Below are 55453 nucleotides of genomic sequence, written 5' to 3' on the forward strand. Positions count from 1 at the left end.
TGCCTGGCGGCCATAGCGTTGTGGAACCACCTGATTCCATGCCGAACTCAGCAGTGAAACGCAACCGCGCCGATGATAGTGTGGCAGCTGCCATGTGAAAGTAGGTCACTGCCAGGCACCCAATTTAGTACTCCTGACTATACAGCTTAATGCGGAGCGGTAGTTCAGTTGGTTAGAATACCGGCCTGTCACGCCGGGGGTCGCGGGTTCGAGTCCCGTCCGCTCCGCCATCATAAAAAGCCCCGACCTTACGGTCGGGGCTTTTTCATTTCTAATTGCATTCAATCGTTTAAGGCCCTTGGCTTATGATGGCCAGGGGCTTTTTGCTTTTCTGAGCTCAGTGACTTCAACCTTCCTCAATCTGCCTAATCACTCCTCGTGACCACACCGTGACCCCGAGCAGGAGCTTTTTGCAGAAAGATTCCGGGTCAACCCCGGCATGACGATGTTTTAAACGCGGCATTGATATTAGTGGCTGCCCAGGCGGCTCAGGTAGGGCTGAAGCGAAAAGCCAAGCCGTTTACTCAGCGTCCATTCCTGATCCTTAAGGGCCTTGGCATTGTTCGTGGCAGGGGTGGTGCCGGCAAATACTACCCAGTTACCGCTACTGGTCAGGCAGGAGCGAACATCACAAAAGCGTGTTTGCAGGCGCTGCATAAATTCATCGCTCTGATGACTGTCCCAACAGTTGAGCACCAGCCAGCCGCCGGTTTTGAGCTGGCGATGGCAGTTATCCAGAAAATCTGCCGAGAGCTGTTCATGCTCCACATCATCCGCGTTATACAAATCGCTGAAAATTACATCCAGCTTCTTGCCCTGATAATCCCGCATAAAAGCGAAGGCATCGGCCTGATGCAGTTGCATGCGTTTACCCTGGGGCAGCTGAAAGAAACGCTGTGCGGCTTCAATCACGGCGGGGCGCAGCTCTACGGCTTGCTGCTTTAAACCGGCAATTCCGGCATGCAGACAGGTGTTTAGCGTACCGGCACCCAGCCCCAGGGTCAGGGTGTGTTTGGGCGTGTTGAACAGAAGCACCAGCAACATGGCCCTCGCATACTCAAGCTGGGGAACATGGGGCTCACTTTTGTGCCAGCTGCTTTGCGCATCCGGGCCGCCAAAGTTAAGGGTGCGTACTCCGTCAGACTCCAGCACTCGAATCGGGCCGTATTCATCCTGGGCGCTGAAAATTTCTTGCTGCATATTAGCCCCTTGCCGCTACACCGGCATAATGTGAACGAAAAAAGCCCCGGTAAAATGACCGGGGCTGGGTACTTTTTGAAGGTGCGTTCAGTCCAGTAGAGCCTGAGCGATTTGCTGCCATTCTTCTTTGGTGGAGCACTTGGGGCGTTTTTTGCCGGCACGGCCATACCAGTAATCGGCATTCCACAGCACACCTTCTACATGGTGCAGGTAGGCGTGCACCCAGGCAGAAGGCTGGTCGCCGTTGTCACGAATGCACTCGTGGGCTTCTTCCCACTGGCCATTGGCATCGAGCCAGAGGGCGGTGAGGGCGTCGGACAGGCCGGCGGGCGGCTTGGGCTGATTGAGTGAGGCGTGAAAGGCCTTGAAGTTCATTCGTTTGGCTCCCTGCGGGTGTTTTGAAAATTTGATGATGGTCACAGTTTACCACAGCTGTATTTTGATCAGGATGTCGCTGAAGCGGTGCGTATAATATCCGACAAGCAGATTTAACGCGGGAAATCAGGGATGAGCAGACATTCAGGTACCGAGCAGGGCTTTCACGAACTGGTTCTGGGGGGCGCCCGTTCGGGCAAGAGCCGGCTGGCGGAACGGCTGGTTGAGGCCACCGGCTGGCCGGTGACCTATATCGCCACCGCCATGGTTAAAGACGACGTCGAAATGGCCGAGCGCATTGCGCACCATCAGGCCCGGCGGCCGGAACACTGGAGTCTGGTGGAAGCGCCCCTGTCTCTGGCAGCCGCAATACGGCAACACGCGGCTGCAAACAAGTGCCTGCTGGTGGACTGCCTGACCCTGTGGCTGACCAACCTGTTGTTGTGTGAAGACAGTGAACGGCTGGAGCGGGAAAAAGCGGCGCTGCTGGAAACGCTGCCTATATTACCGGGGCGCATTGTGCTGGTCAGTAATGAAGTAGGGCAGGGCATAGTGCCCATGGGCGAGCTGTCGCGCCGCTTTGTGGATGAAGCCGGCTGGCTGCATCAGGCACTGGCCGAGCGCTGTGACAGAGTGATCTTTACCATTGCGGGCCTTCCTCAAGTCCTGAAAGGCCCGGCCCTGTAATTTTATGGCGCGCTCACCATGCTGAATTCCTGACCCAGCCGGCGAAAGGCGTTCAGCACCAGGCCCTTGTCGCGGATTTCCAGGTAGTGCAGCCGGCCGTCAGCATTCAGCACCAGAGTCAGCTGCTGGCCGGCCTGCAGCCGGCTCAGGGGCTTGTAGGACGGTTCGGCGCGGATCAGGGCGATTAACTCCTGGCCTGGCAACTGCCAGCTGCGGAACAGGGAAGACAGGGTCTCGCCGGGTGTCAGGGTATGATCAATACGCTTGCCGCCGGGGGGCACATCAATCACCCGTTTGTCGGCATCGCTCAGGGGCACCGACAGACTGCCGGTCACCGGCGCTTCAGGCGCAGGAGGCGCCGGCTGCCAGCCCAGCACCACCAGCCATGCCGGCACGACGATCATCAGGCCCAGCCGGTGCAGGCGCGGAAAGTGCCCCAGTGCATCAAGAAACCGTCCCAGGCCTTTGCGGGCGGGCAGGGTAAAACGGTTAAAACGGGCTCCCAAGGAGTTGTGTTGGCGGCGTTTGCCGGTGCCTGTGGTTCTGGTCATGATACCCCCTCTCTCGCGGCCACAAGTGTATCCAGCCCCCGTTCACTCCACAAGCAAATGAGCAGGACGGCAAGGCAGGCGGGGCCGCTCGAGGCGTGCCTGCGACAAGGCGTTTCACCCCATGCCTTGCGGGTGTTAAAATAATCGCCGTTTATCTTCCATGCGGCCATCAGGCCCCTTCACTCAAGCAAGGCAGAAAGAATGACAGTTAAAACACGGTTCGCCCCCAGTCCTACCGGCTTTCTCCACGTAGGCGGTGCCCGCACGGCTCTGTACTCCTGGCTTTACGCCCGTCACCATCAGGGTGAGTTCGTGCTGCGTATTGAAGACACGGATCTGGAGCGCTCCACTCAGGAAGCTATCGACGCCATTCTGGAAGGCATGAACTGGCTGGGCCTGACCTGGGATGAAGGCCCCTATTACCAGACCAAGCGCTTTGACCGCTACAACCAGCTGATCGACCAGCTGCTGGAGGAAGGCAAGGCCTATAAATGCTACTGCTCCAAAGAGCGTCTGGAAGGCCTGCGTGAACAGCAGATGAGCGCAGGTGAAAAGCCCCGTTACGACGGCATCTGTCGTGATCTCGATAATCACGGCGACGCCGATGCACCCTATGTTATTCGCTTTAAAAACCCGGACGAAGGCACTGTGGTGTTTGACGACCACGTACGTGGCCGCATCGAGATCGCCAACGATCAGCTGGACGATCTGATCATTCGCCGTACCGACGGTGCCCCCACCTACAACTTCTGTGTGGTGGTGGACGACTGGGACATGGAAATTACCCATGTGGTGCGCGGTGAAGATCACATCAACAACACCCCGCGCCAGATCAACATCTACAAGGCGCTGGGTGCGCCTGTGCCGGAGTTTGCCCATGTGTCCATGATCCTCGGTGATGATGGCGCCAAGCTGTCCAAGCGTCACGGTGCGGTGAGCGTAATGCAGTACCGGGACGACGGCTACCTGCCTCAGGCCCTGCTCAACTACCTGGTGCGGCTGGGCTGGTCTCACGGCGATCAGGAGATCTTCAGTCTGGAAGAGATGATTTCCCTGTTCTCTCTGGATGACATCAGCAAGTCGGCCTCTGCCTTTAATACCGACAAGCTGCTGTGGCTGAACCAGCACTACATCAAGACCCTGCCCGCCGAGGAAGTGTCCAGCCACCTGGAATGGCACATGCAGGAGCAGGGTATCGACTTTGCTCAGGGCCCGGCCCTGGCCGAGGTGATTACCCTTTACGCCGAGCGCTGCCAGACCCTGAAGGAGCTGGCGGCCCAGAGTCGTTACCTGTTTGAAGACTTCAGCGAGTTCGAGGCCGGTGCCGCCAAGAAGCACCTGCGTCCGGTGGCGGCCGAGCCTCTGAGTCTGGCCCGTACACGGCTGGCGGAGCTGGCCGACTGGCAGCCGGCCGCCATTCACGAGGTCATTAATGCCGTGGCCGCCGAGCTGGAGCTGGGCATGGGCAAGGTGGGCATGCCGCTGCGGGTGGCGGTGACCGGCATTGGCCAGTCCCCGGCCATCGATGGCGTGATGGCGCTACTGGGCAAAGAGAAAGTGCTGGCCCGCATCGACATGGCCCTGGCCTTTGTGGCCGAGCGCGCCAAGGGCTGATAACCCCGTTTACCGCTGACAACGGCGCGGCCTTCGGCTGCGCCGTTTTTTTATGCATATTGGCGGTGAAGTGGCCGTATCATCACCAGGTTGTTTAAAATTCGTCTGGTTGAACAGTTTTTTTTATTTGGTGGTTGACTCTGAACGGCCCTGTGCCTATTATGCGCCTCGCTCGCAGGGACAAGGTCTCTGCAACGACTTGAGCGGGGCTATAGCTCAGCTGGGAGAGCGCTTGCATGGCATGCAAGAGGTCCGCGGTTCGATCCCGCGTAGCTCCACCACTTAAGTCAAGAGCAGTTTCTGCCAAATGGGGCTATAGCTCAGCTGGGAGAGCGCTTGCATGGCATGCAAGAGGTCCGCGGTTCGATCCCGCGTAGCTCCACCAGGCGGCAGAAACAAACACCAGTAAAACAGCATTGTTTTGGGGCTATAGCTCAGCTGGGAGAGCGCTTGCATGGCATGCAAGAGGTCCGCGGTTCGATCCCGCGTAGCTCCACCAAAACAATCTGACCCAATTCGGGGCTATAGCTCAGCTGGGAGAGCGCTTGCATGGCATGCAAGAGGTCCGCGGTTCGATCCCGCGTAGCTCCACCAAATTCCGAAAAGCCGCAGTCGATTGACTACGGCTTTTTTCGTTTTGCTTGCCACTGGTCTTTTGTTCGTCGACTGCGCACAATGAAAAAAACTCGAACGAGACTGTTTTCATGGAGCATTTCGATCATATCTTTGAACGCGCCTGCGCCCGGCATGGCGGCGAGGCCGCACTGCGCCGTCTGATTGCCACCCCGGTACTCAGCCCCGCTGAGCTTACCGCCATTCCCGACGACCGCTGGCTGTCTTCCTTTACCATGAGCCTGTTTCAGTCCGGCTTTGTGTGGCGCGTCATTCGCGACAAGTGGCCTAACTTTGAACGGGCCTTTTTCGGTTTTGATCCCCATAAAATGCTGCTGCTGGACGAGCACCACCTCGACCGCCTCAACCACGACCCCGGCATAGTGCGCCATGCGAAGAAGATTGCCGCCGTGCCGGTCAATGCTCAAATGGTGCTGGATCTGGGGAAGCCCCACGGCGGCTTCGGTGCTTTTGTGGCAGCCTGGCCCGAGAATGATGTGGTGGGACTGTGGCAGCAAATTCGCAAGCATGGCCGGCTGCTGGGTGGCAACATCGCCCCCTATGCGCTGCGCCGGCTGGGGGGAGATACCTTTATCTTTACCGGGGACGTCAGTGCCTACCTGCAGCACCATGGCGTGGTGGACGCGGCCCTGGGCAGCAAAAAGGGCATGAACCAGGCCCAGGCCGCCTTTAATACCTGGCGTGAACAAAGCGGCCTGAGCCTGAGCGAGATCAGCAAGACCCTGGCCTTTTCCATTGGCTAGGGCGTGAGATAGGGCGCCAGAAACCGGCTTACCTGCCGGGCAATCAGCGGCTGGGCAGCGGCGGTGGGGTGAATGCCGTCGTCCATCATCATGCCGTTTCGGCCGATCAGCGGCGCCACAAAAAACGGCAGCAGCGGCAACTGATGCTGATCCGCCAGGCGGCTGAAAACACCCTCAAACTGCTGCAGGTAACGCCGGCCATAGTTGGGGGGTAGCTGAATATCGGTCAGCACGACCCGGGCACCGGCGTTGTTGGCCAGGGTGATCAGCCGGTCGAGATTGCGCTCTATGTGCCCGGGCGGCAGGCCGCGCAGGCCATCGTTACCGCCCAGTTCCAGCAGCACCAGGCTGGGCTGATGCCGCTGCAGCAGGGGCGGCAGCCGTTGCAGGCCGCCCTGCGTGGTGTCGCCGCTGACGCTGGCATTCACCACGGTCACCTGCCGGCCTTCCCGCTGCCATTGTTCCGCCAGCAGGTGGGGCCAGGCCTGATCCGAACGCATGCGATAGCCCGCACTCAGGCTGTCGCCCAGAATAAGCAGGGTGTCGGCCAGCACGACGGGCGACACCAGAGAGACCAGCAGCACAAGGATTCGCAGCATGACGACATCTTCTCCCATCATTCAAGTGGTGGATCTCGAGCACAGGGTCAGCCTGGGCGACGAGCGAATTACCATCCTTCAGGGTGTCAACCTGGAAGTCAAGGCCGGCCAGCGGCTGGCTCTGGTGGGCGCATCCGGATCCGGCAAGTCGACCCTGCTGGGGTTGCTGGCGGGGCTGGATACCGCCAGCCGGGGCGAAATTCATATTGCCGGTCAGCCACTGTATGCCCTTGATGAGGAGCAGCGGGCGGTGCTTCGAGCGCAGCATATCGGCTTTGTGTTTCAGTCTTTTCTGTTGTTGCCCACCCTCACCGCGCTGGAAAACGTCATGCTGCCCGCCGAGCTGAAAGGAGAAAGCGGCAACCGGGAGCGGGCCATGGCGCTGCTGGAGCAGGTGGGCCTGGCCGATCGGGTTCGGCACTTTCCCGCCCAGCTTTCCGGTGGTGAGCAGCAGCGGGTGGCCATTGCCCGGGCTTTTATGACCAATCCCGATATTTTGCTGGCGGACGAGCCAACCGGCAATCTGGATCATCACACCGGCGCGCGCATTATCGAGCTGTTGTTTGAGCTTAACCGCCAGCACGGCACCACCCTGGTGATCGTCACCCACGATGAGTCCCTGGCCAGCCGCTGTGAGCGTCGCCTGCTGATGACCGCCGGTCATCTGGAGGAGCAGCATGGCTAGTCTGGGCTGGGGGCTGATTCGGCGGGAAGTGACCAGCGGGCCACTGCGGCTGTTTGTGCTGGCCCTGGCGCTGTGTGTGGCCAGCATTCTCAGCGTCACCCTGGTGGCAGACCGACTCAACGGCGCCCTGCAGGTGTCGGGGCGGGACTATATTGCCGCCGACCGGGTGCTGGCGGGCAGCCGGCCTGCCGAGCCTGAGTGGCTAAGCGAGGCACAGGGCCTGGGCCTGGCGGTGTCGCAGGGGCAGTCGTTTAACAGTGTGCTGTTTGCCAACGAGCAGTTACAGCTGGCCAGCATCCGCGCCGTGGACGATGCCTTTCCCTTTTACGGCGATCTGGTACTGGCGCCGGCGGGAAAGGTGCGGCCTGGCCATATCTGGTTGTCGGCGCGGCTGCTGGCCTTGCTGCAAGTCACGCCGGGCGACGTGGTGGAGCTCGGCAATATCACGCTTAACGTGGCCGGCGAGCTGGTGAGCGAGCCGGATCAGGGCTTCTCGCCCTTTTTGCTGGCCCCCAGGGCGCTTATGCATCTGAATGACGTGGCCGCCACCGGCATTTTTATGGAAGGCAGCCGCAGCCGTTACCGCTATCTGTTCAAGGGGGAGGAAAGCGCCCTGGAGGACTACGCCGGCTGGTTGCAGCCACAACTGCAGCAGGGCCAGCGCTGGCGTAGCCCGAATAATGCCGACACCCCGGTGGCCCGCTCCATTACCCGGGCCGAGCAGTTCTTTCGGCTGGCCTCGCTCATTGGTGTGCTGCTGGGCATTCTGGCCATGGCCATTGCCCTGGGGTATTTCTCCCGCCGGGAGCAGGACCGCATCGCCCTGCTGAAAACTCTGGGGGCGGGGCGTCGTCAGTTGCTGAGCTGGCTGGCCCGTTTGCTGGCAGGGCTCATGCTGCTGGGGGCCTCACTGGGTGCCCTGGCCGGGTATGGTGTACACCAGCTGATTTTGCTGGCATTGGGCGATGCCATGGCGGTGCCGCTGCCACCGCCCTCGCTCAAACCCTTTGCGGTGGCCGGCGGGCTGGCGCTGCTCACCACGGTTATGCTCTCGGTGGTACCCATGTTGCGGCTGCTGGGCGTGCCGCCGCTCAGGGTGTTGCGCAACGAAGCCGAAGCGCGCATTTCGCCCTGGCTCAGCGGCGGCATCCTGCTGGCGGGCACAGTGGTGCTGAGTTGGCTGTTTGCCGGCAGCCTGGGGCTGGCCGCCGGCCTGCTGCTCGGACTGCTGGCACTGGCGCTGCTGCTGGGAGGCCTGTGCCGGGGTCTGCTGACCCTGGCCCGGTTCACTCGGGGCAGTGTGGCGTTCCGGCTGGCACTGAGCCGGCTGAACCGGGCCAGGCTTGCCACCCTGCTGCAGTTTGGCGGCGTGGCGCTGGCGCTGTTTCTGGCCAGCCTTCTGTGGGTGGTACGGGGCGAGCTTACCGAGGGCTTTCTGGCCCGGCTGCCGGCCGACACCCACAATCGCTTTTTGATTAATATTGGCGAACATGAGCTGGATCCGGTGCGGCGAGTGCTTGAGCAGAACGGCCTGGACTCGTCCCGTTTCTACCCCATAGTGCGCGGCCGTCTGGTGCAGGTGAATGGAGTCCCTGTCACGGAAATCAGCAGCGAGCGGGGTGGGGGCCTGGGGCGCGAGCTTAACCTCACCTGGAGCGCAGAAGCGCCGGAAGACAACCGTATTATTGAGGGGCAATGGTCGGCCGCCGCCGGCGGTGTATCGGTGGAAAGCGGGCTGGCGGAGCGTCTGGGCCTGGCATTGGGCGACAGCCTCACCCTGGATCTGGCCGGGCAGACGGTGTCTGCCGAGGTACGCAGCCTGCGCGAGGTGGACTGGGACAGCATGAAGCCCAATTTTTATCTGGTGCTGAGTCCGGACGTGCTGGCGGATTACCCGGCGGCCTGGATGGCGAGTTTTTATCTGCCCGACACCCAAAGGGCGGTGGAAGTGTCGCTTATCCGCAGCTTTCCCACCATTACCGTGTTTGACGTAGACGCCCTGCTGCAGCAGTTGCGCACCATACTGGCCCAGGTGAGCCAGGCGCTGCTGGTGATCATGGCGCTGGTCACCGGTGCCAGCCTGCTGGTGCTGCTGGCTCAGGTGGAAGCCACGCTGGAGAGCCGCCGGCGCGAGCTGGTGCTGTTGCGCACCCTGGGGGCGGGCAACCGTCTTATCCGTGCCTCGCTGCGCTGGGAGTGGCTGGGCGCGGGGCTGGTGGCGGGCCTGGCGGCGGCGCTGGCAGTGGAGCTGTGCGTGGCGGTGCTGCTGCCCTGGTGGCTGGACCTGCCCTGGCAGCCGCACCCGGGCTTATGGCTGGCGCTGCCGGCACTGGGCGCCGGGCTCTTGCTGATCACCGGTCGTGCCGGTGGCCTGCTCAGCGGGGCGCTGATCAACCGGTTACGGCAGTGGGGGTAAGTCCTTTCGAGGAGCTGTAAGCCTGAGGCTGGAAGTTAAACCAAAACATTGTCACTCCGGTACTGAAACAAGTTCAGCATGACGGTCCCGGAGCCTCGGACAGACAACAAAGTTACCTGCAGAAAGATTCCGGCTCAAAGGCCGGAATGACGGTTGATTGGCGGCAAGTGGGGTTAACGCCGCCGGGGCGCGCTCAGGGTTTCTTTCAGCGCCTTGTCGAGGGTGGGATAGCGAAAGTGAAAGCCCGCCTGCTGTAGCCGTACCGGCATGACCCGCTGGCCGGTGAGCAGCAGATCGGCCATTTCGCCGAACAGCAGTTTCATCGCCCAGGCCGGCACCTTGGCGAAATGGGGTTTGCCCAGATTGGCCGCCAGGGTTTTGCTGAACTGGGCATTGGTCACCGGCTCCGGCGCGGTGGCGTTAAAGGGGCCGCTGCATTCCTCGTGCTCCAGCAAAAACAGGATCAGGTTGACCACGTCTTCAATGTGGATCCACGACATGTATTGCTTGCCCGAGCCAATGGGGCCGCCCAGGCCAAAGCGGTAGCTCGGCAGCATTTTCACCAGGGCCCCGCCTTCGGCACCCAGCACCACGCCCAGGCGAATACGGCATACCCGGGTTTGCTCGGTTTCCGCCAGCTGGGCCAGCTCTTCCCAGCGGGCGCATACCTCGTGGCTGAACTCCGGGTGGGGATGGGTATCTTCATCCACCAGGGTATCGCCCTGGCGGCCATAAAAGCCCACCGCCGAGCCGCTGATCACCACGGCAGGCGGCTTGCTGCCGGCGCGCAGCTTTTCCACCAGTTGTTCGGTAATTTGCCAGCGGCTGTGGCAGATGCGCTCTTTCTGGGCCGGGCTCCAGCGCTTGTTGGCAATGGGTTCGCCAGCCAGGTTGATCACCGCATCAAAGCGGTCGAGGTCGGGCAGATCATCAAGGGAAGACAGGGCTTCAATGTCGTGCCCCAGACGTTGATACACCTTATTGGGTGAACGGCTCAGTACCGACACCTGGTGGTGCGGACGCAGGTGGCTCATCAGCCGGCTGCCAATAAAGCCGGTTCCTCCGGTAAGCAGTATCTTCATCACAGGCTCCTTAAATGGCGGGGCCCACGGCCCCGCATCAGGCGCGGGTTATCCACATAATCTGTGAGTAAGTCTGTAGATTACCCCGCCTTGTCAGGATAGTTGATTGATCTTAATAAAAAAATCAAATGCGCGCAGGGATCCGGCAGGATCACTTCAGCGCGGCCAGAGCTCCGTCGTAGTCCGGCTCGTTGGTCAGCTCGGCCACGCGTTCAACGTGGGTCACCTGGCCGTTTTCGTCGATGCACACCACGGCACGGGCCGCCAGGCCACGCAGGGCGCCGTCGCTCAGGGCCACGCCATAGTCGGCCAGGAACTCGGTGTGACGGAAGGCAGAAGCCACCTGCACGTTTTCCAGGCCTTCGGCGGCGCAGAAACGGCTGCCGGCAAAGGGCAGATCCATGGACACACACAGCACCTGGGTGTTGTCGAGGCCGGCGGCCTTTTCGTTAAAGGTGCGCACGCTGGCGGCACAGACGCCGGTATCCACGCTGGGGAAGATGTTCAGCAGTACTTTCTTGCCCTGGAAATCGCCCAGTTTGATGTCGCTCAGATCGGCGCCGGTCAGGGTGAAATCGGGAGCGGCCTGGCCTACGGCGGGCAGCTGGCCGGAAACGGCAACGGAGTTACCCTGAAAAGTTACGGAAGACATTGAGACTCTCCTGATGATTGCGGGTTGTTGGTGATTGTTATCAGTATGAGTGACTAAGGTAGCAGTTTTCCTTTTACGGAACAGCTTTTTATCGTACCGCTAACGGCCTCGTTTGTATCTGTTCATGACCCATATCAAGGCATTTGCACAAAATGTCCGCTACAGTGCCCGGTTGACTCTGTTACTGGTGGAGAATGCCGTGCGAACACTCAACCTGGATGTGGCCATTATCGGTGCCGGCGGTGCCGGGCTGCGGGCGGCCATTGCTGCCGCCGAAGCGGATCCGGCCCTCAATATCGGCTTGCTGTCCAAGGTCTATCCCATGCGCTCCCATACCGTGGCGGCCGAGGGCGGGGCCGCCGCCGTGATCCGCGACGACGACAGCCTGCAGCAACACTTTGACGACACCGTCTCCGGTGGCGACTGGCTGTGTGAGCAGGACGTGGTGGAATTTTTTGTGGAGCGCTGCCCCGAGGAAATGATCCGCATGGAGCACTGGGGCTGCCCCTGGAGTCGCCGGCCCGACGGCGGCATCAACGTGCGCCGCTTTGGCGGCATGAAGGTGGAGCGCACCTGGTTTGCCGCCGACAAAACCGGTTTTCACATGCTGCACACCCTGTTCCAGACCTCCATCAAGTATTCGCAAATCCAGCGCTTTGACGAGTTCTTTGTGCTCGACCTGCTGGTGGAGCAGGGCCAGGTACGCGGCCTGGTGGCGCTGCACCTGGCCGAGGGCGAGCCGGTACTCATTCGTGCCAATGCGGTGGTGCTGGCCACCGGCGGCGCGGCCCGCGTGTTTCGCTACAACACCAATGGCGGCATCGTCACCGGCGACGGCATGGCCATGGCCTATCGCCACGGCGTGGCCCTGCGCGACATGGAATTCGTGCAATACCATCCCACCGGCCTGCCCGGCTCCGGCATCTTAATGACCGAAGGCTGCCGGGGCGAGGGCGGTGTGCTGCTCAACCGCCATGGTTACCGTTATCTGCAGGATTACGGTCTCGGCCCGGAAACCCCGTTGGGCGAGCCCAAAAACAAGCACATGGAGCTGGGCCCGCGGGACCGCGTCTCTCAGGCGTTCTGGCACGAGCAGCAACAGGGCAACACCATTTCTCATCCGCTGGGCGAAGTGGTGCATCTCGACCTGCGCCATCTGGGCGAGCAAAAAATCAAGGAGCGGCTGCCCTTTATTCGCGAGCTGGCCAAAGCCTATGTGAATGTGGATCCGGTGCGCGAGCCCATTCCCATTCGTCCCACTGCCCACTACACCATGGGCGGCATCGAGGTGGACAAGCACAGCCACACCGCCATTCGCGGCCTGTTTGCCGCCGGCGAATGTGCGTCAAGCGGCATTCACGGTGCCAACCGGCTGGGCTCCAACTCCCTGGCCGAGCTGCTGGTATTTGGCCGCCAGGCCGGTGAAGGGGCGGCAAAACTTGCCGCAGACAAGGGCGGTGGTGATGAGGCCGCTTTGCTGGCGCAGGCGCGGGAAGTGGTGGCCGGACTTGATGCGCTCAGGGGCCGGCGCGGCGAAGAGCGGTTGGCGGACATTCGCAACGAGCTGGGGCGGGTAATGGAAGACGGCTGCGGCATTTACCGGGACGAAGCCGGCATGCAGACCACGGTGAACAAGGTGGCCGAGCTCAAAGCCCGTTACCAGCATATCAACCTCACCGACACCAGCCGGGTATTCAACACCGAGCTGGTGTCGGCGGTGGAGCTGGGTTTTTGCCTGGACGTGGCCGAGGCCATGGCCCACAGCGCATGGCAGCGCAAAGAATCCCGCGGGGCCCATCAGCGCCTGGACGAGGACTGCCGCGAACGCAACGATGAACGATTTCTCAGGCACTCTCGGGCGGTTTACCGGCCGAAGCAGGCCCCGCGCATCGATTACAGCCAGGTCACCATTACCAAATCGCCCCCGGCCACGCGGGTGTATGGTGCCGCCGCCGAGCAGGAGACAGCACAGTGAGCCAACTGAAAACCCTGAACATTTTGCGTTACCGGCCGGAGCAGGACGAGGCGCCTCATCTCGAGAGCTTTAGCGTGCCCTGGGACGACACCACCTCTGTGCTGGATGCGCTCAACCATATCAAGGACGAGCTCGATGCCAGCCTGGCCTTTCGCTGGTCCTGTCGCATGGCCATCTGCGGCTCCTGCGGCTTCATGATCAACGGCGTGCCCAGACTGGGCTGCAAAACCTTTTTGCGCGACTTTGACGAGTTGGTGATCGAGCCCCTGGAGCACTACCCCATAGAGCGGGATCTGGTGGTGGACATGGAACCCTTTGTGGCGCGGCTGGAGGCGGTGAAGCCCTACATCATCGGCAACGAGCGGTCGGTTGAAGCCGGGCCCCATGTGCAGACGCCAGCCGAGATGAACGCCTATCACGCCCTGTCCCAGTGCATTAACTGCGGCCTCTGTTACGCCGCCTGCCCGCAGGTGGGGCTGCGGCCAGGGTTTGTGGGCCCGGCCGCCATTGCGCTGGCCCGGCGCTACAACCTGGACAGCCGGGACAAGGGCAAGAGCGAGCGCATGGCACTGCTCAATGGCGAAGACGGTGTCTGGGGCTGCACCTTTGTCGGCTATTGCTCCGAGGTCTGCCCCAAAGAGGTGGATCCGGCGGCGGCGGTGAACCAGGGCAAAATCGACTCCGGCATCAGTTACCTGCTGGCCGCCCTACGGCGCGAATAAGGAGCCGTTATGAGTGCACGAAAACCCTATGTCAGGCCCATGCCGGCGAGCTGGTGGCGGCAAAAGGCGCCTTACCGCCTTTATATGCTGCGGGAAGCTACGGTACTGCCCCTGACCTTTTTCTGTCTGTGCCTGCTGGCGGGAGTCTGGTCACTGGGGCAGGGGGCCGAAAGCTGGGCCGGCTGGCAGGCATTTATGGCCAGCCCGGTGGTGTTGGTGCTGAACGGGCTGGCGCTGGTGGCCAGCCTGTTTCATGCCGCCACCTTTTTTCTGATGATGCCGCGGGTCATGCCGGTCAAAGTGGCGGGCAAGCCGCTGCCGGTCATCAAGGTGGCGCTTGCCCAGTGGGCCATCACCGCCGGCATCAGCCTGTTTGCCCTGTTATGGCTGGTGGAGGTGATATGAAAGCAATTAACCGCAACCCCAGGCGTTCGGAAGAGCCCATCTGGTGGAGCCTGTTCGGCGCCGGTGGCAGCTGGTTTGCCATGCTCACTCCCATTACCGTGCTGCTGGTAGGCATATTGGTGCCCCTGGGCGTGATAGACGCCGATGCCTTAAGTTATGAGCGCATGCAGTCGGTGGCGGGCGGCTGGATCGGCAAGGGAGTAATCGCCGGCTCCATTATTTTGCCGCTGTGGCATGCCATGCACCGTATTCACCATGGCATTCATGATCTGGGCGTGCACGCCGGGCTGACGGGCAAGGTGGCGTGTTATGGCTTTGCCGCTTTGGTGTCGGTGGTGACCTTGGGATTACTGTTGCAAGGTCCGGTTTAGACGAAACGCCGTCACTCCGGGCTTGCCCCGGAGTCTGAGGCAGGCAACACCACCGTTTGCAGAAAGATTCCGGCTCGAAGGCCAGAATGACAACAATAGGTCACAACTCCCGGATAAACGACTTGTCCAGCTGTTTAAAGGCGGTGCTGAGGGTCTCGCCCAGCTCAAAATAGCGGGGTCGGGACACCGGTGCTTCAATCTCGCCGCCGGCGGCGGCAATTTTATCGTGTATCTGTAAATACCACTCTCTAAGCGAGGGCGGCAGGCGCGTGTCGGCGCGCTTGCCCAGCCAGTAATAGCCCTGCATGGGCAGGCTGGCCAGAAACAGCACCGACGCCACCACGCTGGGCCAGTAATGAGGCGCACCAAACTGAAACTGCAGCAGCAGGCTCAGGGTGATCAGCGCCGGCATGGTTTTAATACCAAAACGGGTGGCGGCCATGATGCGACATTCCGGAAACAGGGAAGCAAGCTGGCGCTTCTGAGGCCAGATGGTCAGATATTCCTGGCCACGATGCAGGGTGCGAGTAAAGGGACTCATGTGTCCTCCCAGCGATAAGAACCGCTGTAGCTAACTTACAAAATAACGATGCAGGTCAAAAAAATGACTCAGGCTGACTGTTATTTTACCACAGACAAAAGGTTAATATTTCTCACCTCGCTGGCCGGTTACCATACCGGTCGCGTCATGGACGGTTTCTGGCCAGACTGCCCGTTGGTAAAGTGCCTTTCTCAAGGATAGAGTGAAAGTGATATTTATTGCTCGCCGGCCACGGCGGACAAGATATTTTTGCAACACCGAAAGAAAGGGTTCCTAATGAGTAATGATCTGGTCCTGGTGCTGAACTGCGGCAGTTCCTCGCTGAAGTTCGCGATTCTGGACGCCGAAAGCGGCAGCGAGAAATTGTCCGGTCTGGCCGAGTGCTTTTACCTTGCCGATGCCCGCATCAAATGGAAACTTAACGGCGAAAAGGATGAAGCCGCACTGGGAGCCGGGGCCGCCCACCAGCAGGCGCTGGACTTTATTGTGACGCAGCTGCTCAACCCGCACCCCGAGTTGCTGCAAGGCCTGGTGGCGGTGGGTCACCGGGTGGTGCATGGCGGCGAGCGATTTACCCGCTCTGTGCTGATCGATGACGAGGTGATCGAAGGGATCGACGCCTGCGCCAGCCTGGCACCGCTGCACAACCCGGCGCACCTGGTGGGCATTCATTCGGCCATGAGCGCGTTTCCGGCTCTGCCCCAGGTGGCGGTATTTGACACCGCCTTTCACCAGACCATGCCCGAGCAGGCCTACCTCTATGCCATTCCTCACGCCCTGTACCGTGAGCACGGCATTCGCCGCTATGGCATGCACGGCACCAGCCACTATTTCATTACCCAGGAAACCGCCCGGGTACTGAACAAGCCGGCGAATGAGCTCAACATCATCAGCTGCCACCTGGGCAACGGCGCCTCTGTGTGTGCGGTGAAAAATGGCCAGTCGGTGGACACCTCCATGGGCCTGACGCCACTGGAAGGCCTGGTGATGGGCACCCGTTGCGGCGATATCGACCCGGCCATCATCTTTCACCTGCACGACGCCCTGGGTTACAGCGTCGAGCGCATCAATACCCTGCTCACCAAGGAGTCGGGGCTGCTGGGGCTGACCGAAACCTCCAGTGACTGCCGCTTTGCCGAAGATAATTACCAGCAACTGCCCGAGGCCAAACGGGCGCTGGATATTTTTGCCTATCGCCTGGCCAAGTACATTGCCGGCTACACTTGTGCCCTGGATGGCCGGATTGATGCCATCGTGTTTACCGGCGGTATCGGTGAAAACTCTGCCAAAGTGCGCGAGCTGACCCTGGCGAAGCTCGCCCTGATGGGGGTTAAACTGGATGATGAAGCCAACCTGGCCGCCCGTTTCGGCCGCGCTGGTTGCATCAGCACGGCCAACAGCCTGCCGGTATGGGTGCTGCCCACCAACGAAGAATGGGTGATCGCCCAGGATGCGCTGGCGCTGTCGCAACAACAAGAGGAAATCCAATGACCAGAACCATCATGCTGGTGCCCGTCAGCAGCGGCGTGGGCGCCACTTCGGTCAGCCTGGGCATGGTACGCGCCATGGAGCGCAACGGGGTTAACGTCAGCTTTTTCAAGCCGGTGTCCCAGCCGCGTACCCGCCGCAAGGTGCAGGACCATTCCACCGCCGTGATGGCCAACGGCACCAACCTGACGCCGCCGGAGCCCTTTGCCCTCAGCTATGCCGAGAGCATGATCTCGGCGGGTAATCTGGACGTGCTGCTGGAAGAGATCGTCGCCCGCTTTGAAAAACACGTGAGCGAAAGCGGCGCCGAGGTGGTGGTGGTAGAAGGGCTTATTCCCACCGACAAACAGCCCTTTGCCACCCGCATCAACTACGACATTGCCAAGGCGCTGGACGCCGACATGGTGTTTATCGCCCAGCCCGGCAGCGACAGCAGCCAGTATCTGAAAGAGCGGCTGGAGCTGGCCTGCTCCAACTTTGGCGGCGTGCTCAACAAGCGCATTGTGGGCTGCATCATCAACAAGGTGGGCGCCCCGGTGGACGAACAGGGCAACACCCGCCCCGATCTCACCGAGATGTTCAACCCTGGTTACAAGGGCGAGCACGTTACCGCCAACCTGGAAGTGCTGCAGGTGTTTGGCAAAACCCCGCTGCGCATTCTTGGCTGCATTCCCTGGAATACCCAGCTGGTGGCCCCCCGGGCGGTGGATCTGGCCCGCCACCTGAATGCCACCATCATCAATGAGGGTGAGCTCACTACCCGGCGGCTGCAAAGCGTGACCTTCTGTGCCCGGGCGCTGCACAACATGGTGCAGCACTTCAAACCCGGCAGCCTGCTGGTGGCCTCGGGCGATCGTTCCGACGTGATTGTCTCCGTGTGCCTGGCGGCCATGAACGGTGTCAAGATCGGTGCCCTGCTGCTCACCGGCAGCTACCACCCCGAGCCCCAGATTATGGACTTGTGTCAGCGTGCCATTGAAACCGGCCTGCCGATCCTGATGGTGAACACCAACACCTGGCAGACCGCGGTCAGCCTGCAGCACTTCAACCTGGAAATTCCGGTGGACGATGCCGGCCGCATTGAAGCGGTGCAGGACTACGTGGCCGGCCATATCGACAAACACTGGATCGAGTCGCTGTCGGCCAAGTCGGCCCGCAGCCGCCGGCTCAGCCCGCCGGCCTTCCGCTATCAGCTGACCGAGCTGGCCCGCCGTGCCGCCAAGCGTATTGTGCTGCCGGAAGGAGAAGAGCCGCGTACCATCAAGGCCGCCGCCATCTGCGCCGAGCGGGGCATTGCCCGGCCGGTGCTGCTGGGCAGCCACGAGGAGATCATGCGCATTGCCGCCCAGCAGGGCGTGGTGCTCGATGAAAAGGTCGACATCGTGGATCCGGCCGAAGTCCGCCAGAATTACGTGGAGCGACTGGTGGAGCTGCGCAAGAGCAAGGGCATTACCGAAATCGTGGCCAAGGAGCAGCTGCAGGATAACGTGGTGCTGGGCACCATGATGCTGGAGCGTGACGAGGTGGACGGTCTGGTATCCGGTGCCATTAATACCACCGCCAACACCATTCGCCCGCCGCTGCAGATCATCAAGACCGCCCCGGGCAGCTCGCTGGTGTCGTCGGTGTTCTTTATGCTGTTGCCGGATCAGGTGCTGGTGTATGGCGACTGCGCCATCAACCCGGATCCCACTGCCGAGCAACTGGCGGAAATCGCCATTCAGTCGGCGGAGTCGGCCCGGGCCTTTGGCATAGAGCCCAGAGTGGCGATGATCTCCTATTCCACCGGCACCTCCGGCACCGGTGCCGATGTGGAAAAGGTGCGCGAGGCCACACGCCTGGCCCAGGAAAAACGCCCGGATCTGGTGATCGACGGCCCGCTGCAATACGACGCCGCCATCATGGAAAACGTGGCCAAGTCCAAGGCACCGAATTCACCGGTGGCGGGCAAGGCGACCGTGTTTATCTTCCCGGATCTGAACACCGGCAATACCACCTACAAGGCGGTGCAGCGTTCGGCGCAGCTGGTGTCCATCGGCCCCATGCTGCAGGGTATGCGCAAACCGGTGAACGACCTGTCCCGCGGCGCCCTGGTGGACGATATTGTCTATACCATTGCCCTCACTGCCATTCAGGCCAGCCAGCACGGCAGTAAATGATAAAAATCCCGGCCTTGTGCCGGGATTTTTCATGGAGCCTCTGTTTGGGCTGTTTGCCGTCATTCCCACGAAGGTGGGAATCCAGAAACTTGGCGCCGGATCGTGAAACTGTGCCGGCCCCCACATGAACCCCCGTACCCGCCTTCGCGGAGATGACGTTCCTTCGCGGGGGGAGCACACTATTTGTCATGCCCATGTAGATGGGCATCCAGAGCATGGTGCACTTCACCTGACAACAACGCCTGATCTGAAGACATGACTGGGCCTGCAACATCACCGCAAAAAGCAACATCCTCAGGCGTCTGCTCTGGACCCCCGCCTCCGCGGGGGTGACGGGGTAAAGTGCGGGGGTGGCGGGGTAAAGTGCGGGGCGACGTTCTTTAGCCCTACTAGCTTTTAATCCCCAGCAGCTTGTACAGCGGGCAAAAGCTGACAAAGGCGGTAAGCAGGGGGATCACGCCAATCCAGCCCCAGGGGGTTTGCGGTCCTACAAACACCAGGACGATCAGCACCAGGCCCAGAATAATGCGGATCACACGATCCACGCTGCCAACATTCTTTTCCATCATGCACTCCTTTAATTTAGTTGCTTCTAATTAATAGTGTGTCATTGATTCGGGATTCGGCAAGTGACCGGGATCAAACAATCGGAGTCGGGCACGCCGGTCTTGCAAAGCAGACCGCGATTGGCGAGGCTGGAGACTTCCATAACGTGCGAGAATCCCCATGAACTTTCTTTCCCAGCCCCTGCAAAGCCTGCCCGAGCCGGACTGGGGCCAGCTGCAGGCCCTGCCCATTGTTGATAACGGCGATCCCCTGGTGCCCCTGGGGCTGGTGCCGCCGCCGCTTCGGGTTTATCCCGCCTATTTTAATCTGGGGGTGCCCGGAGCGCTGACCGAGTGCTATGTGCGTCGCTCGGTAGTGAGCCGGCTGCAGCAGGCGGCCACCATGCTGCCCGCCGGCATCGAGCTGGTGGTGCTCGACGGCTGGCGCCCGTTCCGGGTGCAGGAGTATTTGTTCGAGGCGCTGGTGGATGCCCTCAAGCGTCGGTTTCCCGATGAAGACGAGCAGGCGCTATTGGTCCGCGCCCGGCGGTTTGTGGCGCCGCCCAGCCTGGATGAAACGGCCCCCAGCCCGCACCTCACTGGTGGCGCCGTGGATGTGTGCCTGTGTGACGGTTCGGGCCAGCTGCTGAACATGGGCACCGATTTTGACGACATCAGCCCCTGGTCCTATACCGCCGCCTTTGAGGCGGTGGCAAAGCCCGGCCCGCTGGAGGCGGAGATCATCGAGAACCGTCGCCTGCTGCACAGCTGCATGACCCGGGCCGGCTTTACCAACCTGCCCAGCGAGTGGTGGCATTACGACTTCGGCAACCAGAGCTGGGCCTGGTACAGCAAGGCCCCCGAGGCCGTGTTCGGCGTGGCCCAGCAACACAGTCTGGCCGAGCGCTGGCGCACCCAGGTGGCCGGTTTCACCGGCTAACGCCGGTGGCGTTCCGCATTTTTCACTGTACCGGGCCGCTTTCGGCTGAATAATCGATGGCCGGCCCGGGTTGTTTAGCCGGTATTTCTCTTTCTCCCGCCGTTTTTTCCGCCAAAGAAAATGTGATTCTTGCAGCAAATTTGCACATTGGCCCGGTCACTCCGCCATGACAGTGCCCCTGCTGTGGCGCCTGGCTGCCCTCGTGCCCACCCTGAGAGTAAACAGCCATCTTTGGGTAAGCTTTTAAAAAATAACGGTTTACTGGCCATTCTAAAACGGCTGGTGACAACCCCATCATCCATTGCATTCGGGGTGCAAATGACTGGGTGGGAGTGGATAAATATTACTGATGGTGTTACCTACTTGTTATAAAGCCAGTTGCAGAGTAATTTTCTTGCACTTGCCGCACTCCACACAGAATCGGCGTGTTGGCAGCAAGTGACTTAGGACGATGTGCTGCATTGATGTGGCCGTCACCCGTTCAACAAAGGATGTGACCATGAACGAACTGGTTAATGCCATTAACGGCTATATCTGGAGCCTGCCCCTGATCTATCTGTGTCTGGGCGTGGGTCTGTATTTCTCCCTTCGTACCCGCTTTCTGCAAATCCGCCACATCAAGGAAATGGTGCGGCTGATGTTTCAGGGCAACTCTTCCGCCGCCGGTATCAGCTCCTTTCAGGCGCTGGCCCTGTCCCTGTCGGGCCGGGTAGGTACCGGTAACATCGCCGGTGTGGCCACCGCCATCACCTTTGGTGGTCCGGGCGCCGTGTTCTGGATGTGGGTAGTGGCCTTTCTGGGCTCGGGTACCGCCTTTGTGGAATCCGCGCTGGCGCAAATCTACAAGGAAAAGGACGACAACGGCCTGTACCGGGGCGGTCCGGCCTTCTACATCGAAAAAGGCCTCGGCATCAAGTGGTACGCCTGGGTGTTTGCGCTCTCCACCGTGCTGGCCTGCGGCATGCTGCTGCCCGGCGTTCAGGCCAACAGTATCGCCTCCGGCATTGAGCATGCCTTTGGCATTCCCACTACCGTGTCGGCGGCCGTGGTGGTAATCCTGCTGGGGCTGATCATCTTTGGCGGCGTCAAGCGTATTGCTCACTTCACCCAGATCGTGGTGCCCTTTATGGCGCTGGGTTACATTCTGGTGGCCTTTGTGATCATCGTGCTCAACATCGGTCAGGTGCCCGAGGTGGTCAGCCTGATTGTGGGCAGTGCCTTTGGCATGAAGGCGGGCTTTGGTGCCATTCTGGGCCTGGCCATTGAGTGGGGCGTGAAGCGCGGCATTTATTCCAACGAAGCCGGCCAGGGCACTGGTCCTCACGCCGCCGCCGCCGCCGAGGTGTCTCACCCGGCCAAGCAGGGCCTGGTGCAGAGCTTCTCGGTATACATAGACACCCTGTTCGTGTGCTCCGCCACCGCCTTTATGATCATCATTACCGGTGCCTACAACGTTATGGGCAAGGCCGGCGAGGCCATCGTTGAACAGCTGCCCGGCGTGGAAGCCGGCCCCGGCTATACCCAGGCGGCGGTAGAGTCGGTGATGCCCGGCTTTGGTGGCGTCTTTGTGGCGGTGGCGCTGTTCTTCTTCGCCTTTACCACCATTCTGGCCTACTACTACATCGCCGAAACCAACATCGCCTACATCAACCGCAAGGTGCACCGTCCCTGGCTGATGTTCCTGCTCAAGCTGGTGCTGATGGCCTCCGTGGTCTACGGCTCGGTGAAAACCGCCGGTCTGGCCTGGGGGCTGGGTGACATCGGTGTGGGTCTGATGGCCTGGCTCAACATCATCGCCATTCTGCTGCTGCAAAAGCCGGCGCTGATCGCCCTGAAAGACTATGAAGCGCAAAAGGCCCAGGGGCTGGATCCCACCTTTGACCCGGTCAAGCTCGGTATCAAGAACGCCGATCACTGGGTAAAGGGAAAACCTTCCCGGGCGGCGGACGCCGACGATGTTGTGGCCGCCGGTGCTCAGGTTGAACGCTCCTGATGTAACCTGCTGACATCCAAAGGCCGGACTTCGCTCCGGCCTTTTTTGTGTCTGGCAGCAGCCAAAAGCGGACACTGGTCCCAGAGTGGCAGGCCCGCTTGTGCCTATACTGGCTCAAAGCCCCCATTGTGCGAACATAGATGATTAACAAGGAGAGCGAGAATGGACAGCAGCAACGCACTGTGGCAAACCGGCTGGTACTGCAATGGCCAGTGGCAAAACACTCAAAGCAGCTACGAGGTGCTGAACCCGGCCAGTGGCGAGGTGCTGGCGCAAGTATCCCGTTGTGGGGGCGCCGAGACCGAGCAGGCCATTGCCGCTGCCGCCGCCGCCTTTGAAGACTGGCGCCATACCACGCCCAAGGAACGCACCGCCGTGCTGCGCCGCTGGAGCGATCTGATGCTGGAGCATCAGGACGAGCTGGCCGAGCTGATGGTGCTGGAGCAGGGCAAGCCGCTGGCCGAGGCCAAAGGTGAGGTAGCCTATGCCGCCAGCTTTCTGGAGTGGTTCGGAGAAGAAGCCAAACGCGCCTGTGGCGACACCATTCCCAGCCCAAAGCGGGAAAACCGGCTGTGGGTGATCAAGCAGCCGGTGGGCGTGGTGGCGGCCATCACCCCCTGGAACTTTCCCATGGCCATGATCACCCGCAAGGTGGGCCCGGCCATTGCCGCCGGCTGCACCGCCGTGGTCAAGGCTTCGAGTGTGACGCCATTGTGTGCCAATGCCCTGGCGGTGCTGGCGGAGCGGGCCGGCCTGCCGGCGGGCGTGCTCAACCTGGTGTCGGGCGACTCGGGCCCCATCGGTGAGGCGCTGATGCAAAGCTCAGCCGTGCGCAAGCTGTCCTTTACCGGCTCTACCGGCATCGGCAAAAAACTCATGGCCCAGGCCGCCGGTACGGTGAAAAAGCTGTCGCTGGAGCTGGGCGGCAACGCCCCCTTTATTGTGTTTGACGATGCCGATCTCGACGCCGCCGTGGCCGGCGCCATGGCGTCCAAGTTCCGCAACACCGGCCAGACCTGTGTGTGCGTGAACCGCTTCTATGTGCAGGACGGCATTTACGATGCGTTTGTCGCGCGGCTGGCCGAGGCAGCCGAGGCCATGAAGGTGGCGGAAGGCCGGGTAGAGGGTGCCCAGCAGGGACCGCTGATCACTCAAGACGCCCTCGACAAGGTGGAAGAGCACGTGGCCGATGCGCTGGAAAAAGGCGGCCGGCTGGTGTGCGGCGGTGCCCGCCATGCCCTGGGCGGTACCTTCTACCAGCCCACCGTGATTGCCGATGCCAGTGAAGACATGCAATTGGCTCAGGAAGAAACCTTTGGCCCGGTGGCTGCCTGCTTCCGCTTTACCGACGAGACCGATGCCATCCAGCGCGCCAACGACACCCCTTTTGGCCTGGCCGCTTATTTCTATACGCGGGATCTGAACCGGGTGTTCCGGGTGTCCGAAGCCCTGGAGTCGGGCATGGTGGGCGTGAACGAGGGCATTATCTCCAATGAGGTCGCCCCCTTTGGCGGCGTGAAGGAGTCGGGCCTGGGCCGTGAAGGCAGCCAGATTGGCCTGGATGAGTTCCTGGAAACCAAGTACGTGAACCTGGGGAGTTTGAGTCTGTAAACCTGTTTGGGTTGTGCGTAGGTTGCCGATGAGCGCAGCGAACCGCAACGTGAAGCCGGCTGTGGCATGGTGGAATTCGCGTTGCTCATTCGCACCCTACGGCACTGCAGAAAGATTCCGGCTCGCAGGCCGGAATAAACACCATCAAAAAGGGCCGCATTCGCGGCCCTTTTCGTTATTCGTTCAGTATGGCTTCCATGGCCGCTTCCCGTTGCTCTCGCGACAACTCCGGCTCGGTGCTTGCGGGCTCACTTGCAGTTGGCGCTGCCGCCTCGGCCTGCTGGTTTTCCAGCGCCTTCAGCTTTTGTTCCGCTTGCTGCAATTGCGCTCGGGTGGCGTTCAGCTCGTCTTGCAGTGGGTTGGCGGCGACCGGTGTGGCCTCGGCAGGAGCTGTGAGTGTGCCGCCCAGGGGCTGTGCCGGCTGGTTGGCGGCTTCGGTCAGCCAGCCCTGCATTACCTCGGGCCAGACCGCCGCCTTGCCGGTGTGCGACTCACTGAATACCCTGGTTTGATCGTTGGCGCTCAGCAGCACCGACATCTGGTTGCTGTCGGCGTTCCACACCAGGCCGGCCTTGTCGGCGCCGGCTTGCTGGGCGGCGCCGGACACCAGATAGAACAGCGGGCCTTGCTGTTGCAGCTCGCCGGCGGTACGCAGCAGCGAAACGGTGGTGTCGTAGTGAGGACCGAGCAGGCTGGTCATACGGGTTTTGACCACCGGTTGTTCAAACAGGTTGGTGGTATTGGGATCCAGCCCCACCATGGGTTTGAGCATGGCCCACATCAGCTGACCCGGTCCCATGGAAAGCAGGGGCGCCACGCAGGCACTGAGGGTCAGGGAAAGCAGGGCAGCCTTGATCAGGATGGACAGACGCATTCGAATATTTATCCAGGTTATTGATAATAATAGGGTTTATCTAAACGAGTCCGGTGCAGGCACATCCAGCCCGGCATCGAGTTGGCGCAAATTATCACAGCCTGAATAAAAAAAGATCAGTGTCGCTTAAAAATAACCATATGGCCGTGTAAGCCATGATTACCGCGCCATTTTTTGGCATGCTGGGCGCCTTGACCACGAGGGAATTTTCAAATGAAACACAGGCTTTTGTTGATGCTGGCACTGCTGCTGACTGCCTGCTCTCCCGCCGAGCAGCAGCATATTCGTCTGCTTAGCGGCGACTGGGATACCGCCCGGGCCACCACCGAGCTGGCCCGTCTGGAGCTGGAGCAAGCCGGCTTTGCGGTCACGGTTGAGCAGGTGCCACCGGGTCAAATCTGGTCCAGGCTGGCCAGTGGCGAAGCCGACGCCAGCCTCTCGGCCTGGTTGCCCGACAGCAGCCGCCGCCATGCCGAGCGCTTTTTCGACAAGCTGCACGATCTCGGCCCCAACGGCCCCGTGCTAAAGCTGGGGCTGGCGGTGCCGTCCTCGGCAAGGCTTAAACGCATCAGCGAGCTGGCCGGCAGCGACTATGGCGATCACCGGGTGGTGGGCATGATGCCGGGCCATGGCAGCCTGGTGCTTACCGAGCAGGCTCTTGCCCGCTACAAGCTGGATGATTACCGGCTGTTGTCCGGCTCCGGCGAGGCCTATCGTCATCTGGTAAACACTGCCATTGAGCAGCAAATGCCGGTGGTCATCGCCGCCTGGTCTCCCGGCAGCGTGATGCTGAACGACAAGCTCAAGTGGCTGGAAGACGATAATGGATTTTTTGCAAGCAGCGAGCGGGCTCACACCCTGGTGCGCCGGGGGCTGGAAGACAGCGCTCCCAGGGCTATGGAGGTGCTGAGCCAAATACGGTTGACTGAGCAGGAGCTGACCGGCCTGTTGCAGCGGGTGTCTGCCGGGCAGGATCTCACCCTGGCGGTAAACCAGTGGCGGGCCGATATGAAGGCCACATTGAATACCGCCTCAGGAGGAGGGTGACTCTTCCTTTCCCTTATTCTGATGACGCGAGCGGCGCCGTAGCAGCAGTGCTCCCAGCAGCAGGGGCAGCAGCCACCACAGCCAGCGTTGCGGTGCTTCGGCCTGCGAGTTTGAGGCCTGATGGCCAGCGCCGGCGGTGGTTCCGCTAACGGTGTGAGCAGTGCCGGTGTTGGCCGCCAGCAGAGAGCCTTCGCCGGCGGTAGCGCCGGTCAGGCTGGCGTTGTTGGTGAATTCCGTTTCGCCGGCGCCGTTGCCGCCACTTCCATTCGTGGCATTGGCGGACTGACCCGAACCGCCGCTGCCAGTGTTCGAAGCTCCGTTATGACTGCCCGAGCCACTGTCATTGGCAGCATTGCCGGTGGCGGCGTTATTCGCGGCCAGCAGGGGGCCAGTGCCTGCATTCGACGCCTTGCCCGCGATATTGGTGTTGTCGCCGGACCCCGAGCCGTTGCCGGCGGTGCTGGTGTTGTCGCCGGACCCCGAGCCGTTGCCGGCGGTGCTGGTGTTGTCGCCGGACCCCGAGCCGTTGCCGGCGGTATTGGTGTTGTCGCCGGAACCCGAGCCGTTGCCGGCGGTATTGGTGTTGTTTTCTCCTCCGCCGGTGTTATTGCCGGTGCCGTCTCCATCCTGGCCAATTTGCTCCACTGCCTGAGCCAGATCCTTCACGGTGTCGCCAAGGGTATTGCCCAGACCGGCAAAGCTGGCTGCCACCATGCCTCCCACCAGGGCGCCTGCCAGCGCATATTCCACCGTGGTCAGGCCTCCTTGTCTGCGTCGCTTCCCTGCTGCCATGCTCCCATCCTTTTTGTTGTTGAAATATCAACCAGTTTAGGGTGAGTCCTGTATATTTGCCCGCCGTGAAGCCGCTTCCCCCTGAGTGGTTACTTTTTGCCCTACAATTGACAGGGATATTGTGAATGAACAAAGGGAGTCAATTGACATGAAGCGTCTTCAACCACTCATTATGTTGCTGGTCGCCCTGGGCATCAGCGGTTGCGATCCCCAATCGCGCGGTTTCAGCCTGCCGCCGGGCGATGTTGAACAGGGCGAGCAGGTGTTTATGAACATGCAGTGCCTGAGCTGCCATACCATGGAAGGCTATGAACGACCGGAGAACACCGAAGACCTGTCCATTGCCCTTGGCGGCAAGGTGAAAAGCATTAAAACCTATGGCGAGCTGGTCACTTCGGTGATCCACCCGTCCCACAAGCTGGCCAAAGGCTACGACATGTCGAAGATTCAGACCGAAGGCGGTGAGTCGGTGATGCCGGTTTATAACAACGTGATGACGGTGTCGGAGCTGGTGGATCTGGTGACCTTCCTCGAGTCCAAATACGAGCTCGAAGTGTACGATGCCACCGATTACAGCATTCGCCACTGAGGTGATGAAGTGAAACCCGGCCCGGCGGTTGACGCCGGGCCGGGTGTTTTGGCAAGGCTCAGAGGGTCTTTGGCAGCACCTGCTCAATGGCCTGCAGGGCACAGCCTTCATCCACGGCGGCACCGCCGGCACCGGCCACGCCGATGGCTCCAATCACCTGATCACCCACCTTCAGCGGCACACCGCCGCCCAGCAGCAACAGCTCGTCCAGAGTATTGAGGTTCTCGGCTTCCGGGTTATTGCGGGCTTTTTCCGACAGCTCCCGTGACGGGGTTTTGGTGGATAGCGAGGTAAACGCCTTGCGCTGGGCCGCCAGAGTGTTGTGCGGGCCCACGTTATCGTCCCGCTGCAGCGCCACCAGGTTGCCGCCCCGGTCAACCACGGCGGCCACGGCGGTGCGGCCCTGGGCATGACAGGCGTCGAGCGTGGCATCCAGCAACTGGTTGGCAAGGGGCAGGCTCACATCGGCCCGTTGGGGAATGGCGTCGGCGGCAAAGCTAGGAGCGGCGCAGAATGCCAGGGCCAGCAGAGAAAAGCGAACGTTTTTCATGGTGGTGATTATCTCCATTAAACATGGGTTGAGAGCCAATAAACACCATTTTGCCCGCTTGCCCCCGTCAAACTGATTGCCAGCTCATTACCATTTTGTAATGGGGGCAGTCACTCCTGCCAGCTCACCTCGCACACACTCACCGGTAGCCCGTGATCCAGCATGGCCCGAATCCACAGCCGCTGGTGATCCTGCAGCCGGTCGCCTGGGCCCTTCACTTCAATCAAGCGGTAACTGCCGGTGTTCGTATTCAGCTCAATCAGATCCGGCATGCCCTTGCGGTGATGGCGCAGGTCCAGCAACAAATGCCGGAATATCGCTTCAAGATGAGCGGCGGGGATCACCGCCAACGCCAGCTCCACCAGCTCAAAAGGCAAAGACGGCCAATGCAGGAACGAACAGCTGATGCCCTGTTTTTGCCGGTATTGTTCAAGAATCAGGTGACGATAATCACCATTTGCCAGCGTGGTAAAACCGCATTCAATTTTATCGTGACGCGCCGAAGCAAAGCCCGGCCGGTACAAATCCGCCGGCCCCGCCTGAAACGGATTAAAAAAGGCGCCGCGCACCGGCGCAAACAGGGCGGGCCAGAACAAGAGCGCAAACAACCCGTTGAACAGCCGGTTCTCCACATGAAAAAGCCGGGTGTGTTCATTGGCAAAATGCGCCATGACCGCCGCTTCCACCCTGTGCTGCTCGGGCTTTTGCAACACCAGTCTGGCCGTGGGCACTTTCAGAGCAGGGGCGGCTGGCACCGTGAGTCCGGCCTTTTTGGCGCTGCGCTGCAAAATGCTGCTCAGGCTGAGGCGGGCTTCCGGCTGCTCAATCTCCGCCAGAGCCCGTTGCGCCAGCTCGGCCACTCGGGCCGGTGCATCGGATTTTTCCCGCAGGCGCAGGGCGCGAATGCGTGCTTCCCGGTGCCGGCTTTGCTCATGAAGTTCAAGGGCGAGGGCGGTGTCGCCCTGACGCTCCGCTTCCCGCCCAAGCCGAAACAGCAGCTTGTGCCGGCGGTAGTCAATCCACTCACAGTGCACCGGGGCGGGCAGGATTTCACACAGCTCGGCCACCGGCTGTTCGTCCATGCGTTCCTGCAGCCGGTGAAGCGCCAGCATGGCATTCAGCTCGGCTCTGTGCTGAAAGGGGCGCGATGCCTCGCTCAGCGACACCGGCTCAAAGCGCTGCAGGCCCAGCTCGGTAAGCACAAACTCCGACCAGTCCTGGTGCAGGTTGCCAAAAAACATCAGCCGCAGCCGGTCGAACAGCTCATGGCAGGCAAGCCCGATTACCGCAAAGGGGGCCTGGGGCCACCAGGCGGCCAGTGGCTGTGTTGCCGTGGGCTGTTCCGTTAACAGCGCCGCCTCCAGATCCCGCTTGCGGGCATTAGCGGCAAAGGCCAGCTTCGGCAAGCGGTGTTTAGCCAGCTGCACACATTCCTCGCGCCGGGCCAGGGCACACAGCTCGCTTAACGTGAGCGACGGCGCAGGCTCAACAAAGCCGGCCTCACTAAGCTCGGCAATGGCCCGTTCCACATTCGGTATCTCGGCATAAACCAGCTTGTCGGCTCGAAACAGGCAGCCCTTGCGCATCACCAGCCGCACCAGCAAGCCCTGAGCCGGCTTGCTCAGGGCCAGAAACGTTTGCAGCCGTTTGTGCTCTTCCGCCAGCCACAAATCGTGATAACGGGTCAGGCAAAACTGCACCACCTGCTGCATATTGCACAGGTAATAAAACGGGTCATCCAGCGGGGTGGGGGTGATGGGCGTGTTCATGGGCGTATTGTAGGGTGAAAAAGTGAATGGGAAAGATGACATGGATACCAGCCCAGGGCTTTCATAAACCAGTTCCGAACGAAAACGCCCACCATGCGGCAAGTTTGATACAGTAGTCTGCAACATGTATTTACCGGCAGGCCTTATGACCCTCGACTATTACCAGCAACAGGCAGACGCCTTTTTTGCCGCCACCGTGAACGTGGATATGAGTTCCCTTTATGAACGCTTTTTGCCAAGGGTGAGCAAGGGCGGCCATATTGTGGATGCCGGCTGCGGTTCCGGCCGTGACAGCAAACATTTTGCCGATCTGGGCTATAAGGTGACCGCCGTTGACGCCAGCCCGGCCCTGGTGCAAAAGGCGCGGGACTACACCGGCCTGCCGGTGGCCTGCCATGACTTTATGGCGCTGCACTGCCGGCCGGCCGTCGATGCCATCTGGGCCTGTGCGTCTCTGCTGCATGTGCCGGAAAGTGAACTGGCCGGTGTGCTGGCGCATTTGGCCGCACAGCTGAAAACCGGCGGTGTGCTGTATTGCTCCTTTAAATATGGGCGGGGCGAGGTGGTGCGCCATGGCCGCCGCTTTACCGATATGGATGAAGCCGGTCTTGAGCAGCTTGTTACCACTCTGCCGCTGGCGCTGGCGGTAAGCTGGCAAACGGCGGATTTGCGGCCCGGGCGGGAGCATGAAACCTGGCTCAATGCCCTGCTGGTGAAGGAGGCCAACTGATGCTGGAGTTGGTAACCGGCGGCGGTGAGCAGGATCCCGTGTTCAACCAGCCACTGTTAACGCCGCTGCTTGAGGCCATTAACCGGACCGGCAAGGACAGTGTCATTACCATGGTGCTGTCCTTTATTCGCCAGAGCGGACTGGTGCTGCTGAAAGAGGCCTTGCATGAAGCGCTGGGGCGGGGCGCGAGCCTGAAAATACTCACCTCCGACTATCTGGATGTGACCGAGCCGGTGGCGCTCAGGGAGCTGATGCAGCTGGCCGACCGTAAAGCCGATGTGCGCGTCTATCAAAGTACCGGCGAGGCCGGCTTTCATCTCAAGTCCTATCTGTTTATTCAGCAACAGAGCGAGCAACGGCTGCAAGGCAAGGGCTTTGTGGGCTCCAGCAATTTGTCTCGGGCGGCACTGACTCAGTCGCTGGAGTGGAGCTGGCAGCTGACCGCAGACGGCGATGCTAACAGCCCGGAGGCCACCAGCCTGTTGGCGCTGCAAACGCAGATGGAAGCGCTGTTTAACGACAGCAGAGTGGTTCCGGTTTCCAGTGAATGGATAGACGATTACCTCAAGCGTTATCGTCAAAGTCCGCTGACTCGCCTTCGGCTGGTAACCGGCGACAACAGCAGCGACGACGAAACTCTGCGAGAAACCCCCATGCCCAACAGCGTACAGGAGTCTGCGCTGGCGGCGCTGCAGGCCAGCCGGGCCGAAGGCTATCGCCGTGGGCTGGTGGTGATGGCCACCGGCCTTGGCAAAACCTGGCTGGCGGCCTTTGATGTGCGCCAGATGAAGGCTGCGCGCATTTTGTTTGTGGCTCACAGAGACGAGATTATTCGTCAGGCCCAGTCCACTTTTATTCACATGAACCCGGACGCACACACCGGCCTGTATACCGGCGAGCAGAAAGAGCAGGCCAACTGGCTGTTTGCTTCGGTACAGACCCTGGGCCGGGATGCGCACCTCAGGCAGTTTGACCGGGAGCACTTCGATTACATCGTGGTGGACGAATTTCACCATGCCACGGCATCGTCCTACCGCCGGCTGCTGGATCACTTTACGCCTCGTTTTTTACTGGGGCTCACCGCCACACCGGACAGAACCGACCAAGGGAATATTCTGGCTCTGTGCGACGACAACCTGGTGTTTGAGTGCCACCTGCGGGAAGCCATTGAACGCCGCCATCTGGTGCCGCTGGTGTATCACGGTATTTATGACGAGCACATCAACTACGAGGAAATACCCTGGCGCAATGGCCGCTTTGATCCCGACGCGCTGGAGCATGCCTTTGCCAGCAAAAAGCGGGCTAAACACGCTCTTGAACAGTGGCGGCGGCTGGGGCGCAGCCGCACTCTGGCGTTTTGTGTGTCGGTGCGCCATGCCGAATTTATGGCGAAAATCTTCAAGGATGAAGGTATTGAATGTGCCGCCGTATATGCCGGATCTTCGCTGCCGCGCAATCAGGCGCTTAAGGATCTGGCCGAAGGCCGGCTGAGCGTGATCTTCTCGGTAGACTTGTTTAACGAAGGCACGGATCTTCCCGCCATCGACACTCTGCTGATGCTGCGGCCCACAGAGTCGCGCATTGTGTTTTTGCAGCAGCTGGGCCGTGGCCTGCGGCTGCATCCCGGCAAGCAGGATCTGATGGTGATCGATCTGGTGGGGAATCACAGATCCTGCCTGTTCAAACCCTGGCAACTGCAGGAGGCGCTGGGTGGATCCGGCACACCGGGAGAAACCGATATTACTCTGCCGCCCGGCTGTTATATCAATCTTGATCCTCAGGTCGTAGAGCTTGCCGAGCGGTTGCGTTACGGCAGCCGGGTGAGGGTGGCTGATGATTATGTGCGGCTGCGGGATCAGTTGGGATCCCGGCCCTCGGCGGTACAGGCCTTTCAGGCCGGCATCGACTTTACCAAGCTGCGCAAGCAGCACGGCAGCTGGTTTGGGCTGGTGCAGGAGCAGGGCGATCTGCCAGCAGACGCTGAGCGAGTGCTGCAAAAACTGAGCGACTTTCTGCTGACCGGTATTGAAACCACCAAGCTGACCAAGTGCTTCAAGCTGATATTGCTGCAGGCTTTGCTGGAGCTGGACGGTCTGCGAGAGTCGCCCTTGCTCACCGAGCTGGCGGCGCAGTCCCGGCTGGTGCTGGAACGCCATCCGGACCTGTTTGCACTGGACCTGCCCGAGCCACAACAGGCCATGGCGGCAGACTCGCCCCAGTGGCTGAGCTATTGGAACAGAAATCCGGTGAAACACAGCACCAGTGGCAACAGTCATTCTCAGGCTGATTACTGGTTTGAGATTAAGGAAGATCGGCTCTGCCCGCGCTTTACTCTGCCCGTGAACGAGCTGGATACCCTGCATGAGATGATGCAGGAGCTGGTGGATTTGCGGCTGGCTGAATATCGCCGGCGCAAGAACAAAGCACAGACGCTGCAGAAAACGACAATCTCAACTCCAACTGCTGAAGTGGTGGAACTGCCCTTTTATCCGGATCTCAGGATCGCCTGCGGCCATTTCAGAACCGGCAGCAGTGAGCATGCCGACATGATGGGGGTATTCGAGACGGGGATCAGTATCGATCCCGAGCGCCACTTTCTGGCCAGAGCCTGCGGCCACTCCATGAATGGCGGCAAACATCCGGTAAACGATGGTGATCTGCTGTTGCTGGAATGGATCATGCCCGATGCCGCCGGCAGCATCAGCAACCAGACGGTGGCCATAGAGCGGCAGGATCAAGCCGGTGACGATCAATACCTGCTGCGGGTAGTGCGCAAAACCGCCGAGGGCGGTTACCTACTGCATGCCACCAACCCGGACTATGAAGACATGATCGTTACCGACGAGATGAAGCCGTTTGCCAGGCTGAAATCGGTGCTGAAGGGATAGCTTGGTGTCAGGAAATATTATATTTTCGATTATCTGATTCTAATTACAAAAGGTTGCAGTTAAGTAGTAGCAGCACAACGAGAGAAGAGAGCTTGAGGGAAGCAAATGACGATTCTTAAGAATAAAGAGCCTATGACTTCTGTAGATCCTCGCTGGATTGCCGGTGATAAGCAGGAGCGGGACGTAGCTTTTTATCTGAGACGAGCTTTCAAGGATGATGAGAACATTCTGGTACTCAATGATTACTGTTTTACCCATCTTGGAGAAACGGCTCAGATTGATCATCTTATTGTTCACCGCGCCGGTTTTATCATTATCGAGTCCAAAAGCATTTACGGTGAGGTAAAGCTGAACTCTCAGGATGAGTGGTCCCGTAGTTACCAAGGACGGTGGAGTGGTATGCCATCGCCCATTATTCAGGCCGAGTTACAAAGAGACTTGTTACGCTCCTTTCTGAGTGCGAACGTTGAGCACTTCTTGGGCAAAGTGCTTGGTTTACAACTGCAGGTTGGTCGCCGGGAGTGGGACGTACTTTGCACAGTGTCTAATACTTGTATATTGCACCGCGATACTATGACTACGGATATGAATAAAAAGGTCGTCAAAAGTGAGTCTATTGCGGAGCAGGTGAAAAGTATTGGCGGTTACTCATTATTAGGCGTAGCGCTTTCAAGTAAAGCTTATTTTTCTATGAAGGATTTTCAGCGAATCGGCGACTTTTTAATGGCGTCTGTCACTAGTCCTGAGCATGCAAGCGTCAGTGAAGCATTATCAGAAAATTACGCTTGTGAAGTTGAAAAGGAAGTTAAGCAAGAGAGCCAAACTAAAGCAGATGTGCCTGCTAACGCTCAGAATAAAGATATCAAAAGTGAAAAAGAGATTGGACTGAACTGCAAAAACTGCGGTAGCAACGATCAGTTAAGTGCCCATTATGGAAAGTATGGTTACTACGTCAAATGTGGGCATTGTGGAGTTAATACATCGATGAAAATTAAGTGCCCTTCCTGTGGCATTTACCCAGCGAAAGTCAGTAAATTTGGTAACGAATATTGGTTGAGTTGCCAATGCACTTTTGTAGGGAAGCTCTATGAACAGCGATGATACGACTATGTTTCGTTTAGCTTGTTTCTTTCCACATCATAAACCGCGTTGCGTGTTTTTGTTTAAAACACGCAACGCTTGCCTGTAATCCCCCCGTCACTTTGCCCAAGCATAGTGGTTCAACTCACTTTCAAGGAGTTGAATCACATGAAAAAAATCCTGACGCTGTCTGCCGCTGCCGGCCTGGTGATGTTATCTAGTGCGGCTCATGCCAACACCCTGGGTGGCCTGGCCTTTTCGGGCTCCACTCCTCATGCCGCCGCCATGATGGTAAAGGACGACTTTACCATTGCGGGCAAGGCGGATCTGATGGCGCTGAAGGCCATGAACGAGGACGGCACCGTGAAGGCCATTGTCGAAATTCCTGCCGGCACCTCGGCCAAGTGGGAAGTGAGCAAGGAAGATCCCAAGGCGGTGTATTGGGAGTATAAAAAGGGCAAGCCGCGGGTGGTGAATTACCTGGGTTATCCGGGCAACTATGGCGCCATACCGGGTACGGCCCTGCCCAAGGAGCTGGGCGGAGACGGTGATCCGCTGGATGTGATTGTGCTGGGTCAGGCGGTGCCTCGGGGTGAAGTGGTGGACGTGCGCGTGATTGGTGTGCTGAAGATGCTGGATGACGGTGAGCAGGACGACAAGCTGATTGCCGTGCTGGCCAACGATTCCCCTTTTGCCCATATCGAGACCATGGCGCAACTGGATGAAGAGTATGCCGGTGTCAGCCAGATCATCGATCTGTGGTTTGCCAATTACAAAGGTCCGGACGGCGGCATGGAAGGTCTGGGCTTTGAAGACGCCGCCTCGGCCCGCAAGGTGCTGGATGCCGCTGCCGCCCACTTTGAAGCCTCGCGTTAATACGCCTTTCAACGGTTACCGCAGTGCACCAGCTGGTGCTGCACACCAAAAGAAAAAGGCGTTAACTCTTTCGAGTTAGCGCCTTTAAAATCAATATCTTGACTGACTGCTATCAGTTCATGCCGTATTTCTTGAGCTTCTTGCGCAGGGTGCCGCGGTTAATGCCCATCATGTTGGCAGCGCGGGTCTGGTTACCGCGGGTGTACTGCATGATCACGTCCAGCATGGGCGCTTCGACTTCGGAGAGAACCAGTTCATACAGCTCGGTCACTTCCTGGCCGTTGAGCTGGGACAGGTAGTTGCGCAGGGCCTGCTCCACGGAGTTGCGCAGCGGGCGCTGGGTCGGCTGCTCGGAAGTCGTAGATTTGGTGGTGGTTACCAGTGCGTCAGAAGTCGTAGTTTGTTCGAACATATTCAGTCGGCTCTTCTATTGTTCGTTAAGCTATTATTCGCGAAAAACTGCTCCAAGGCGTCGAGCTGTTGCCCGGCATCCTCGATAGCGTTGAAATTACGGCGAAAGTCACGGCCCGCCTCACTTTCCTGCAAGTACCATCCCACATGCTTTCGGGCAATCCTTGCACCCATTACCTCACCATAAAAATCATGCAGTGCGGTAACGTGTTCCCGAATCATTGCCTGCTCCTGTTCCCTGGGGAGCGGGGCGGGCGTGGTGCCATGCTCAAGATAGTGGCGGATTTCTCTGAAAATCCACGGCCGTCCCTGGGCAGCCCGGCCAATCATGATGGCATCGGCGCCGGTGTAATCCAGCACAAAACGCGCCTTTTGCGGGCTGGTGATGTCTCCGTTGGCAACAACGGGCATCGAGACGGCCTGTTTGATTGCCCTGATGGTGTCGTATTCGGCGTTCCCCTTGTACATGCAGGCGCGCGTGCGGCCATGCACGGCCAGGGCTCGAATTCCGCTGTCTTCGGCAATGCGGGCAATGTGCACGCCGTTGCGGTTATCCGGATCCCAGCCGGTACGAATTTTCAGGGTCACCGGCACCGACACTGCATTCACCACGGCGCTGACGATGTCCTGCACCAGCTCCGGGAATTGCAGCAGGGCGGAGCCTGCCATCTTCTTGTTTACTTTCTTTGCCGGGCAGCCCATGTTGATGTCGATGATCTGCGCGCCCTGATCCACATTGTATCGGGCGGCATCGGCCATCAACGCCGGATCGGCACCGGCAATCTGCACGGAGCGAATGCCGGTTTCCCCTTCATGATCCATACGCCGGCGCGATTTGTCGGAATCCCGCAAACGGGGATTGGCCGACATCATTTCCGACACGGCCATACCGGCCCCCATGCGCATGCACAGGGTGCGGAAGGGTCGGTCGGTTACGCCCGCCATGGGTGCCACCAGCAAGGGGGCGTCCAGTTTGTAAGGACCAATTTCCATGAGGTTAAGGCTGCTTCGGCTCAGGGTCGCGTATCTTACGCATTTTTGACGGTGCTGAAAAGCTCACAAATTGACCGGCGCGAAATTTTTTATAAGTCAAGATGCCGGTGCATTTTTTATGCAGTTTCGAGGCCGGTTTGAGCCTTAAAAAAGGCCCCATCAGGGGCCTTTTGTCAGCGTTTGCTGCCGTTCAGGCGGGCCCATTCTTCCCGGAACTCGGGCTCGGCCATGTCGAACCACTGGTCGTAAACCTGATTCAGCCCGTCGGCCTGGGTTTCGAGAATACCGGACAGTGCCAGCAGGCCGCCCGGGCGCACCAGGCCGCTGATGATGGGGGAGAGCTCTTTCAGCGGGCCGGCCAGAATGTTGGCCACCACCACGTCGGCGGTGAGACCGTCGGGCTGATCCTGAGGCAGATACACGCTCAGGCGGTCGGCCACGCCATTGCGCTCGGCGTTGTCGCGGCTGGCCTGCAGGGCCTGGGGATCAATGTCGATACCAATCACTTCCTTCGCACCCAGCTTCAGTGCCGCCAGCGCCAGAATGCCGGAGCCGCAGCCAAAGTCGATCACGGTTTTGCCGGTCAGATCCTGACCGTCGAGCCATTCCAGGCACAGGGCGGTGGTGGGGTGGGTGCCGGTGCCAAAGGCCAGGCCCGGATCCAGCATCACGTTCACCGCATCGGGCTCGGGCACGTCACGCCAGCTGGGGCAGATCCACAGCCGCTTGCCAAAGCGCATGGGGTGAAAGCTGTCCATCCACTCGCGCACCCAGTCCTTGTTTTCCAGCTGCTCGACTTTGTACACCAGATCCTTGCGGTAGAACTTCTTCAAAAAGTCGATGATGGGCGCCGGATCGGTTTCGGCGTCGAACAGGCCTACTACTACGGTGTCGTCCCACAGCAGGGTTTCACCGGGCAGGGGCTCGAACACCGGCTTGTCTTCGGCGTCCATGTAGGTCACCGCCTGGGCGCCGCGGCCGGAGAGCATGTTGCTGACCTTGTCGGCGGTCTTTTCGGTGGCGTTGATGCGAATTTGTATCCAGGGCATGGCGTGCTTCGTTAAAGGGCTAAAGGAGTAATTCTATCACCGGCGGGCCCGAGTGTCCGCTGGCGCGGACACTCGAACAGGCTCAGCGGCCGAACAGGGCGCGCACCTCGGCCGAGGGCGGTGGTGTCAGCAGTGAAGCCACCACATAGGCCAGGCCCGAGAGCGCCAGGCTGGGCACTATGGCGTGCAGCCCCAGGGGCTTGATGCCCAGGTTCAGCAACAGGCTGTAACTGATGGCGCCGGTGAGCATGGAGGCCAGCGCCCCCGTGCTGTTGCCCCGCCACCAGTACAGGCCCAGCACCAGGGGCCAGAAAAAGATCGCTTGCAAGGCACCAAAGGCCATCAGGTTCAGCCAGATGATCATCTCCGGCGGGCTCAGGGCGGCCCACAGCACAATCAGCCCCAGCACCAGGGTCACCAGCTTGCTGGCACGCTTGATGGTGGCGGGCGCCGGTTGGGTTTTGCACAGGTGGTTGAGGTAGAGATCCTTTACCAGGGTGGCGGCGGCCTGAATGAGCTGAGAGTCGATGGTCGACATAATGGCGGCCATGGGGCCGGCCAGGAACAGCCCGGCCACCAGCGGTGGCAGCACGGTGAGCATGAGCGTTGGCATCACCTTGTCGGGCACGGTCAGCTCGGGCACCAGCACGCGGCCAAGGGCACCGGCGAAGTGCATGCCAAACATCAACACGGCCCCAACAAGCGTGCCGATAATAATGCCCCTGTGCATGGCGGAGCTGTCCTTGTAGGCCAGGCAGCGTACCGCCGAGTGGGGAAGGCCAATCACTCCAAAGCACACCAGCACCCAGAACGACAGCATAAAGCTTATGCCCAGCATGCCGTCGGGCCCCTGAGGCTGCACCAGCCCGGGATCGATGGCTTCCAGCTTGGTAAACATGGCCGCCGCGCCACCGCCGGCCTGCAGCACCCCGGCCAGCAGCACCACAGTGCCGAGCAGCATCAGTATGCCCTGCACCGCATCGGTGACCACCACGGCACGAAAGCCGCCCACCAGGGTGTAGAGCAGCACGGCGCCGGCAAACAGCATGAGTCCGCTCTGGTACGACAACCCGGTCACGGTTTCCAGCAGCCGGGCGCCGCCAATAAACTGCACCACCATGGTGGCGACAAAGGCGGCGAGCAGCCCCAGGCCTGCCAGCAGCACCACCAGCGGGCTTTGGTAGCGGGCCTGCAGCATGTCGTTGATGGTGAGGGCATTTACTCGCCGGGCAATGTGCGCAAACTGCTTGCCCAGCACCCCCAGGGTCAGCCATACCGTGGGCACCTGGATCATGGCCAGCAGCACCCAGCCCAGTCCCATGCGATAGGCCGCCCCCGGTCCGCCAATAAAGGAGGAGGCCGAGGCATAGGTGGCCACCATGGTCATGGCCAGCACAAAGCCGCCCATGGAGCGGCTGCCAAGAAAATAGTCCTGCACAAAGCCGCTTGTACTTTGGCGCCGGCCCAGCCACAGCCCCAGGCCAATCATCACGGCCAGGTACGCCAGCAGGGGAAGGGTTAACGCAGCATTCATGAGGAAGCTTCCAGGTTTACCGCTTTAAAACACCAGCGCACCATGAGCGCGCAAAGCACAATAAACAGCAGCGGGTTAAACAGGCAGCTCAGCACAAACCACAGCGGCCAGCCGGCCAGGGTGAGTGCCGGCGGCACCAGCCAGGCGCAGGCCGCCCAGAGCGCCAGATACAGCAGGGCCAGCAGCACGCTGAGCAGGGCTTCGCGCCGGGCAATGGATACAATGGGGTTCATGACGAGGGCTCCTTCGAATCGGGCGCAGCATACCAGCGAGTGAATAGTGGGACAAATACGGGATGGGAGAGTGCGAATTGTGTCACTTGCACTCGCTCCCACGTGAAACGTGGGAGCGTATACCGGGTCAAGCACGGTATGAGATTACTTCAAATATTCCTCGCCGGCGGCGGCGACAAAGGCCATTTCCACCAGATAGCCGGGATTGGCCAGCTCGGCCTTTACGCAGGCGCGGCTGGGAGCGGTGCCGTCCGGGAACCAGTCATCCCACACTTCGTTGAAGGCGGGCAGGTTGGCAAAGTCGGTGAGGTAAATGGTCACCGACAGCAGCCGGCCCTTGTCGCTGCCAATTTTGGCCAGGGCTTCTTCGGCCTGGGCCATCACCTGCCGGGTTTGCTCCTGAATGCCGGCGGACAGATCGCACTCGGGCACTTCCACAAAATGGGCGATGCCGTTGAACACGGTAATGTCGGACCAGCGTTTGCACGGGTTAATGCGATGAATGTTCATGTCTTCTTTGTCTCAGTGGGCTGAGGGAGTAGTTTACCGGCTGGTCTGTTCGGGAAAAACCGTTTAAGACTGCCGTCATGCCCATGAAGATGGGCATCCAGAGCAGAAGCGCACGGCTTTGACTACGGCGTGGGCTGTGGCATGGACCCCCGTTCCCGTCTGCACGGGAATGACGTTCCTTCGCGGGGGATGACAACATAAGCGCGGGGGCGGAGCCCATAAACAAAAACGGCGCCGTCAGGCGCCGTTTTTTACGATTCCGCGAAAGCCTTACAGGCCCAGCTTCTTCTCAAGGTAATGGATGTTGGTTCCGCCATTGCGGAAGTTCTCATCGCTCATGATTTCCTTGTGCAGCGGAATGTTGGTCTTGATACCGTCAATCACCAGCTCGTTGAGGGCGTGCTTCATGCGGGCAATCGCGATGTCGCGGTTTTCGCCGTAGCAGATCAGCTTGCCGATCATGGAGTCGTAGTAGGGCGGTACCCGGTAACCGGCATAAATGTGGGAGTCCCAGCGTACACCCAGGCCACCCGGAGAGTGAAAGCGGGTGATCTCGCCCGGGCTCGGCACGAAGGTGCGCGGGTCTTCGGCGTTTATACGGCATTCGATGGCATGGCCACGCACCACCACCTGATCCTGAGTAATGGACAGCGGCAGGCCGGCGGCTACACGCAGCTGCTCCTTAATCAGATCCACACCGGTGATCATCTCGGTCACCGGGTGCTCCACCTGAATACGGGTGTTCATTTCAATGAAATAGAACTCACCGTTTTCGTACAGGAACTCAAAGGTACCGGCGCCGCGGTAGCCGATATCGACACAGGCCTTGCAGCAGCGCTCACCGATGAACTTGCGCATCTCGGCGGTAATGCCCGGGGCCGGCGCTTCTTCTACCACCTTCTGGTGGCGACGCTGCATGGAGCAGTCGCGCTCGGCCAGATGAATGGCGTTGCCCTGACCGTCTGCCAGCACCTGAATTTCGATGTGGCGCGGGTTTTCCAGGAATTTCTCCATGTACACCATGTCGTTGCCAAAGGCTGCACCGGCCTCGGCCTTGGTCATGGCGATGGAGTTTTCCAGCTCGGCCTCGGAGCGCACCACGCGCATGCCGCGACCACCGCCACCACCAGCGGCCTTGATGATCACCGGGTAACCAATGCGCTTGGCAATGGTGGCGTTGCGCTTGGCGTCGCCGCCAATGGGACCGTCGGAGCCGGGCACGCAGGGTACGCCGGCTTTCTTCATGGCCTCGATGGCGGACACCTTGTCACCCATCAGGCGAATGGTGTCGCCGCGCGGGCCGATGAAGATAAAGCCGGACTTTTCCACCTGGTCGGCAAAGTCGGCGTTTTCCGCCAGAAAGCCGTAACCGGGGTGAATGGCCACGGCGTCGGTCACTTCGGCGGCAGCAATGATGGACGGCACGTTCAGGTACGACTGAGTGGCCTGGTTGCCACCAATGCAGATGGACTCGTCGGCCAGCAGCACGTGCTTGAGGTCGCGGTCGGCAGTGGAGTGCACCGCTACCGTCTTGATTCCGAGCTCCTTGCAGGCGCGCAGAATGCGAAGAGCGATTTCACCGCGGTTGGCGATGACTACTTTATCCAGCATGGGAATTCCTTATTCGATGATGAACAGGGGCTCGTCGAATTCAACCGGCTGAGCGTTGTCGACCAGAATGGCCTTCACTACGCCGGCCTTGTCGGCCTCGATCTGGTTCATCATCTTCATGGCTTCAACAATGCACAGGGTGTCGCCCACGTTCACGGTCTGGCCGACTTCCACGAAGTTCTTGGCGCCGGGGCTGGAGGCACGGTAGAAGGTACCTACCATGGGAGAACGCATAACGTGGCCACTCATTTCGGGAGCAGCGGCTTCGGCGGCCGGGGCAGCAGCAGGAGCGGCGGCCGGGGCAGCGGCGGGAGCCGGAGCAGCCTGAAACATCTGCTGGGGCTGCATGGCCGGGGCCGGGTTACCGTAGCGGCTGATGCGTACGGACTCTTCGCCTTCGGCGATTTCCAGCTCGGCGATGCCGGATTCTTCAACCAGTTCGATCAGTTTCTTGATTTTACGAATATCCATGAGCGTTCTCTTTGTTTTGTTGATGCTGATATGAATCAGCGACGGGCCAGATAACGGGCCGCCGCCTCAAGGGCAAATTCGTAACCATCTGCACCCAGGCCGCAGATCACACCCACTGCCTTGTCCGCCAGGTAGGAATGGTGACGGAAGGGCTCGCGGGCATGCACGTTGGACAAATGCACTTCAATGAAGGGAATGTTCACGCCCAGCAGCGCATCGCGAATGGCCACGCTGGTGTGAGTGAAGGCGGCGGGATTGATAATGATGAAGTCCTGCCGGCCGTCGGCCTGGTGGATGGCGTCGAGCAGAACGTGTTCCGCGTTGGACTGAACATGGCTGAGTTCGATATCGCGCCCGGCGGCCTGCTCGGTCAGGCGGGCGACAATGTCGTTCAGGCTGTTGTTGCCGTAAATGCCCGGTTCGCGTCGGCCCAGCAGGTTAAGGTTTGGCCCGTTGAGCAGCAGAATTCGGTATTTGTCGGCCATTGTGCAGCAATCCTCGTCAATCTTGCGGTATTCACGTCGAGTATCAAGGAGCCTAGCGTTTTTTGCCGGTCGCTGGCAAATAAAATCACGCATTTCGGCTCGGTGCGCCCAATTATAGTGATTTCATGAAAATTGGCAGCAATTTACTGGTCTAATGACTAATAAATTTTTTTATCCGCACAGTGAGCAACCGACGTGTGTGGGCAGGTTTAACGGCAGAAAGTTCCGCAAACTGTTGTTGCTGCGACAAAAAGCGACAGAGGGTAAACCGCAGCCATAAAAAAACGCCGCGTGAAGCGGCGTTTTTCAGTGGCGAGTCAGGGTCAGGCGACCTTGCTGCGCTCTTCGATCAGGCGATCTACCACACCCGGATCCGCCAGGGTGGAGGTATCACCCAGGGAATCGGTATCGCCGGTGGCGATCTTGCGCAGAATACGGCGCATGATCTTGCCGGAGCGGGTCTTGGGCAGGCCTTCTGCCCAGTGGATTACATCCGGCGTGGCGATGGGGCCGATTTCCTTGCGCACCCAGTCTTTTACTTCCTTGTGCAGCTCGGCGGACGGTACTTCGCCGGCATTGAGCGTCACATAGGCGTAAATGCCCTGGCCCTTGATGTCGTGGGGCACACCCACCACGGCGGCTTCGGCGATCTTGGCATGAGCCACCAGCGCCGATTCGATTTCGGCGGTACCCATGCGGTGACCGGACACGTTCAGTACGTCATCCACCCGGCCGGTGATCCAGTAGTAGCCGTCTTCGTCGCGACGGGCACCATCACCACTGAAGTAGGTACCGGGGAAGGTGGAGAAGTAGGTTTGCTCAAAGCGGTCGTGATCACCATAGATGGTGCGCATCTGACCGGGCCAGGAGTCCAGGATCACCAGGTTGCCGTCGGTGGCGCCGTCCAGAATGGTGCCTTCGCCGTCTACCAGCGCCGGTTGCACGCCAAAGAAGGGGCGGGTAGCAGAGCCGGGCTTGAGATCGGTGGCGCCGGGCAGCGGCGTGATCAGAATGCCGCCGGTTTCGGTCTGCCACCAGGTGTCGACGATGGGGCAGCGCTCGTCGCCGATCACCCGGTAGTACCATTCCCAGGCTTCCGGGTTGATGGGCTCACCCACCGAGCCCAGTACCCGCAGGCTGGAACGGCTGGTACCTTCCACCGCTTCGTCACCCTTGGCCATAAAGGCACGGATGGCGGTCGGGGCGGTATACAGAATGTTGACCTGGTGCTTGTCGACCACCTGCGCCATGCGGTTGGTCTTGGGATAGTTGGGCACGCCTTCAAACAGCAGGGTGGCGGCGCCGTTCGACAGCGGACCATAGATAAGATAGGTGTGACCGGTGATCCAGCCCACGTCGGCAGTACACCAGTACACGTCGCCCGGGTGGTAGTCGAAGATGTACTTGAAGGTCATGGTGGCATACACCAGATAACCGCCTGTGGTGTGCAGCACGCCCTTGGGGGTACCGGTAGAGCCGGAGGTGTACAGAATGAACAGCGGATCTTCGGCGTTCATTTCCACCGGTTCGCACTCGGCGCTTACCTTGGCAGTGGCTTCGTGCCACCAGATGTCGCGGTGATCGTGCCAGGCAATGTCACCACCGGTGCGCTGATACACGATCACGCTCTTGATGGAAGTAACATTCGGGTTGGTGAGGGCTTCGTCCACATTGGCCTTCAGCGCCACCTTGCGGCCACCGCGCAGACCTTCGTCGGCGGTGATCACCACCTTGGCCTTGGAATCGATAATACGGCTGGCGAGGGCATCGGGAGAGAAACCGCCGAAGACCACCGAGTGCACGGCGCCAATACGGGTACAGGCCAGCATGGCCACGGCCGCTTCCACCACCATGGGCATGTAGATGCTGACCACGTCGCCTTTCTGTACCCCTTGAGCCTTCAGTACGTTGGCAAAGCGGCATACCTGCTCGTGCAGCTCGCGGTAAGTCACCTTCTTGTCATCTTCGGGGCTGTCGCCTTCCCAGATGATGGCGACCTCGTCGGCCTTGGTGGCCAGATGACGGTCGATACAGTTGGCAGACAGGTTCAGGGTACCGTCTTCAAACCATTTGATGCTGATATGACCGGGGTCGTAGGAGGTGTTCTTGACCTTGGTGTAGGGTTTGATCCAGTCAACAATCTTGCCCTGCTCACCCCAGAAGGCTTCGGGGTTGTTGATGGACTGCTGATACATGGCTTGATAGCCGGCATCGTCCAGCAGTGCGGTCTTTGCAAACTCGGGCTTGACCGGATGAACCTTTACTTCACTCATTATTCCGCTCCTTGGTTGTAACCATTGGTTAACAAGGTGACCCAGATGGTCGTTACGCTCAATTAGACTTTCGGCTAGCCGAGGCCGGCCGGGGCTATGCGTATGATGTTTTCCTCGTCCAGTATACGGCCTTGAAAGGCGCTTGCCAGCCCGAACGGGACTTGCTTTTAACGATTGGTTAAAGAGTGATCCGGCGCCAGTGCCAGGTACATCAGCGCCGTGGTCAGGGCGTCGCCAAAGGCGGTGTGGCGGGCCAGCAGAGGAATGCCGAGGGTGCCGGCCATGTGTTCAAACCCCAGGTGAGGATCAATTTCGGGGTTTTGCCGCAGCTGGCGCTGACGGTAAAGATGGGCCAGCTCAATGTGCCGGTTGGGCAGATCAAAGCCGAACTGTTCCCGGGTCAGCCGGCTTAAAATGGCGATATCGAAGCGCACATGGTAGCCCAGCAACGGCCGGTTCTGAATAAATCCCAGCAGCCGGCCCAGGGCCTCGTGGGTGGGAGCGCCGGTCCCCAGATCCTGATGGCGCAGGCCGTGAATGCGAATGCTGTCGCCGGTGAGTTTGGGGCTGGCGCCCAGGGTCAGCTCCAGCCGCTGGCTGGTGAGCACCCGGCGGCCGCGAATGGGCACGGCGGCAATGGTCAGCACGTCGGCCTGGCGCGGGTCCAGACCGGTGGTTTCGGTGTCGATGGCGATTATTTCATCGCCCTGATAGGGTTCAAACAGGTGATTCCAGGGGCTGTCGGCAAACTTGCGGGCCAGCCACAGGCGCTTCAGTGGCAGCATTTTTTACTCCGTTTTATGCGGTCGGCGTCTGCTGCCTGGTCACTCCCGCGAAGGCGGGAGTCCAGGACGGCTTGCACCAATATCTGCAGAATGGATTCCGGCCCGGGGGGGCGGAATGACGGCACTCTACAAACCTCTTATCTGAAAATGCACTTCCAGCTTCTGCTTGAATTTTTTCACCACGTGCAGGGCGTGGCGCAGCAAGTCCCGCTGGTGCCGGGGCAGGCTGGCCGCGTCCAGCTGCTGGCTGAGGCCGTCGCCCCCCTTGGCCAGCTGCTGCTCTAGCCTGAGCTGCCAGAACAGGGTCAGCGCCGCGCTCAGGTTGTCGGCCTGCTCCGGCTCGAAAATCCGCTGGTCGGTGAGCAGACGAATGCGCTCCAGGGTGTTGGTCTCGGTCACGCCCTGCTCCAGGGCCAGGGCGCGCACGCCCTGTACCACCGGGAAAATGCCGCCGCGCTTGATGTCCAGCCCCTTGTCAGACTGCTTGATATCGCCAAAGAAGGTGAGCGGGGTATGAAAGCGCAGCGCCTGGCCGGCGAATTCGCTGAGCAGCAGTTCCCGGCCCTTGACCGCTTCCAGCAGGTGCTTCTGAAAGCGCCGCACCAGGGATTCGCGTCCGGCAATAAAATGGGGGTCGGCGATGATCGCCAGCTGCATGTGGCTTTCTGGCGTATTGCGCTCCACCCAGCCGTCCAGGCAGTGCTGCCAGTCGTCGAGCGAGCGTACCCAGTCGGGGTTGTTGACCATCACCTTGCCCGGGCAGGGCGGGTAGCCCAGGCGCTCGAGGTAGCGGCTGAACTGCTCGGCATAAGGCATTACCTCGGCGGGGCTCAGGTCGTTGTCGAGCACCAGGGCGTTGTCCTGATCGGTTTTCAGCACCTGCTCGCCCCGACCTTCGCTGCCCAGCACCATCAGTGCCAGCCGGTCATGCAATTCGGGCGGAAAGGCGAACTCAAAGGCCTTGCGCATCAGCTGGCCATTAAGACTGGCCAGCAGTTTCATGATAAAGGGCAGGCGCACGCCGTTGTTGTGCAGGTTTTCCACCAGCATCCCTAAGGTGGCGGCGGCCTCGGCCAGCTCGTCGATGCTCTCGGCGCGCAGTATGCGCAGCCCCAGCACCTGGGAATGGGTGGAAAACTGGCTCAGCAGCTGTGTCATTTCCAGAATGCCGGTCAGTTGCTCGCCTTCCTTCACCGCCACCCGTTCAATCTTGTGCTGGATCATCAGCATCAGGGCGTTGAACAGAAAGTCGCCCTTTTGCACCGCCACCAGGTTGAAGCTCGCCAGCACATGCACCGGCTCGCCGGCGGGCAGGGCGTCGAGCACGGCCCCATAGAGCAGATCGGTGCCGGTGAGCATGCCAAAGCTGCCGTCATGGGTAACGATCAGCGACTCCAGATGGTGGGTTTTGAGCAGCTGGGTGGCCTGAAAAATTGAGGTCTGGCCGTCGATCACCATGGCCGGCTGAATATTGCTGTTGTCGATGCGGGTAAGAATGAATTCCGACAGGTTCTTGCGCGGCGCGGCGGTTTGCTGCCGGCCCTTGAGATCGTGCTGGAACCAGGCGGCAAAGTCCGGGTTTTCGGTCATCAGGGTCAAAAACGCCTGGGTCGGCAGTACAAAGCACAGGGTTTCTTCCAGCGCCACATAGCCGTGGCGGCATTCGCCGTCGAACTGGCCGCGAATGTCGAACAGATCGTCGGTGGTGTACTGGGCAAATACCTCGCCGCGCTCTTTGTGGCGCTCTTCCACCACCCCCTTGAGAATGATGTGCAAACAGTCAATCAGCTGGCCTGGCTCCAGCAGGGTTTCGCCTTTGGCAAAATAGGCGATGTCGGTCTGGTCGAGCAGATCCTGGCGCTGATCCGGGGTCAGGGTATTAAAGGGGGGATGATCGAAATTGAACTGATCCTGCATACGGGCCTCCTTGCCGCTATCAGCCCAGTATTGCAGTGCAGGCGGGCTTTTCCAGCCGACTTTGGTCGCAGACGCCTTCTACAACAGCAGGGTGTCGGCGAACCAGATCACCACGGCATAGCGCAGCGCCTTGCCGATAAACACCAGCAGGGTAAACAGCGCCAGCCGTACCCGCATGATGCCGGCGATAAAGGTGAGGGCATCGCCGCCCACCGGCGCCCAGGCCAGCAGCAGCGACCAGACCCCAAAGCGCTGAAACCAGCGCTGGGCGCGATCCAGCTGTTTGTCGTTGACCGGAAACCAGCGTTTGTGGCGATAGTGCAGCAGGTATTTGCCCAGCCACCAGTTCACCATGGAGCCAAGGGTGTTGCCGATGCTGGCCAGGGTCCACAGCAGCAGGGCGGCGTCGGGCTGGCGGGTGAGCACTGCCGCCAGCACCACTTCCGAGTAAAAAGGGGCTATGGTGGCGGCGAGCAGGCTGCTGCCGAATACCAGCAGGTAATCAGTCATAGAGGGCCTCGGGCCAGCTGCGCTCGGCTGCACGTACCAGGTTCTGAAACAGCCGTCGCTGGCAGGGCAGGTAGGGCAAATATTCCGGATGCCACTGCACCCCCAGCATATAGTGATCCGTGGTGCTTTCTATGGCCTGAACAAAGCCGTCCAGATCCCGGGCCACCACCGCCAGGCCGCCCCCGAGCCGATCTACCGCCTGGTGATGCAGGCTGTTAATGCGCCAGCGCGGCGTCTGCATGATGCGGTTCAGCCGGCCACTGCCACAGCCAATGGCGGTCTTGCGCGGCAGCGGGGTGCGCCGGTTGGAGGTGTGCTGGCGCAGCGGGCGAATGTCGGCGTGCAGCGATCCGCCCAGCACCACGTTGATAAGCTGTGCCCCGCGGCAGATGCCGAGCAGGGGCAGGCTGGTGTCGAGGGCGTGCTCAATCAGCTCGATTTCAAAGGCGTCCCGTTCCGGATCTGCCGGTGCCCGGCCGGTATCGTGACCGTAGAGGGCGGCGTCGATGTCGTCGCCGCCACCGATGATTAAGCCTTGCAGCTGATCCCGCCGGTGCCGGCGCATATTGGCCGGGGTCAGATGCTGGCCCCGGCCGCCGGCGAGATGCAGCGCCAGGTTGCTGGCCCACCAGGCCAGGGGCAGGCGGCTGTTGGGGCCGGTTACGCCGATCAGCGCAGCCATGCGCGCACCTTCAGGCTCCAGGGATCCATAAAGTCCGGGGTCAGCTGATCCAGGTGGGCCAAATAGGCCCGGCAGGCGGCGTTCAGATGTGACTCGTCACTGGCCAGCTGTTCTACCTGCAGCCAGCCGGCCCAGGCGTGACGCAGCGACCATACCGGATTGTCGATATCGGAATTGGGTAGCCGGTAGTGCAGGGTGGGGCGGCGGTTGACCTTGTCGTCCTGCACCACCGCCTGCACTTTGTGTTCGTCATGCCAGGCCAGCAGCGGCAGCAGATCCATGGCCCGGTTGCGGGTGGGGTTCCAGGCCAGGTAGTCGGCGGTAAAGCCGGCCATGTCGGGCCGGTAGTCCGGGTTCAGTACCAGCCGCACATAGTCCTTGGGAAAGGCGCGAATATAGGGCGACAGCTTGCGGGCGGTGACGATGTCTTCGTGCTCTTCCAGCCAGTCGTGCAGGCACAGGTAGGCGCGAAAGTAGCGCAGCAGGGTGGTAATGCCGGTGTCGGGCAGCTCGGGATTCAGGTGCAGGCCAAAGGCGTAATGCAGGGCGTGGCGGGTGCCCCGGGCACCGTATTCCCGCAGCCGTTCAAACAGGCGGTTGAGCAGGTCGAGCCGGGACAGCGGCAGGGGCGGGCACACCAGCTCCAGGGGCACCAGTTGCAGCGCCAGGCTGCCCAGCAGATCGGTGGCGGCCTGCTCCAGTTCGCCGGGCGGGTGCCGGCGTTGTTCGCGGGCCAGCTGCTTGAGGTAGTCAAAATCGAGCTCGGCACGAAAGCGGCCCAATGGCGTGACAATGTCGAATTCGTATTCGGACACCGGCCGGCTCTCGCCCCCCAGGGTGTCGGCCACCAGGGTTACCAGTTGCGGCAGGGTCAGGCCACTGAACTCCAGCTCCACGCCCAGCCGGCGTTCCTTACCCTCGCAGGTATGCAGTGTGGTGGGCATGGGCAGTGGCATGGGGTCTCCTGTTCAGCCGTAGTGAGTCAGCCACAAGTATAGAAGGAAGCCGACCCAGCTAAGTCCCAGAAGAGTCCATGGTAACAGACTCGAGCGGGATGGCGAGGGTGGTTCGAACTCGGGCGGGGGAGTATCGGCGTCCTGCTGGCGCTGTTGCTGCCGGCGGGCCTTGTCGGCAGCGCGGGCCTTGGCCTTTTGCTGTTTCTTGTATTCCTCAATGCCCTTCTGAATCCCTTGAGCGATGAGCCGGGTCTGCTCTTTGGTCTGACCCGGACGCTGGGTGGCCTTGGCCACCCGCTCTGCTTCGGCCTGGGTTTCGGGCGAGGCTTCCGTCTTTTTGTGCTTGCTGTAACGCATGGGCGTTTTATTCCGCGACGTTGTTGAGGTAGTGCAGATCCATGATAAACACCGCCTGCAACAGGGCGGCGGCGGCGGCATAAAAGCCACTCTTGTCCCGCTCGCCACAACGCTCGGTAAAGGCCGGCAGCCAGTCAATCAGCTGAGTGTTGGCCAGCTCCCGCTGTTGATCCAGCAACCGGGCGCGTTCCTCTTCGTTGCCGGTATCGGCGGCGGCCATGGCCAGGGTGCCCATCATTTCCAGCTGGTTGCACACATGCAGCGGATCGTCGTCGCTCAATTGTGTGCCGTGCTGCTTGAGCAGCACCGTCATCAGCAGCAGGGCCTCCTGATCGGGCTCGGTCAGGCTGGTGATGTCGAGCAGTGACGGCGCCGCCGCCAGTGCCTGGTAGTCTTGCGCCAGATTGGCCCGGGGCGAGGGCTGGGCCAGCGCGCGCTCTGCCTGACCGCGAAAGGCCTCGGCGGTGTCGGTGAGCGGATCCAGGGTGGCCAGGCTGTCGAGGAAGCGGTGCATGTCGTAACCGCCGAATTCATTAAGATCGTCTTCGCTCAGGGGAGCGGCAAACAGGGCGGTAAACCAGTGATACAGCTGGGCCCGGCGCTGGGAAGTGACTCTGAACGCTTGCATAATCCCCTTTCACTTTAAATGGTCGGCCCTCGAAGGGCAGTGGATCGAAACAATATTCTATCGGGTTTGGCGGTCAACTTCATACCCGGACAGAAACGGGATTGTGTTAATGGGTCTTCAACTTTTTGTGAACTTTTCAACATTAAGGTAAAAAAATCGTGTTTAGCCGGGTTTCGGGACTAGGCCAGACTGCCGCTTGGGGGTACACTCTGGCTTTCAATGACAATCCCCCATGAGTCAGGAGAGACGGATGTTAAAGCGTGAGATGAATATCGCCGACTATGATCCCCAGCTGTGGCAGGCCATCAGCAACGAAACCGTGCGTCAGGAAGAGCACATCGAGCTGATCGCTTCCGAGAACTACACCAGCCCGCGGGTAATGGAGGCGCAGGGTTCCCAGCTCACCAACAAGTACGCCGAAGGCTATCCGGCCAAGCGTTTCTACGGTGGCTGTGAATATGTGGACGTGGTGGAAGAGCTGGCCATTGAGCGTGTTAAAGAGCTGTTTGGCGCCACCTGGGCCAACGTGCAGCCGCACTCCGGCTCCCAGGCCAACTCTGCCGTCTTCCTGGCTCTGGTCAAGCCCGGCGACACCGTCATGGGCATGAACCTGGCCCACGGTGGTCACCTGACTCACGGCTCTCCCGCCAACTTCTCCGGCCGTCTGTACAACATCGTGCCTTACGGCATCAACGATGAAGGCGTGATCGATTACGAAGAAATGGAGCGTCTGGCCGTTGAGCACAAGCCGAAGATGATCATCGGTGGCTTCTCCGCCTTCTCCGGCATTGTGGACTGGGCCCGCATGCGCGAAATCGCCGACAAGGTTGGCGCCTGGTTCATGGTCGACATGGCTCACGTGGCCGGTCTGATCGCCGCCGGTGTATACCCCAACCCGCTGCCCCACGCCCACGTGGTAACTTCTACTACCCACAAAACTCTGGCCGGTCCTCGCGGCGGCATCATTCTGTCTGCTGCCAACAACGAAGAGCTGGAAAAGAAACTGAACTCCGCGGTATTCCCCGGTGGTCAGGGTGGCCCGCTGATGCACGTCATTGCCGGCAAGGCCGTTGCCTTCAAGGAAGCCCTGGAGCCCGAGTTCAAGGAATACCAGGCCCAGGTGGTGAAAAACGCCCAGGCCATGGCCGACGAGTTCCAGAAGCGTGGCTTTAAAGTGGTGTCCGGTGGCACTCACAACCACCTGTTCCTGCTGGACCTGATCGACAAGGACATCACCGGTAAGGAAGCCGACGCCGCCCTGGGCCGCGCCTTCATCACCGTGAACAAGAACGCCGTGCCCAACGACCCGCGCTCTCCGTTCGTGACTTCCGGTATTCGTATCGGTACCCCGGCGGTTACCCGTCGTGGTTTCAAGGAAGCCGACGTGCGCCAGCTGGCCGGCTGGATCTGTGATGTGCTGAGCAACATCAACGACGATGCCACCATCGCCAGCGTGAAAGAGCAGGTGCTGGACATCTGCCGTCGCCATCCGGTTTACGCGTAACAGCGTAGGGACTAGGGACTAGGGAATAGGGACTGGGGATTTGTACCCCGGTCCCTTTTTTATTGCCGGTTATTAACCGGGCATCGAGGTTGCCGCGCAGCGGCAACATGCGGGCAAGGCTGCCCGCGCTCCAAAGGCGGCATGTTTCTGTGGAGCGCAGGCTGCCAGCCTGCATTAGCGCCGCAGGCGCTCTATTCAGTCCCGATTCCCTGTATTTAACTCCCCCGCTTTTAAAACATCCCCCGCTTCTTTACACTAACAGCCGATTAACAGGCCCCGCGGAGGCTTCCATGCACTGCCCCTTTTGTAACGCAACCGAAACCAAGGTAATCGACTCCCGTCTGGTGGGCGATGGCCTGCAGGTACGCCGGCGGCGGGAGTGCAATGCCTGCCGGGAGCGTTTTACCACCTTTGAAACCGCCGAGCTGGTGATGCCGCGCATCATCAAGACCAGCGGTATTCGCGAGCCCTTTAACGAAGACAAGCTGGAAGCCGGCATGCAGCGGGCGCTGGAGAAGCGTCCGGTCAGCACCGAAGCCATTGAGCAGGCGGTCAGTCGTATCAAGTCACGGCTGCGCGCCACCGGCGAACGGGAAGTGCCGTCCGAGCTGGTGGGCAACCTGGTGATGGAGGAGCTCAAGCAGCTCGACAAGGTCGCCTACATTCGCTTTGCCTCGGTTTACCGCTGTTTTGAGGATCTGCGCCAGTTTGGCGAAGAGATAGCCCGCCTGGAGCAATAAGTGTTCACAACCGATGACGCGCACTGGATGGCCAGGGCGCTTGAGCTGGCCCGCCGTGGCCGTTTTACCACCAGCCCCAACCCGGCGGTGGGGTGTGTGATCGTCAAAGACGGTCAACTGGTGGGCGAGGGCTTTCACCAGCGCGCCGGCGGCCCCCATGCCGAAGTGTTTGCCTTGCGTGAGGCCGGTACCGCCGCTCAAGGCGCCACCGCTTACGTGACCCTCGAGCCCTGCTCTCATCACGGCCGCACGCCGCCCTGTGCCCAGGGCCTGATCGATGCCGGTGTGGCCCGGGTGGTGGCCGCCATGGTGGATCCCAACCCCCAGGTCGCCGGTCGCGGCCTGGCCATGCTGCAGCAGGCAGGCATTCAGGCCGAAGCCGGGCTGATGACCGACGCCGCCGAAGCGGTCAACGTGGGCTTTTTGCACCGTATGCGCACCGGCCGGCCCTTTGTCACTCTGAAGCTGGCCGCCAGCCTGGATGGTCGCACCGCGCTCGCTAACGGCGAAAGCCAGTGGATTACCAGCCCGGCGGCCCGGCGCGATGTGCAGCGCCACCGGGCGCAAAGCTGCGTCATTCTCTCCGGCGCCGATACCGTGCTGATGGACAACGCCGCCCTGAACGTGCGCTGGAAAGAGCTGCCGGCCTCGCTGCGCCATGACTATGCCGAAAACGCGTTGCGCCAGCCCCTGCGCATTGTGATCGACACTCAAAACCGGCTGCATGCCGGCCTGCGGCTGTTCGCTCAGCCCGGCCCGGTGCTGCTGCTGCGTGGTGAGGTGACCGGCGGCTTTGGCGACCAGGTGGAAGAATGCGTGCTGCCGCTGGCCGGCAACGGCAAGCTGGATCTGGCGCTGCTGCTGGACGAACTGGGCCGGCGTCAGCTTAACCACCTTTGGGTGGAGGCGGGGGCCACCCTCGGCGGCGCTCTGTTCGGTGCCGGGCTGGTGAACGAGCTGATTTTGTATCAGGCGCCCATGCTGATGGGCAACCCGGCCCGGGGCCTGCTGGCACTGCCTGAATTTACCACCATGAGTCAGCCGCCCCGGCTGGCATGGCAGGATTGCCGCCGTGTGGGCGATGATCTCAAACTGATTGCAAGGGTAACCGACTGATGTTTACCGGTATTATTGAAGCCACCGGCACCTTGGCCGCCATTGAGCGAAAGGGCGCCTCCTCGGTGATCCGCATTCACTGCCCGGCTCTGGACTTGTCCGATGTCGCCCTGGGTGACTCCATCGCCACCAACGGCGTCTGTCTCACCGTGACCGAGCTTGGCAAGGATTACTACTGTGCCGATGTGTCGATAGAAACCCTCAACCGCACCGGCTTTGCCGACTACCAGTCCGGCCAGGCGGTCAATCTGGAAAAGGCACTGCTGCCTACCACCCGTCTTGGTGGTCATCTGGTGTCCGGCCATGTCGACGGCGTGGGCCGTATCAGCAAAAAGGCCAAAGCGGGCTTTGCCATTGAGCTGTGGATCGATGCGCCGGCGGAGCTTTCCCGTTATATTGCCGAAAAGGGCTCCATTACCGTGGACGGCATCAGCCTGACCGTGAATGCGGTGCAGAACGCGGCCTTTAAATTGACGCTGGTGCCCCATACATTGAATAACACCACACTGAATGACTGGCAGGTTGGCCGCAGCGTCAACCTGGAGGTAGACATTATCGCCCGCTACCTGGAGCGCCTGCTGGCCGGTGGCCAGAGTGACGCTTCGAGCGGACTGACCCTGGCGACCCTGGCCGCCAGTGGTTTTGTGAAGTAGCGGCTAACCGAATTACTCAAGGGGAACATCATGGCCTTAAGCAGTACCCAGGAAATCATCGACGATATTCGTCAGGGCAAAATGGTCATTCTGATGGATGACGAAGATCGTGAAAACGAAGGCGATCTGATCATGGCCGCCGAGCACGTGCGCCCGGAAGACATCAACTTCATGGCCAAATACGGCCGGGGCCTGATCTGCCTGACCCTGACCGAGAACCGCTGCCGTCAGCTCGACATTCCCCAGATGGTGAGCCGCAACACCGAGCAGTTTTCCACCGCCTTTACCGTGTCCATCGAGGCCGCCGAAGGGGTGACCACCGGCATTTCCGCCGCCGACCGGGCCCGTACCGTGCAGGCCGCCGTGGCGAAAGACGCCAAGCCCGCCGATCTGGTGCAGCCCGGCCATATTTTTCCGCTCAAGGCCCAGAACGGCGGTGTGCTGACCCGCGCCGGCCATACCGAGGCCGGCTGTGACCTGGCCCGGCTGGCAGGGGTGGAGCCGGCGGCGGTGATCGTGGAAATTCTTAACGAAGACGGCACCATGGCGCGCCGCCCGGATCTGGAAAAGTTCGCCGAAGAGCACGGCATCAAGCTGGGCACCATTGCCGATCTCATTGAGTACCGCAATGAGAACGAAACCACCATCGAGCAGGTGGCCCGCTGCAAGCTGCCCACCGATCACGGTGAGTTTGAGCTGGTGACCTTCCGTGACACCATCGACAACCAGGTGCACTTTGCCCTGCGCAAGGGCGAGATCAAGGCCGATAAACCGGCGCTGGTGCGGGTGCATATTCACGACATGCTCACCGATGTGCTGATGACCGACCGCCATGCCAGTCGCAGCTGGCCGC

Annotated in this window: 54 protein-coding genes, 5 tRNA genes and 1 rRNA gene (1 of these 60 cut by a window edge); 31 read left to right on the forward strand and 29 right to left on the reverse strand. The window is 60.4% G+C overall.

The window, feature by feature from the left end; all coding sequences use genetic code 11:
* Window positions 1–2 precede the first annotated feature (2 nt).
* Together rrf and Q9290_RS09545 are read left to right on the forward strand one after the other, a co-directional pair.
* Window positions 3–117: ribosomal RNA gene (gene rrf, locus Q9290_RS09540) — 5S ribosomal RNA — on the forward strand.
* Between the two features lie 36 nt (window positions 118–153).
* Window positions 154–230: transfer RNA gene (locus Q9290_RS09545), tRNA-Asp, on the forward strand.
* Between the two features lie 238 nt (window positions 231–468).
* Here Q9290_RS09545 and Q9290_RS09550 read toward each other — a convergent pair.
* Both Q9290_RS09550 and Q9290_RS09555 read right to left on the reverse strand, forming a co-directional pair.
* The gene (locus tag Q9290_RS09550) at window positions 469–1200 is read right to left on the reverse strand and encodes a spermidine synthase (RefSeq protein WP_306079424.1); all 732 of its coding nucleotides are present in this window, start codon (window positions 1198–1200) and stop codon (window positions 469–471) included.
* Between the two features lie 87 nt (window positions 1201–1287).
* The gene (locus Q9290_RS09555) at window positions 1288–1575 is read right to left on the reverse strand and encodes a hypothetical protein (protein WP_306079425.1); all 288 of its coding nucleotides are present in this window, start codon (window positions 1573–1575) and stop codon (window positions 1288–1290) included.
* A gap of 132 nt (window positions 1576–1707) precedes the next feature.
* Here Q9290_RS09555 and cobU point away from each other — a divergent pair, with 132 nt between their 5' ends.
* A complete protein-coding gene (gene cobU, locus Q9290_RS09560; protein ID WP_306079426.1) occupies window positions 1708–2262 on the forward strand; it encodes a bifunctional adenosylcobinamide kinase/adenosylcobinamide-phosphate guanylyltransferase in 555 nt (184 codons plus the stop codon).
* 2 nt (window positions 2263–2264) lie between these two features.
* Here cobU and Q9290_RS09565 read toward each other — a convergent pair whose 3' ends face one another.
* Window positions 2265–2813: a LysM-like peptidoglycan-binding domain-containing protein gene (locus Q9290_RS09565; protein ID WP_306079427.1), complete on the reverse strand. Its 549-nt coding sequence runs from the start codon at window positions 2811–2813 to the stop codon at window positions 2265–2267.
* Window positions 2814–3014: 201 nt separating this feature from the next.
* Between Q9290_RS09565 and gltX the strand changes: the two genes are divergently transcribed.
* The 6 genes from gltX (at window position 3015) to Q9290_RS09595 (ending at window position 5803) form a co-directional block, all read left to right on the forward strand.
* Complete coding sequence (gene gltX, locus Q9290_RS09570) at window positions 3015–4427, forward strand: glutamate--tRNA ligase (protein WP_306079428.1); 1413 nt, start codon at window positions 3015–3017, stop codon at window positions 4425–4427.
* A 205-nt stretch (window positions 4428–4632) separates the two neighbouring features.
* Window positions 4633–4708 (forward strand) — tRNA-Ala (locus tag Q9290_RS09575).
* A gap of 28 nt (window positions 4709–4736) precedes the next feature.
* Window positions 4737–4812 (forward strand) — tRNA-Ala (locus Q9290_RS09580).
* A 38-nt stretch (window positions 4813–4850) separates the two neighbouring features.
* A tRNA-Ala gene (locus Q9290_RS09585) sits at window positions 4851–4926 on the forward strand.
* 19 nt (window positions 4927–4945) lie between these two features.
* Window positions 4946–5021: transfer RNA gene (locus Q9290_RS09590), tRNA-Ala, on the forward strand.
* Window positions 5022–5131: 110 nt separating this feature from the next.
* The gene (locus tag Q9290_RS09595) at window positions 5132–5803 is read left to right on the forward strand and encodes a DNA-3-methyladenine glycosylase I (protein ID WP_306079429.1); all 672 of its coding nucleotides are present in this window, start codon (window positions 5132–5134) and stop codon (window positions 5801–5803) included.
* Here the strand turns inward: Q9290_RS09595 and Q9290_RS09600 are convergent.
* Window positions 5800–6402: an arylesterase gene (locus tag Q9290_RS09600; RefSeq protein ID WP_306079430.1), complete on the reverse strand. Its 603-nt coding sequence runs from the start codon at window positions 6400–6402 to the stop codon at window positions 5800–5802. The genes Q9290_RS09595 and Q9290_RS09600 overlap by 4 nt on opposite strands.
* Here Q9290_RS09600 and Q9290_RS09605 point away from each other — a divergent pair.
* A complete protein-coding gene (locus tag Q9290_RS09605; RefSeq protein WP_306079431.1) occupies window positions 6401–7087 on the forward strand; it encodes an ABC transporter ATP-binding protein in 687 nt (228 codons plus the stop codon). The genes Q9290_RS09600 and Q9290_RS09605 overlap by 2 nt on opposite strands.
* On the forward strand, window positions 7080–9503 hold the full coding sequence (locus tag Q9290_RS09610; protein ID WP_306079432.1) for an ABC transporter permease: 2424 nt from the start codon (window positions 7080–7082) through the stop codon (window positions 9501–9503). Before Q9290_RS09605 ends, Q9290_RS09610 begins: the two co-directional genes overlap by 8 nt.
* 173 nt (window positions 9504–9676) lie before the next feature.
* On the opposite strand, the gene Q9290_RS09615 is transcribed toward Q9290_RS09610, so the two are convergent.
* Window positions 9677–10585 (reverse strand): TIGR01777 family oxidoreductase, encoded by a 909-nt coding sequence (locus Q9290_RS09615; protein WP_306079433.1) that lies wholly within the window; start codon window positions 10583–10585, stop codon window positions 9677–9679.
* A 151-nt stretch (window positions 10586–10736) separates the two neighbouring features.
* Entirely contained in the window at window positions 10737–11237 is a 501-nt protein-coding gene (tpx, locus tag Q9290_RS09620; RefSeq protein WP_306079434.1) for a thiol peroxidase, read from the reverse strand.
* A gap of 199 nt (window positions 11238–11436) precedes the next feature.
* Here tpx and frdA point away from each other — a divergent pair, with 199 nt between their 5' ends.
* The 4 genes from frdA to frdD are packed head-to-tail and all read left to right on the forward strand — an operon-like array spanning window position 11437 to window position 14710.
* The gene (frdA, locus tag Q9290_RS09625) at window positions 11437–13212 is read left to right on the forward strand and encodes a fumarate reductase (quinol) flavoprotein subunit (RefSeq protein ID WP_306079435.1); all 1776 of its coding nucleotides are present in this window, start codon (window positions 11437–11439) and stop codon (window positions 13210–13212) included.
* Complete coding sequence (locus tag Q9290_RS09630; RefSeq protein WP_306079436.1) at window positions 13209–13934, forward strand: succinate dehydrogenase/fumarate reductase iron-sulfur subunit; 726 nt, start codon at window positions 13209–13211, stop codon at window positions 13932–13934. Before frdA ends, Q9290_RS09630 begins: the two co-directional genes overlap by 4 nt.
* A gap of 9 nt (window positions 13935–13943) precedes the next feature.
* Window positions 13944–14339, forward strand: coding sequence for a fumarate reductase subunit FrdC (frdC, locus tag Q9290_RS09635; RefSeq protein ID WP_306079437.1), 396 nt, complete (start codon window positions 13944–13946; stop codon window positions 14337–14339).
* Complete coding sequence (gene frdD / locus Q9290_RS09640) at window positions 14336–14710, forward strand: fumarate reductase subunit FrdD (protein ID WP_306079438.1); 375 nt, start codon at window positions 14336–14338, stop codon at window positions 14708–14710. The genes frdC and frdD overlap by 4 nt, the downstream gene beginning before the upstream one ends.
* Before the next feature lie 100 nt (window positions 14711–14810).
* On the opposite strand, the gene yfbV is transcribed toward frdD, so the two are convergent.
* Window positions 14811–15251 (reverse strand): terminus macrodomain insulation protein YfbV, encoded by a 441-nt coding sequence (gene yfbV, locus Q9290_RS09645; protein WP_306079439.1) that lies wholly within the window; start codon window positions 15249–15251, stop codon window positions 14811–14813.
* A gap of 276 nt (window positions 15252–15527) precedes the next feature.
* Here yfbV and Q9290_RS09650 point away from each other — a divergent pair, with 276 nt between their 5' ends.
* Window positions 15528–16742, forward strand: a complete 1215-nt coding sequence (locus Q9290_RS09650) for an acetate kinase (protein ID WP_306079440.1) — start codon at window positions 15528–15530, stop codon at window positions 16740–16742.
* Window positions 16739–18898, forward strand: coding sequence for a phosphate acetyltransferase (gene pta, locus Q9290_RS09655; RefSeq protein WP_306079441.1), 2160 nt, complete (start codon window positions 16739–16741; stop codon window positions 18896–18898). The genes Q9290_RS09650 and pta overlap by 4 nt, the downstream gene beginning before the upstream one ends.
* A gap of 389 nt (window positions 18899–19287) precedes the next feature.
* Here pta and Q9290_RS09660 read toward each other — a convergent pair whose 3' ends face one another.
* Entirely contained in the window at window positions 19288–19464 is a 177-nt protein-coding gene (locus Q9290_RS09660) for a YgaP family membrane protein (protein ID WP_306079442.1), read from the reverse strand.
* 160 nt (window positions 19465–19624) lie between these two features.
* On the opposite strand from Q9290_RS09660, the gene Q9290_RS09665 reads away from it, so the two are divergent.
* The 3 genes from Q9290_RS09665 (at window position 19625) to Q9290_RS09675 (ending at window position 23987) form a co-directional block, all read left to right on the forward strand.
* Window positions 19625–20383, forward strand: a complete 759-nt coding sequence (locus Q9290_RS09665; RefSeq protein ID WP_306079443.1) for a M15 family metallopeptidase — start codon at window positions 19625–19627, stop codon at window positions 20381–20383.
* 499 nt (window positions 20384–20882) lie between these two features.
* Window positions 20883–22376, forward strand: coding sequence for an alanine/glycine:cation symporter family protein (locus Q9290_RS09670; RefSeq protein ID WP_306079444.1), 1494 nt, complete (start codon window positions 20883–20885; stop codon window positions 22374–22376).
* 162 nt (window positions 22377–22538) lie between these two features.
* On the forward strand, window positions 22539–23987 hold the full coding sequence (locus tag Q9290_RS09675) for an NAD-dependent succinate-semialdehyde dehydrogenase (protein WP_306079445.1): 1449 nt from the start codon (window positions 22539–22541) through the stop codon (window positions 23985–23987).
* Window positions 23988–24162: 175 nt separating this feature from the next.
* Here Q9290_RS09675 and Q9290_RS16495 read toward each other — a convergent pair whose 3' ends face one another.
* Entirely contained in the window at window positions 24163–24861 is a 699-nt protein-coding gene (locus Q9290_RS16495) for a hypothetical protein (RefSeq protein WP_371930916.1), read from the reverse strand.
* Window positions 24862–25074: 213 nt separating this feature from the next.
* Here Q9290_RS16495 and Q9290_RS09685 point away from each other — a divergent pair, with 213 nt between their 5' ends.
* A complete protein-coding gene (locus Q9290_RS09685) occupies window positions 25075–25908 on the forward strand; it encodes a glycine betaine ABC transporter substrate-binding protein (RefSeq protein ID WP_306079446.1) in 834 nt (277 codons plus the stop codon).
* Here the strand turns inward: Q9290_RS09685 and Q9290_RS09690 are convergent.
* Window positions 25894–26700: a hypothetical protein gene (locus tag Q9290_RS09690; RefSeq protein WP_306079447.1), complete on the reverse strand. Its 807-nt coding sequence runs from the start codon at window positions 26698–26700 to the stop codon at window positions 25894–25896. The genes Q9290_RS09685 and Q9290_RS09690 overlap by 15 nt on opposite strands.
* 148 nt (window positions 26701–26848) lie before the next feature.
* On the opposite strand from Q9290_RS09690, the gene Q9290_RS09695 reads away from it, so the two are divergent.
* Window positions 26849–27289: a c-type cytochrome gene (locus tag Q9290_RS09695; protein WP_306079448.1), complete on the forward strand. Its 441-nt coding sequence runs from the start codon at window positions 26849–26851 to the stop codon at window positions 27287–27289.
* Between the two features lie 58 nt (window positions 27290–27347).
* On the opposite strand, the gene Q9290_RS09700 is transcribed toward Q9290_RS09695, so the two are convergent.
* Together Q9290_RS09700 and Q9290_RS09705 are read right to left on the reverse strand one after the other, a co-directional pair.
* Complete coding sequence (locus tag Q9290_RS09700) at window positions 27348–27839, reverse strand: GlcG/HbpS family heme-binding protein (RefSeq protein ID WP_306079449.1); 492 nt, start codon at window positions 27837–27839, stop codon at window positions 27348–27350.
* 110 nt (window positions 27840–27949) lie between these two features.
* The gene (locus Q9290_RS09705; protein WP_306079450.1) at window positions 27950–29608 is read right to left on the reverse strand and encodes a VRR-NUC domain-containing protein; all 1659 of its coding nucleotides are present in this window, start codon (window positions 29606–29608) and stop codon (window positions 27950–27952) included.
* Between the two features lie 145 nt (window positions 29609–29753).
* Between Q9290_RS09705 and Q9290_RS09710 the strand changes: the two genes are divergently transcribed.
* From Q9290_RS09710 to Q9290_RS09725, 4 genes are all read left to right on the forward strand, one after another.
* Window positions 29754–30338 (forward strand): class I SAM-dependent methyltransferase, encoded by a 585-nt coding sequence (locus Q9290_RS09710; protein WP_306079451.1) that lies wholly within the window; start codon window positions 29754–29756, stop codon window positions 30336–30338.
* Window positions 30338–33226, forward strand: a complete 2889-nt coding sequence (locus Q9290_RS09715) for a DEAD/DEAH box helicase family protein (RefSeq protein WP_306079452.1) — start codon at window positions 30338–30340, stop codon at window positions 33224–33226. Before Q9290_RS09710 ends, Q9290_RS09715 begins: the two co-directional genes overlap by 1 nt.
* A 105-nt stretch (window positions 33227–33331) precedes the next feature.
* The gene (locus Q9290_RS09720; RefSeq protein ID WP_306079453.1) at window positions 33332–34327 is read left to right on the forward strand and encodes a nuclease-related domain-containing protein; all 996 of its coding nucleotides are present in this window, start codon (window positions 33332–33334) and stop codon (window positions 34325–34327) included.
* A gap of 147 nt (window positions 34328–34474) precedes the next feature.
* Window positions 34475–35182 (forward strand): inorganic diphosphatase, encoded by a 708-nt coding sequence (locus tag Q9290_RS09725; protein ID WP_306079454.1) that lies wholly within the window; start codon window positions 34475–34477, stop codon window positions 35180–35182.
* 112 nt (window positions 35183–35294) lie between these two features.
* Here Q9290_RS09725 and fis read toward each other — a convergent pair whose 3' ends face one another.
* The 17 genes from fis to Q9290_RS09810 all read right to left on the reverse strand — a co-directional run bounded on the left by fis (window position 35295) and on the right by Q9290_RS09810 (window position 50587).
* On the reverse strand, window positions 35295–35594 hold the full coding sequence (fis, locus tag Q9290_RS09730) for a DNA-binding transcriptional regulator Fis (RefSeq protein WP_306079455.1): 300 nt from the start codon (window positions 35592–35594) through the stop codon (window positions 35295–35297).
* A 2-nt stretch (window positions 35595–35596) separates the two neighbouring features.
* On the reverse strand, window positions 35597–36586 hold the full coding sequence (gene dusB, locus Q9290_RS09735) for a tRNA dihydrouridine synthase DusB (protein WP_306079456.1): 990 nt from the start codon (window positions 36584–36586) through the stop codon (window positions 35597–35599).
* A 173-nt stretch (window positions 36587–36759) separates the two neighbouring features.
* A complete protein-coding gene (gene prmA, locus Q9290_RS09740) occupies window positions 36760–37635 on the reverse strand; it encodes a 50S ribosomal protein L11 methyltransferase (RefSeq protein WP_306079457.1) in 876 nt (291 codons plus the stop codon).
* A gap of 82 nt (window positions 37636–37717) precedes the next feature.
* On the reverse strand, window positions 37718–39169 hold the full coding sequence (gene panF, locus Q9290_RS09745; RefSeq protein WP_306079458.1) for a sodium/pantothenate symporter: 1452 nt from the start codon (window positions 39167–39169) through the stop codon (window positions 37718–37720).
* Window positions 39166–39402 (reverse strand): DUF997 family protein, encoded by a 237-nt coding sequence (locus Q9290_RS09750; protein ID WP_306079459.1) that lies wholly within the window; start codon window positions 39400–39402, stop codon window positions 39166–39168. The genes panF and Q9290_RS09750 overlap by 4 nt, the downstream gene beginning before the upstream one ends.
* Before the next feature lie 144 nt (window positions 39403–39546).
* Window positions 39547–39912 (reverse strand): RidA family protein, encoded by a 366-nt coding sequence (locus tag Q9290_RS09755; protein WP_306079460.1) that lies wholly within the window; start codon window positions 39910–39912, stop codon window positions 39547–39549.
* A gap of 270 nt (window positions 39913–40182) precedes the next feature.
* Window positions 40183–41523 (reverse strand): acetyl-CoA carboxylase biotin carboxylase subunit, encoded by a 1341-nt coding sequence (gene accC, locus Q9290_RS09760; protein ID WP_306079461.1) that lies wholly within the window; start codon window positions 41521–41523, stop codon window positions 40183–40185.
* 9 nt (window positions 41524–41532) lie between these two features.
* Window positions 41533–41994 carry an acetyl-CoA carboxylase biotin carboxyl carrier protein gene (accB, locus tag Q9290_RS09765; protein ID WP_306079463.1) on the reverse strand — a complete coding sequence of 154 codons (462 nt, stop codon included), beginning with the start codon at window positions 41992–41994 and terminating at the stop codon, window positions 41533–41535.
* Window positions 41995–42029: 35 nt separating this feature from the next.
* Entirely contained in the window at window positions 42030–42479 is a 450-nt protein-coding gene (gene aroQ / locus Q9290_RS09770; RefSeq protein WP_306079464.1) for a type II 3-dehydroquinate dehydratase, read from the reverse strand.
* Window positions 42480–42802: 323 nt separating this feature from the next.
* The gene (gene acs, locus Q9290_RS09775) at window positions 42803–44752 is read right to left on the reverse strand and encodes an acetate--CoA ligase (RefSeq protein WP_306079465.1); all 1950 of its coding nucleotides are present in this window, start codon (window positions 44750–44752) and stop codon (window positions 42803–42805) included.
* Between the two features lie 167 nt (window positions 44753–44919).
* Window positions 44920–45537, reverse strand: coding sequence for a 3'-5' exonuclease (locus tag Q9290_RS09780; protein WP_306079466.1), 618 nt, complete (start codon window positions 45535–45537; stop codon window positions 44920–44922).
* A 126-nt stretch (window positions 45538–45663) separates the two neighbouring features.
* Window positions 45664–47454 (reverse strand): putative nucleotidyltransferase substrate binding domain-containing protein, encoded by a 1791-nt coding sequence (locus Q9290_RS09785; protein WP_306079467.1) that lies wholly within the window; start codon window positions 47452–47454, stop codon window positions 45664–45666.
* A 78-nt stretch (window positions 47455–47532) separates the two neighbouring features.
* A complete protein-coding gene (locus tag Q9290_RS09790) occupies window positions 47533–47964 on the reverse strand; it encodes a YqaA family protein (RefSeq protein ID WP_306079468.1) in 432 nt (143 codons plus the stop codon).
* Window positions 47957–48646, reverse strand: coding sequence for a gamma-glutamyl-gamma-aminobutyrate hydrolase family protein (locus Q9290_RS09795; RefSeq protein ID WP_306079469.1), 690 nt, complete (start codon window positions 48644–48646; stop codon window positions 47957–47959). Before Q9290_RS09795 ends, Q9290_RS09790 begins: the two co-directional genes overlap by 8 nt.
* On the reverse strand, window positions 48634–49602 hold the full coding sequence (locus Q9290_RS09800) for an amidoligase family protein (protein ID WP_306079470.1): 969 nt from the start codon (window positions 49600–49602) through the stop codon (window positions 48634–48636). Before Q9290_RS09800 ends, Q9290_RS09795 begins: the two co-directional genes overlap by 13 nt.
* A gap of 12 nt (window positions 49603–49614) precedes the next feature.
* Window positions 49615–49959, reverse strand: a complete 345-nt coding sequence (locus Q9290_RS09805; protein ID WP_306079471.1) for a DUF2956 domain-containing protein — start codon at window positions 49957–49959, stop codon at window positions 49615–49617.
* Window positions 49960–49966: 7 nt separating this feature from the next.
* Window positions 49967–50587 carry a molecular chaperone TorD family protein gene (locus tag Q9290_RS09810; protein WP_306079472.1) on the reverse strand — a complete coding sequence of 207 codons (621 nt, stop codon included), beginning with the start codon at window positions 50585–50587 and terminating at the stop codon, window positions 49967–49969.
* 250 nt (window positions 50588–50837) lie between these two features.
* Here Q9290_RS09810 and glyA point away from each other — a divergent pair, with 250 nt between their 5' ends.
* The 5 genes from glyA to ribBA form a co-directional block, all read left to right on the forward strand.
* Window positions 50838–52091: a serine hydroxymethyltransferase gene (glyA, locus tag Q9290_RS09815; RefSeq protein WP_306079473.1), complete on the forward strand. Its 1254-nt coding sequence runs from the start codon at window positions 50838–50840 to the stop codon at window positions 52089–52091.
* Window positions 52092–52381: 290 nt separating this feature from the next.
* Window positions 52382–52831 carry a transcriptional regulator NrdR gene (gene nrdR / locus Q9290_RS09820; protein WP_306079474.1) on the forward strand — a complete coding sequence of 150 codons (450 nt, stop codon included), beginning with the start codon at window positions 52382–52384 and terminating at the stop codon, window positions 52829–52831.
* Window positions 52832–53947 (forward strand): bifunctional diaminohydroxyphosphoribosylaminopyrimidine deaminase/5-amino-6-(5-phosphoribosylamino)uracil reductase RibD, encoded by a 1116-nt coding sequence (ribD, locus tag Q9290_RS09825; RefSeq protein ID WP_306079475.1) that lies wholly within the window; start codon window positions 52832–52834, stop codon window positions 53945–53947.
* On the forward strand, window positions 53947–54600 hold the full coding sequence (locus Q9290_RS09830; RefSeq protein WP_306079476.1) for a riboflavin synthase: 654 nt from the start codon (window positions 53947–53949) through the stop codon (window positions 54598–54600). The genes ribD and Q9290_RS09830 overlap by 1 nt, the downstream gene beginning before the upstream one ends.
* Before the next feature lie 30 nt (window positions 54601–54630).
* A protein-coding gene (ribBA, locus tag Q9290_RS09835) for a bifunctional 3,4-dihydroxy-2-butanone-4-phosphate synthase/GTP cyclohydrolase II (protein ID WP_306079478.1) crosses the window boundary here: on the forward strand, window positions 54631–55453 show its 5' portion. It continues 287 nt past the right edge of the window; only the first 823 of its 1110 coding nucleotides appear in the window; its start codon is at window positions 54631–54633; the stop codon falls past the right edge of the window.

It is taken from the genome of Oceanimonas aquatica, from assembly GCF_030732065.1.
GTDB lineage: Bacteria > Pseudomonadota > Gammaproteobacteria > Enterobacterales > Aeromonadaceae > Oceanimonas.

Excerpts from the sequence above, each read along its gene's own strand:
- Q9290_RS09550 (WP_306079424.1), bottom strand. The coding sequence starts at position 1,200 with ATGCAGCAAGAAATTTTCAGCGCCCAGGATGAATACGGCCCGATTCGA.
- Q9290_RS09555 (WP_306079425.1), bottom strand. The coding sequence starts at position 1,575 with ATGAACTTCAAGGCCTTTCACGCCTCACTCAATCAGCCCAAGCCGCCC.
- cobU (WP_306079426.1), top strand. The coding sequence starts at position 1,708 with ATGAGCAGACATTCAGGTACCGAGCAGGGCTTTCACGAACTGGTTCTG.
- Q9290_RS09565 (WP_306079427.1), bottom strand. The coding sequence starts at position 2,813 with ATGACCAGAACCACAGGCACCGGCAAACGCCGCCAACACAACTCCTTG.
- gltX (WP_306079428.1), top strand. The coding sequence starts at position 3,015 with ATGACAGTTAAAACACGGTTCGCCCCCAGTCCTACCGGCTTTCTCCAC.
- Q9290_RS09595 (WP_306079429.1), top strand. The coding sequence starts at position 5,132 with ATGGAGCATTTCGATCATATCTTTGAACGCGCCTGCGCCCGGCATGGC.
- Q9290_RS09605 (WP_306079431.1), top strand. The coding sequence starts at position 6,401 with ATGACGACATCTTCTCCCATCATTCAAGTGGTGGATCTCGAGCACAGG.
- Q9290_RS09600 (WP_306079430.1), bottom strand. The coding sequence starts at position 6,402 with ATGCTGCGAATCCTTGTGCTGCTGGTCTCTCTGGTGTCGCCCGTCGTG.
- Q9290_RS09610 (WP_306079432.1), top strand. The coding sequence starts at position 7,080 with ATGGCTAGTCTGGGCTGGGGGCTGATTCGGCGGGAAGTGACCAGCGGG.
- Q9290_RS09615 (WP_306079433.1), bottom strand. The coding sequence starts at position 10,585 with ATGAAGATACTGCTTACCGGAGGAACCGGCTTTATTGGCAGCCGGCTG.
- tpx (WP_306079434.1), bottom strand. The coding sequence starts at position 11,237 with ATGTCTTCCGTAACTTTTCAGGGTAACTCCGTTGCCGTTTCCGGCCAG.
- frdC (WP_306079437.1), top strand. The coding sequence starts at position 13,944 with ATGAGTGCACGAAAACCCTATGTCAGGCCCATGCCGGCGAGCTGGTGG.
- frdD (WP_306079438.1), top strand. The coding sequence starts at position 14,336 with ATGAAAGCAATTAACCGCAACCCCAGGCGTTCGGAAGAGCCCATCTGG.
- yfbV (WP_306079439.1), bottom strand. The coding sequence starts at position 15,251 with ATGAGTCCCTTTACTCGCACCCTGCATCGTGGCCAGGAATATCTGACC.
- Q9290_RS09650 (WP_306079440.1), top strand. The coding sequence starts at position 15,528 with ATGAGTAATGATCTGGTCCTGGTGCTGAACTGCGGCAGTTCCTCGCTG.
- pta (WP_306079441.1), top strand. The coding sequence starts at position 16,739 with ATGACCAGAACCATCATGCTGGTGCCCGTCAGCAGCGGCGTGGGCGCC.
- Q9290_RS09660 (WP_306079442.1), bottom strand. The coding sequence starts at position 19,464 with ATGGAAAAGAATGTTGGCAGCGTGGATCGTGTGATCCGCATTATTCTG.
- Q9290_RS09665 (WP_306079443.1), top strand. The coding sequence starts at position 19,625 with ATGAACTTTCTTTCCCAGCCCCTGCAAAGCCTGCCCGAGCCGGACTGG.
- Q9290_RS09670 (WP_306079444.1), top strand. The coding sequence starts at position 20,883 with ATGAACGAACTGGTTAATGCCATTAACGGCTATATCTGGAGCCTGCCC.
- Q9290_RS09675 (WP_306079445.1), top strand. The coding sequence starts at position 22,539 with ATGGACAGCAGCAACGCACTGTGGCAAACCGGCTGGTACTGCAATGGC.
- Q9290_RS16495 (WP_371930916.1), bottom strand. The coding sequence starts at position 24,861 with ATGCGTCTGTCCATCCTGATCAAGGCTGCCCTGCTTTCCCTGACCCTC.
- Q9290_RS09685 (WP_306079446.1), top strand. The coding sequence starts at position 25,075 with ATGAAACACAGGCTTTTGTTGATGCTGGCACTGCTGCTGACTGCCTGC.
- Q9290_RS09690 (WP_306079447.1), bottom strand. The coding sequence starts at position 26,700 with ATGGCAGCAGGGAAGCGACGCAGACAAGGAGGCCTGACCACGGTGGAA.
- Q9290_RS09695 (WP_306079448.1), top strand. The coding sequence starts at position 26,849 with ATGAAGCGTCTTCAACCACTCATTATGTTGCTGGTCGCCCTGGGCATC.
- Q9290_RS09700 (WP_306079449.1), bottom strand. The coding sequence starts at position 27,839 with ATGAAAAACGTTCGCTTTTCTCTGCTGGCCCTGGCATTCTGCGCCGCT.
- Q9290_RS09705 (WP_306079450.1), bottom strand. The coding sequence starts at position 29,608 with ATGAACACGCCCATCACCCCCACCCCGCTGGATGACCCGTTTTATTAC.
- Q9290_RS09710 (WP_306079451.1), top strand. The coding sequence starts at position 29,754 with ATGACCCTCGACTATTACCAGCAACAGGCAGACGCCTTTTTTGCCGCC.
- Q9290_RS09715 (WP_306079452.1), top strand. The coding sequence starts at position 30,338 with ATGCTGGAGTTGGTAACCGGCGGCGGTGAGCAGGATCCCGTGTTCAAC.
- Q9290_RS09720 (WP_306079453.1), top strand. The coding sequence starts at position 33,332 with ATGACGATTCTTAAGAATAAAGAGCCTATGACTTCTGTAGATCCTCGC.
- Q9290_RS09725 (WP_306079454.1), top strand. The coding sequence starts at position 34,475 with ATGAAAAAAATCCTGACGCTGTCTGCCGCTGCCGGCCTGGTGATGTTA.
- fis (WP_306079455.1), bottom strand. The coding sequence starts at position 35,594 with ATGTTCGAACAAACTACGACTTCTGACGCACTGGTAACCACCACCAAA.
- dusB (WP_306079456.1), bottom strand. The coding sequence starts at position 36,586 with ATGGAAATTGGTCCTTACAAACTGGACGCCCCCTTGCTGGTGGCACCC.
- prmA (WP_306079457.1), bottom strand. The coding sequence starts at position 37,635 with ATGCCCTGGATACAAATTCGCATCAACGCCACCGAAAAGACCGCCGAC.
- panF (WP_306079458.1), bottom strand. The coding sequence starts at position 39,169 with ATGAATGCTGCGTTAACCCTTCCCCTGCTGGCGTACCTGGCCGTGATG.
- Q9290_RS09750 (WP_306079459.1), bottom strand. The coding sequence starts at position 39,402 with ATGAACCCCATTGTATCCATTGCCCGGCGCGAAGCCCTGCTCAGCGTG.
- Q9290_RS09755 (WP_306079460.1), bottom strand. The coding sequence starts at position 39,912 with ATGAACATTCATCGCATTAACCCGTGCAAACGCTGGTCCGACATTACC.
- accC (WP_306079461.1), bottom strand. The coding sequence starts at position 41,523 with ATGCTGGATAAAGTAGTCATCGCCAACCGCGGTGAAATCGCTCTTCGC.
- accB (WP_306079463.1), bottom strand. The coding sequence starts at position 41,994 with ATGGATATTCGTAAAATCAAGAAACTGATCGAACTGGTTGAAGAATCC.
- aroQ (WP_306079464.1), bottom strand. The coding sequence starts at position 42,479 with ATGGCCGACAAATACCGAATTCTGCTGCTCAACGGGCCAAACCTTAAC.
- acs (WP_306079465.1), bottom strand. The coding sequence starts at position 44,752 with ATGAGTGAAGTAAAGGTTCATCCGGTCAAGCCCGAGTTTGCAAAGACC.
- Q9290_RS09780 (WP_306079466.1), bottom strand. The coding sequence starts at position 45,537 with ATGCTGCCACTGAAGCGCCTGTGGCTGGCCCGCAAGTTTGCCGACAGC.
- Q9290_RS09785 (WP_306079467.1), bottom strand. The coding sequence starts at position 47,454 with ATGCAGGATCAGTTCAATTTCGATCATCCCCCCTTTAATACCCTGACC.
- Q9290_RS09790 (WP_306079468.1), bottom strand. The coding sequence starts at position 47,964 with ATGACTGATTACCTGCTGGTATTCGGCAGCAGCCTGCTCGCCGCCACC.
- Q9290_RS09795 (WP_306079469.1), bottom strand. The coding sequence starts at position 48,646 with ATGGCTGCGCTGATCGGCGTAACCGGCCCCAACAGCCGCCTGCCCCTG.
- Q9290_RS09800 (WP_306079470.1), bottom strand. The coding sequence starts at position 49,602 with ATGCCACTGCCCATGCCCACCACACTGCATACCTGCGAGGGTAAGGAA.
- Q9290_RS09805 (WP_306079471.1), bottom strand. The coding sequence starts at position 49,959 with ATGCGTTACAGCAAGCACAAAAAGACGGAAGCCTCGCCCGAAACCCAG.
- Q9290_RS09810 (WP_306079472.1), bottom strand. The coding sequence starts at position 50,587 with ATGCAAGCGTTCAGAGTCACTTCCCAGCGCCGGGCCCAGCTGTATCAC.
- glyA (WP_306079473.1), top strand. The coding sequence starts at position 50,838 with ATGTTAAAGCGTGAGATGAATATCGCCGACTATGATCCCCAGCTGTGG.
- nrdR (WP_306079474.1), top strand. The coding sequence starts at position 52,382 with ATGCACTGCCCCTTTTGTAACGCAACCGAAACCAAGGTAATCGACTCC.
- Q9290_RS09830 (WP_306079476.1), top strand. The coding sequence starts at position 53,947 with ATGTTTACCGGTATTATTGAAGCCACCGGCACCTTGGCCGCCATTGAG.